This window comes from Thermomonas sp., from assembly GCF_023953935.1.
In the GTDB taxonomy this organism is placed as follows: domain Bacteria; phylum Pseudomonadota; class Gammaproteobacteria; order Xanthomonadales; family Xanthomonadaceae; genus Thermomonas.
In genome coordinates, this window is the sequence record NZ_JAMLIW010000007.1 from 1 (window position 1) to 56658 (window position 56658).

Sequence of the window (56658 nt, forward strand, 5' to 3'; positions counted from 1 at the left end):
TTCGTAAGTGCGACAATCTGCTTGATCGTTCTGCTTTTGTGTGGGCTTTGTTACCCGCCATTCCCACGACCAAATCAGATGGTTGGTAAGACTCATGGTATTCTTGTTAATGAATTGGGCCCTCCGGCGGAAATAATGCCCGGAAAATACGCACTGTGGGCGCGTGATCGATTAATTGGCAAGTGGATATTCATGGCAGGTTATGATTACGGCATCGATAAAAATTCGCGGCCAATTTCTTTGGATAGACATTTGCTGCTTGGTTCGAAGCGTTGGTCAATCGTGATATTTCGTAGCTCCACTTCGCCACCTCCAGTCAGGTGAGCGAACAAAAACAGGGGCAGGTTTACTTCCTCCATCTGATAACTTAACCTGGCCCTGTTCTGCTGACCATGCGGTGACCTGCCCCCACTGAGCCGTACCATCTGTTCCTGCCGCACCATCAGGGCGTGGCAGTAGTGCCGAAAATCGCGCCCCTGCGGTGCGCTCCAACGGGGTAGTGCGCGTCAAACCGCCTCGAAAATCCCCGCCGCGCCCATGCCGGTGCCGATGCACATGGTCACCATGCCGAATTTGCATTTGCGGCGGCGCATGCCATGGACGATCGTGGCGGTGCGCACGGCGCCGGTCGCGCCCAGCGGGTGGCCCAGCGCAATCGCGCCGCCCAGCGGGTTGACCTTGGCCGGGTCCAGCTTGCAGTCGTGGATCACCGCCAGCGACTGCGCGGCAAACGCCTCGTTGAGTTCGATCCAGTCCAGCTGGTCCTGGCTCATTCCGGCCTGCGCCAGCGCCTTGGGGATGGCGGCAATCGGGCCGATGCCCATCACTTCCGGGCGCACGCCGGCAACCGAGAAACTGACGAAGCGCGCCAGCGGGGTCAAGCCGTAGTCCTTGATCGCCTGCTCGGAGGCCAGCAGCACCGCGCCGGCGCCATCGCTCATCTGCGAGGAATTGCCGGCAGTGACCGTGCCGCCGAACTGGCCGTTGCGGAACACCGGGCGCAGCTTGGCCAGCACTTCGGCCGAGGTGTCGCGGCGCGGGCCTTCGTCGTTTTCGACCCGCAGCTGCTTCAGGCGGATGGTGTTGCCGGCCAGGTCCGGCTGGTGGCTGATGACCTCGTAAGGCGTGATTTCATCGCGGAATTCGCCGGCGTCCTGCGCCTTGATGGCCTTCTGGTGCGAGGACAGGGCAAAGGCGTCTTGCGCCTCGCGCGAGATTTTCCACTCGGTCGCCACGTTTTCGGCGGTGATGCCCATGCCGTAGGCGATGTTGACGTGGTCGTTGGCGAACACCGACGGTGCCATGGCCACCTTGTGGCCCATCATCGGCACCATCGACATCGATTCGGTGCCGCCGGCCAGCATCAAGTCGGAGTTTCCCAGACGAATCTCGTTGGCCGCCAGCGCCACTGCCTGCAGGCCCGAGGAGCAGAAGCGGTTGATGGTCTGGCCGGGCACGGAGTTGGGCAGCCCGGCCAGCAGCAGGCCGATGCGCGCCACGTTCATGCCTTGCTCGGCTTCCGGCATCGCGCAGCCGACGATGACATCGCCGATGCGCGTCACATCCACGCCCGGCGCCTGCGCCAGCACGGATCTGAGCACGAAGGCCAGCATGTCATCTGGGCGGGCGTTGTGGAACACACCGCGCGGCGCCTTGCCGACCGGGGTGCGGGTGACGGCGCAGATGTAGGCGTCTTGTAATTGCTTGGTCATGGGGTTCTCCTAGAACGTGATTCGTGGTTTGTGATTGGTGATTCGCAACTGCGTAAATGGGGGCGTCGGTTTCTGCGCTCTTTCCAATCACGAATCTCGAATCACGAATCACGCGAAAGTGATTGGTGATTCGCAAGAGCGTGAGTGGCGGCGCTGTTCTTGCGCTCTTTCCAATCACCAATCACGTATCACCAATCACTGCAACCTCAGTTGCGCAACGGCTTGCCGGTCTTGAGCATGTGCGCGATGCGGGCCTGGGTCTTTTCCTGCTGGGCCAGTTCGACGAAGTGCTGGCGCTCCAGCTTGAGCAGCCAGTCCTCGTCCACCAGCGCGCCGCGATCCACCTTGCCGCCGCACAGCACGGTGGCGATGCGCTCGGCGATCTCGTAGTCGTAGGGGCTGATGAAGCGGCCTTCCAGCATATTGACCAGCAGCATCTTGAAGGTGGCGATGCCGACGTCGCCGGCCACCGGGATGCGGCGCGCCGGCAGCGGCGGGCGGTAGCCGGCCTCGGCCAGCCCGCGCGCCTGCGCCTTGGCGATGTGCAGCAGCTCGAAGGCGTTGAAGGCAATCGCATCGCCGCCGCGCATCAGGCCCAGCTCCTTGGCGTTGCTGGCCGAAGTCGAAACCTTGGCCATCGCCACGGTTTCGAACACTTTCTTCAGCTCGGCGAACACGTCGCCGCCGGGTCCGGCCGCCGCCGCGGCGCGGACCGCGAATTCCTTCAGCCCGCCGCCGGCCGGCAGCAGGCCCACGCCGGCTTCGACCAGGCCGATGTAGCTTTCCAGATGGGCGACGGTCTTGGCGCTGTGCATCTGGAACTCGCAGCCGCCGCCCAGCGCCAGCCCGCGCACCGCCGCGACCACCGGCACCAGTGCGTACTTGATGCGCTGGCTGGTGGCCTGGAAGTTGGCGACCATGGATTCGAATGCATCCACCTTGCCGGCCTGCAGCAGGCCCATCGCGCCGGCCAGATCGGCGCCGGCGGAGAAGGGTTCCTTCGGCTGCCAGACCACCAGGCCGGCAAAGTCGCGCTCGGCGCGTGCCACCGCTTCCTGCATGCCCTCGATCACCGCGTCGTTGACGGTGTGCAGCTTGGTCTTGAAGCTGACCACGGCCACCTCGTCGCCGTCGTGCCACATGCGCAGACCATCATTCTCGAATACGGTTTCGCCCGCCGGGAAGCGTTCGCCCAGCATCGGGTCGGGGAAGCGCTGGCGGCGATAGACGGGCAGGGCGGAGCGCGGCTGCAGCGCGTTCCTGCTCGGGCTGTAGCTGCCTTCGGGCGCGTACACGCCGGCGCGGCCGTCGCTGACCCAAGCGGGCAGGGTGGCATCGCTCATCGCCTTGCCGGCCTTGATGTCCTCGTCAATCCACTGCGCCACCTGCGGCCAGCCGGCTGACTGCCAGGTCTCGAACGGCCCCTGCGCCCAGCCGTAGCCCCAGCGGATCGCCTGGTCGACGTCGCGGGCGGTGTCGGCAATGGCGGCCAGATGGAAGGCGCTGTAGTGGAACAGGTCGCGGAAGCAGGCCCACAGGAACTGCGCCTGCGGATGGCTGGACGCGCGCAGCTGGCGGAATTTCTCCGCCGGATCGCGCTGCTTGAGGATTTCGACGACTTCCGGCGCCGCGCCGCGGTCGGCCGGGCGGTAATCCTGCTTTTCGAGATCGAGAACGACGATGTCCTTGCCGACCTTGCGGAAGATGCCAGCGCCGACCTTCTGGCCCAGCGCGCCCTTGGCGATCAGGGCCTCCAGCCAGGCCGGTGACTTGAAATAGCGGTGCCAGGGGTCGTCGGCCAGGGTGTCGGCCATGGTCTTGATGACGTGGGCCATGGTGTCCAGACCGACCACGTCGGAGGTGCGGTAGGTGGCCGACTTCGGCCGCCCCAGCAGCGGCCCGGTCAGGGCATCGACTTCGTCAAAACCCAGCCCGAAGGCGTGGGTGTGCTGGATCACCGACAGGATGGAAAACACCCCGATGCGGTTGCCGATGAAGTTCGGGGTGTCCTTGGCGTGCACCACGCCCTTGCCGACCTGGGTGGTGAGGAAGGTTTCCAGCCCCTCCAGCACCTTGGGCTCGGTGGTGGTGGCCGGAATGAGTTCCGCCAGATGCATGTAGCGCGGCGGGTTGAAGAAGTGCAGGCCGCAGAAGCGATGTCGAAGTTCTTCTGGAAGGACAGACGCCAACGTATTGATTCCCAAGCCTGATGTATTGCTGGCCAGCACCGCGTGCGCGGGCACGAATGGCGCGATCTTCCGGTACAGATCCTGCTTCCAGTCCATCCGTTCGGCAATCGCTTCGATGATCAGGTCACAGCCTTTGAGCTGGTCTAGGCCGGTGTCGTAATTGGCCGGCGTGATCGCTTGCGCCAGCGCCTTGCTGGCCAGCGGCGCCGGGCTGAGCTTGCCCAGATGGTCGATGGCCTTGAGCACGATGGCGTTCGGGTTGCCGTCCTTGGCTGCCAGATCGAACAACACGGTGTCGATGCCGGCATTGGTCAGCTGGGCGGCGATCTGCGCGCCCATCACGCCGGCCCCGAGCACCGCGGCGCGGCGTACGTGCAATTTCTCAAACATGTTCAGTATCTCCTTGGATATTCAATCTTTATTCGCATGGAAACCGGCGGCGGCGAAGCGAATCAGGGCAGCGGCGGCGCGCTGCCGGTGGCTGGATTCCGAGGTGCCGGTCGGGCGCTTGATCAAACCGAAATCTGCCATGGCGTATGTGAGCGCACCGGCAAGGAAGTCCAGACGCCAGTACAGCTCTTCCTTGCCCAGGCCGGGGACGCAGGCGGCGATCGCCTTGACGAATTCGCGCAGGACGTGGCCGTAGCGGTCCGACAGGAACTTGCGCAGGCCGTCATTGCTCTCGGCGTAGGCGCGGGCGATGACGCGGACGAAATCGGCGCCGCCGTGGCGGTCCTGGGCCATCGCCAGCGCCGGTTCGACGAAGGCGGCCAGCACCGGCTCCAGCTGGCCCGGGCTGTCCCTGCAGGCAGCGTTCAGCGCCGCCAGACGCTCGGTGCTCATCTGGTCCATGCGTCGGCGGAACACCTCGTTGACCAGGTTTTCCTTGCTGCCGAAGTGGTAGTTGACCGCGGCGATGTTGACGTCGGCGCGGCTGGTCACCTGGCGCAGCGAGGTGCCGGCGAAACCGTGACGGGCGAACAGCGCCTCGGCGGCGTAGAGAATTCGATCCTTGGTGGAAAAATTGCGCGTGGTCATGGCCGTGTATGAATCAAACGCTTGTTTGAGATTAGCGCCGACGCGCAGCAAGTGCAACGGGTGCTGCGGCCAGCGGGTGGCACGCGCTGCCGCGACGCTGGCAGGATTGCGGAATCGGTTCTTGAAATCGAGGCGTGCCGGGGTTAGAAGTGGGTTCGAGCCCTGCTGCGGCACGCGGCAGGCTGCGTTTGGGGATGAACGGGACGCCGGCACATGACCGATTGCGCGCCGACAGTGAACGCCACGAAGCCGTCCGATCCGGCCGAATTCGCCTTGGGCCTGCTGGCGGCCGGCAGCTTCGGGCGGGTTGTGCAGGTGTTCGAGTCGCGCCTGCGCGCGGAGATCCCGACGGTGCAACTTGCCATGTGGTGGTCCCTGCGCCCGACCGCCGCAACGACCGCCGCCCTGCGCTGCGCGCCCGGCAGCGCCCGTGACTGGGCCGAGCTGGAGCAGGCCCGGCAGGTCCTGCTCGCGGGCGGACCGGCGTCGGGGCCGGCCCCGGCAACCGGCAGCATCCTCCGTTCCCTGCCGCTGGCGCTGAAAGCGGGAGGACAAGCGGTGCTGCAGGTCCGCGGTGATGCATCCGGGATCGGGCAACTGGAACGGGACGCCGCGTTTCTGCAAATGCTGGCGCTGTTCGAACTGCGGGTCTCCGACCTGCTCGAAGCCCGCCATCTCGAGGGCGCCGTGCGCAGGCTTGAACGCTCCGAAGCGGTGCAGCGCGCGCTGTTCCGGATCGCCGAGCTCACCGGTGCCACCACCAGCATGGAAGAGTTCTACACCGCCGTGCATGCGCAGGTTGGCGAGCTGCTGTACGCGCGCAATTTCTACATCGCGCTGCTGGTGGATGACGGCGCCGCGTTTGATTATCCCTATGCCGTGGACGAACGCGACGACCCGCGGGAGATCTTCCGGCGTCAGCCGCTGCGCCACGGCCTGACCGAGTACGTGCAGCGCACCGGCAAGCCCTTGCTGCTCGATCGGGCCGTGCGCGAGCGCCTGGTGGCGGCCGGCGAGATCCGGATGGTGGGTTCGCCCTCGGTGGCCTGGCTGGGCGTGCCGCTGGTGATGGAGGGCCAGGTGGCCGGCGTCCTGGCAGTGCAAAGCTATTCGGAAGACATCCTGTACGGGCCGCGTGATCAGGAGCTGTTGGCCTTCGTCGCCCAGAACATTGCCACCGCGCTGCACCGCCGGCAGGTGGCCGAATCGCTGCGCTCGGCCTATGCGCAATTGCAGGCCCAGCTCGAAGAGCTGCGCCGGGCCCAGACGGAGTTGATCGAGAACGAGAAGATGGCTTCGCTGGGCCGGCTGGTTGCCGGGGTCGCCCATGAAATCAATACACCACTCGGGATCGCCGTCACCTCCGCCTCGCATCTGGATGACATCTTCAAGGGCCTGGAGCGCGATCCGCGGATGGCGGATCGTCCGGAATGGGTCAAGGCGCTCGGCAAGGGGCGCCGCTGCGTGGACCTGATTCTCAACAACCTCGGCAAGGCGGCGCAGTTGGTGCGCAGCTTCAAGCAGGTCGCGGTCGATCAGTCCAATGAAGTCCGGCGATCGGTCGGGATCCGCGCATTTCTGGACGACGTGCTGCTGTCGCTGCACCCGCGCCTGAAGGTGACGCCGCACCGCGTGGAAGTGGCGTGTGCCGAGGACCTGGCGTTGGAGACCCTGCCGGGCGCGCTCTACCAGGTCGTGTCGAACATCCTCCTCAACGCCTTGCTGCACGCATTCGAGGATGGCCAGGCGGGGCTGATCCGGATCGTCTGCACGCGTTCCGGGGACGGCATCGACCTGTCGATCCGGGACGACGGCAGGGGGATGCCGGATTCGGTCCGGCAGCACGTCTTCGAACCGTTCTTCACCACCCGCCGTGGCCGCGGCGGCACCGGCCTGGGCCTGCACATGGTCTACAACCTCGTCACCCAGCTGCTGGGCGGAACCATCGCCTGCGCCAGCGCCCCCGGGCAGGGTGCCGAGTTCACGATCCACCTGCCTTTCAACCATGAGCCCGGCGCCGCCGGATCCGCTGCACCCATCGCAACCAGCTGAAGACGAACAATCCGGGGGTTTCCGAAATGACGAGCAAGAGCGAGTGCTGGAAAATCCTGGTGGTCGATGACGAGCCTGGCGTCCGCGAAATCACCCGCATGGTGCTGGAGGACATGGCGTTCGATGGCCGCGGCCTGGAAATCCTGGAAGCCGCTTCCGGGAGCGAGGCCAGGCAGGTGCTCGACGACCATGACGACATCGCCCTGATGATCGTGGACGTGGTGATGGAGAGCGACCACGCCGGCCTGGATCTGGTGCGGCACGTGCGCGAAGTGCGCGGCAATCGTCTGGTGCGCATCATCCTGCGCACCGGCCACCCCGGCCAGGCGCCCGAGCGCGAGGTGATCCGCGGCTACGACATCAATGATTACAAGGAAAAGACCGAGCTGACTTCCAGCAAGCTCGAGACCACCGTGTTCGTCGCCCTGCGCGGCTATCGCGACATCGCCACGATCGAGGCCGCCCGCCGCGGGCTGGAGCGGGTCGTCGAAGCCTCCGTGGAGATCCACTCGCGGCGCCAGAGCCACGAATTCGCCTCGGCCGTGCTGGCCCAGCTGGCGACCCTGACCGGCCTGCCGGACGGGGCTTTGTACTGCGCCATCCCCAGAACCGATCAGGCCAGGGACATGCCGATCCAGGTGACCGCGGCCATCGGCGCCTTCCGTGCCTACGTCAGCGGCGCGATCGACGACAGCCTGCCCGAGCCGATGTTGCGCAGCTTCCACGCCGCCTATGACGGCAAGCACCACGTCTTCGAACCGGATCACTATGTCCTGTATTTTTCCGATTCGCGCGACTCGGAAAACCTGTTGATCGTCGCCGGTTCGCCGCACCTGTCCGACCTCGACCTGCATCTGGTCAAGGTGTTTTGCACCAACGTCGGCATCGCTTTCGAGAACCTGCACCTGCACCGCGACCTGCTGGATGCGCAGCTGGAGATGATCTGCCTGCTGGCCGGGGCGGTCGAATCGCGCTCGCGCGAGACCGCCAATCACGTCAAGCGGGTCGGCCTGTTGGCGCACATGCTGGCCTCGGCCCTGGGCCTGGACGCCAAGACCGCCGAGGCCCTGGAGTTCGCCGCGCCGCTGCACGACGTCGGCAAGATCGCGGTGCCGGACGTGATCTTGAACAAGCCCGGACCGCTCACCGCCGAGGAAACCGTGATCATGCGTCTGCACGCCGAACGCGGCGCCCAGCTGCTGGCGCAGTCGCACCTGCCGTTGATCCAGCTCGCGGCGGAAATCGCCCAGACCCACCACGAGAACTGGGATGGCAGCGGCTATCCGCTGGGCCTGGCGGGCGAAGACATCCCGCTCAGCGGGCGCATCACCGCGCTGGCCGACGTGTTCGATGCGCTCGGCAGCCGCCGCTGCTACAAGGCGCCGTGGACGCAGGACCGGATCATCGAATTGCTGCAGGAGCAGCGTGGGCGCAAGTTCGAACCGAGGCTGGTGGACCTGCTGCTGGAGCGTCTTGATCAGGCCGAGGCGATTCGGCAGTCGCTGCCGGATTGAGCCGGCCTGCGCCGGGTTGCCGGGCCACGCGCGTCGCAAACCGCCGCCGCACCGCGGGCGCACCGCCGCAGGATCGGTTAGAATTCCCCGCAGGCATGTCTGCCAAACCCGCGTCAGGACGCGGGTTTTTCTGTTATCCTCGGGTGCTCCGGCACGGACGCCCACCAACCGGAGAATTTCGATGGCGCTGGAGCGCACCCTTTCGATCGTCAAGCCCGATGCCGTTGCCAAGAACGTGATCGGCGAGATCTACGCCCGTTTCGAGAAGGCCGGCCTGAAGGTCGTGGCCGCCAGGATGAAGCACCTGTCCAAGCAGGAAGCGGAAGGCTTCTACGCGGTGCACCGCGAGCGCCCGTTCTTCCCGGCGCTGGTCAACTTCATGAGCTCCGGCCCGGTGATGATCCAGGTGCTGGAAGGCGAGGGCGCGGTGCTGAAGAACCGCGAGCTGATGGGCGCCACCAATCCGAAGGACGCCGCCCCGGGCACCATTCGCGCCGACTTCGCCGACAGCATCGACGCCAACGCCGTGCATGGTTCGGATTCGCTGGAGAACGCCGCGATCGAGATCGGCTACTTCTTCCCGGCCACCGACGTCTACGCGCGCTGAACCGCCGGGAGACGGGAAGAGGGAGACGGGAAACGTGAACGGTCAAACGCAAATCCAGACAACGGATGCGGTGTCTCCCGTCTCCCGCCTCCCGTCCATCGATACGCGCACCAACATCTTCGACTTCGACCGCGCCCGGCTGGAGCGCTTCTTCGAGGAAGAACTGGGCGAAAAACCCTTCCGCGCCCACCAGGTGATGAAGTGGATCCACCACCGCTACGTCACCGACTTTGCGGAGATGACCGACCTCGGCAAGGTGCTGCGCAGCAAGCTGGAAGAACGCGCCCGGATCCATGCGCCACAGGTCATCTTCGAGAAAACCTCGCTGGATGACACTCGCAAGTGGCTGCTCGGCATGGACGCGAAGAACGCCATCGAGACCGTGTACATCCCCGACAAGGGTCGCGGCACCCTGTGCGTGTCCTCGCAGGTGGGCTGCGCGCTCAACTGCGCGTTCTGTTCCACCGGCGCGCAGGGCTTCAATCGCAACCTGTCCACCGCCGAGATCATCGGCCAGGTGTGGGTGGCGGCGCGTGCGCTCGGCAACGTGCCGCACCAGCAGCGCAAGCTCACCAATGTGGTGATGATGGGCATGGGCGAGCCGCTGGCCAATTTCGACAACGTGGTGCGCGCGATGAGCATCATGCGCGACGACTACGGCTATGGCCTCGCCAACAAGCGCGTGACGCTCTCGACCGCCGGGATGGTGCCGCAGATCGACCGCCTGGCGCAGGAGAGCGATGTCTCTCTGGCGGTGTCCCTGCACGCGCCGTTCGACGAGCTGCGCACCCAGCTGATGCCGATCAACAAGAAGTATCCGCTGGCGACCCTGATCGACGCCTGCGTGCGCTACGCGCAGCGCAAGAAGGGCGAATCGGTCACCTTCGAATACACCCTGATGCAGGGCGTCAACGACCAGCCCGAGCACGCGCGCGCGCTGGTGAAGCTGCTGCAGGATTTCGACCGCCGCGTGCAGATGCAGGACGCGGCCAAGATCAACCTGATTCCGTTCAACCCGTTCCCCGGTACCCAGTTCCAGCGGCCGAGCGATGCGGCGATTCGCGACTTCCAGCGCCTGCTCAACGCGGCAGGCCGGATCGCGCCGGTGCGGCGCACTCGCGGCGACGACATCGACGCGGCTTGCGGCCAGCTCAAGGGCCAGGTGGTGGATCGCACGCCGCGCTCGGCCAGGATCCGCAAACAACAGCAGGCAAGGGAGGCGGCACGTGGCGCGGTATGAGGCAATCCTGACCGCCCTGCTGGGCGCGGCCCTGCTGGCGGGATGCAGCCAACTGGAGCGGCTGACGATCATCCGTCCCAGCGCGCATATCCGCAGCACCACCCAGGTGGCGCCGACCTATGATGTCTCCGGCCGCCGCGGGCAGCGGACCGATGATGCCTACCAGCTGATGGCCTCGGCAACCGACTATTTCCAGCGCGGCGAATACGACCAGTCCGAGCGCCTCCTGCAACAGGCGCTGCATATCCCGAGCGCCGCGGCCGATGCCAATACCATGCTCGGGATGATTGCCGATGTGCGTGGCCAGGCGGCCAAGGCCGGCAAGTATTACGAGGCCGCGACCGTGGCCGCGCCCAACGGCGCGGCGTATGCCAACAACTATGGCAAATGGCTGTGCGCAAACGGCCAGCCCGCCAAGTCGCTGGCGTGGTTCGAGCGCGCGCTGGGCAATCCGGCCTACACCACGCCGGTCGCTTCGCTGTCGAACGCGGGTGAATGTGCGCAGAGGTCCGGACAGACCGATCGCGCCGAACGCTACTGGCGCGCGGCGCTGGGCATGGAACCAAAGGCGTTGCCGGCGCTGGCCGGCATGGCCCAGCTGGAATTCGACCGGGGCAACTATCTGGACGCCCGGGCGTTTTCGGAACGCTGGCTGGCGCTGGCGCCCTCGGATCCGGCCGGATTGCGGCTTGCGGCGACGACCGAACAAAAACTGGGCGACAACGCGGCCGCTTCGCGCTATCTTTCCCGTTTACAGGCGCTTTCCCCCGGCGCCCACCCTGTTCCAGCGACGCAATGACCGCCCATCCGTACCCGAATCCGGATCATGCCGCCCTTGCCGGCTGCGGTGAACGCTTGCGCGCCGCGCGCGAAGCGGCCGGGATGAGCGTCGAGGACGTGGCGCTCAAGCTGCGCATGACGACCCGGGTGGTGCGTTCGCTGGAGGCCGAGGACTGGTCGCGGCTGGGGGCGCCGGTGTTCGTCCGCGGCCAGGTGCGCAGCTATTCAAGGCTGCTGGGGCTGACCACGGCGCCAATGATGGACGCCCTCGACGTCGGCCCGGTCGAGCCGACCCGGTTGGTCAGCCGCACCCACACGCCCAAATTGCAATGGTGGGCCGAGCAGCTCGGTCGCCGGCTGGTCTACATCGTGCTGACCCTGTCACTGGCGATTCCGGCCTGGGTGGCGACGCGCCAGCACTTGAGCACGGGCAGCGAAGGGGTGGCGGCGCTGGATGCCCCGGTCGCTTCGCGGGCCGATGCGGACCACGCCGCGGCCACGCCGCGCACGCTGGTGGCCTCGCTGGCGCCGGTGGCGTCCGCCGAGGCCGAGGCGCCATCAGCAGTCACGGCGCCTTCGGGCATCGTGCTGCGCACGCGCGGTGAGTCCTGGGTCGAGGTGATCGGCAGCGACGGGCAGGCCCTCGAGAAGGCGCTGTTGCCGGGCGGCATTGAGCGCCATTTCCCGCCGGGTCAGGTGCGTGCCCTGACCATCGGCAATGTCGCCAACGTGGAATTGGTGAATGCCGGCCAGCCCGTGGCGTTCGCGCAACAGGCGGGAGTTGCCCGCTTTGCGGTATCCTCCGACGGCTCGCTGGTGGCCACGGACTGACGGCTCCAGCGGCTCGGCAACGCATTATGATTCCGACCAACCACCCGCCCTGGACGGCGGGCGAGAGGCAGCATGGCAATTGATGATCTGCTCGTCGACGAGCACGAACAAAGCGAACGCGTTCGCAACTGGCTCCGCAACAACGGCATCGGCATCATCGCCGGCATCGGGCTCGGGTTGGGCGCGATTTATGGCTGGCAATGGTGGCAGGGCCAGCAGATGCAGCAGCGGCGGGAGGTCAGCGCCCGCTACTCGCAGGGGATGGATGCGCTTGCGCAAGGCCGGATTCCGGCCGATGGCGGCAAGGCCCTGATCGCCGAGATCGATCGCGGCAACCCCACCCTGGGAACGCTGGCGGCGCTGCAAGCCGCCAAGGCGCTGGTCGATGCCGGCAAGCGGGATGAGGCGATCGCCGCGCTGCGCGGGGTGAAAACCCCGGATCCGAACCTGGTATCGGTCCTGCAGGAGCGACTGGCGCGCCTGTTGATCGACGCCAACAAACCCGACGAAGCGCTGGCGCTGCTCAAGGATGACCGCGACCCGGCCATGCTTGCTGCCCGCGGCGACGCCCAGTACGCCAAGGGCGACCGCGCCGCGGCGCGGGACGCCTACACCCGGGCGCTGGGCCTGGTCGACGTGGGTGACCCGCAGCACCGCCTGCTCACCCTCAAACTGATTGAAGCCGGCGGTACGCCGCCGCACTCCGAGGACAACAGCTGATGATGCAGGCCCGACGCCACTCGCTCCGCCTCCTTGCCATCACCGCCATCGCGGTGGCCACGCTCTCCGGCTGCACCACGGTCAAGAACCTGTTCGGCGGACGCTCCGGGGACAAGGCCCACGAGCCGGTGAAACTGGAAGCCATCACCCCCAGCGTGACCGTCAATCAATTGTGGACGGCCAACGTTGGCACGGGCGAGAAATACCTCGGCATGGGCCAGCACCCGGTGATCGAAAACGGCACGGTCTATGCCGCGGCGGTGGTTGGCGGCGTGCACGCCTACGAACTGTCCAGCGGCCGCGAGCTGTGGGCCTACGCTTCCGACCTCAAGCTGACCGGCGGACCGGGTGCGGGGGATGGTCTGGTGGTGGTCGGCGGCCTGCAGGGCGACGTGATCGCCCTCGACGCGGCGACCGGACAGGAGAAGTGGAAGGCCAAGGTCCAAAATGAAGTTCTTTCGGCGCCGGTGATCGGTGCCGGCATGGTCTATGTCCACTCCAACGACGGTCGCGTCACCGCGTTCGACGAAACCAATGGCGAACGCCGCTGGTTTTACGAGAGCGAGCTGCCGCCGCTGACAGTGCGCGGCACCAGCAGCCTGACCATGGGGCCGGGCCTGGTGTTCTTCGGGACCGACGGCGGCAAGCTGGTCGCGCTGCGGGCCAGCGACGGCAACGTGCTGTGGTCGACGCCGGTGGCCGAACCCGATGGGCGCACCGAACTGGAGCGCATGTCCGACGTCGACGGCGAACCGGTGCTGGACGGCACCACCCTGTTTGCCACCAGCTTCAAGAACCACACCGTCGCCATCAACGGGCCCAGCGGCCAGATCATGTGGGACAGCGAGCACGGTGGTGCCCGCGGGCTGGGCGTGAGCAACTCCGCGATCGTCATCACCGACCCCAAGAGCTACGTGAACGGCCTCGACAAGAACACCGGCAGCAGCCTGTGGCAGCAGACCGGATTGCTCAACCGCCGGGTGACGGCGCCCGCGGTGCAGGGGGATTACGCGGTGGTCGGCGACTTCGAGGGCGTGATCCACTGGCTCCGGTTGAGCGACGGCGCCTTTGCCGCGCGCAGCAAGCTTGGTACCGCGATCAGCGGCAAGCCGGTGGTCGCCGACGGGATCGTCGTGATCCAGAGCAGCGACGGCAAGCTGGCGGCGTTCTCGCTGCAATGAACCGGGCGCACCGGCCGCGGCTGCAGCCGGACGCAAGACGCGGCCGGGGAGGCTGAGCACATGCTTCCGCTGGTGGCCCTGGTCGGTCGGCCCAACGTCGGCAAGTCGACCTTGTTCAACGCGCTGACCCGCTCGCGCGACGCGCTGGTGCACGACCAGCCGGGGGTGACGCGGGACCGCAACTACGGCGTCTGCCGGCTGGCGGAAGGCCGTCCGTTCGTGCTCGTGGACACCGGCGGCATCGCCGGCGAGGACGCCGGCCTTTCCGGCGCAACCGCGCGCCAGGCCCGCGCCGCCGCCGTCGAGTGTGACCTGATCCTGTTCGTGGTCGATGGCCGCGAAGGCCGCTCCGGGCTGGATGACGATCTCGCCAGATGGCTGCGCACGCTGTCCAAGCCGGTCCTTCTGATCGTCAACAAGACCGATGGCATCGACGTGCAGACGGCCTTGGCCGATTTCGCCCGCTACGGCTTCGACAACGTGTTGCCGGTGTCCTCCGCCCATCGCACCGGGCTCGACGGGCTGCTGGCGCAGGCGCTGGCCCGGCTGCCCGAGGCCGGGACCGTGGAAACCCCGGACGATGACCCGAAACGGATCCGGATTGCCTTCGTCGGCCGTCCGAACGTGGGCAAATCGACGCTGGTCAACCGCATCCTCGGCGAAGAGAGGATGATCGCCTCGGAGGTGCCGGGCACCACCCGCGATTCCATCTCGGTCGATCTCGAACGCGACGGCCGCCTGTATCGACTGATCGATACCGCCGGCCTGCGTCGTCGCGCCCGGGTGGATGAAGCGGTCGAGAAATTTTCCGCGCTCAAGACCCTGCAGGCGATCGAGCAGTGCCAGGTCGCGGTGCTGATGCTCGACGCCAGCGAGGGCGTCACCGACCAGGATGCGACCGTGCTCGGCGCCATCCTCGACGCCGGCCGAGCGCTGGTGGTGGCGATCAACAAATGGGACGGTCGCAGCGACTACGAACGCCGCCAGGCCGATGCCATGGCGGCGCGCAAGCTGGTGTTCGTGGAATGGGCCGAGACCGTGCACATCTCCGCCTTGCATGGTTCCGGGTTGCGCGAATTGTTCAAGGCGATCCACCGCGCCCACCATGCGACCACGCGCCAGTTCTCGACCTCCGAGGTGACCCGCGCGGTCGAGGCGGCCAGCACCGCCAATCCGCCGCCGATGGTGCGGGGCCATGCGCCCAAGCTGCGCTTTGCCCATCCCGGCGGCGACAGCCCGCCGACCTTCGTGATCCACGGCACCCGCCTGAAATCACTGCCGCAGTCGTATCTGCGCTATCTGGAAAACTTCTTCCGCAAGCGCTTCAAATTGGTCGGCACGCCGGTGCGTCTGGTCCTCAAGGAAAACAGCAACCCCTTCGCCGGCCGCCACAACGCGCCGACCGAACGCCAGATCGAGCGGCGGCGGCGATTGGTGCGGCACCGCAAGCGCAGCGAATGAACCTGGTACCCGAGGCGCTGACGTTGGGCCTGCTGGCCGGTGGCCGCGCGACCCGATTGGGTGGGTTGGACAAGGCCTGGCTGCACATCCAGGGCCAGCCGCAGGTGCTGCGCTTGTGCGCACGTTTTGCTAACCGCTGCGGTGCGATCCTGGTCAGCGCCAACCGCGGCTTTGAACGCTATGTCGAATGCGGTCTGACCGCGCTGCCCGACCGTCATCCGGGCATCGGCCCGATCGCCGGATTGGAGGCGCTGGCCGCGGGCTGCACCACGCCGTGGCTGTTCACGCTGCCGGTGGACGCGCTGGATTGCAGCGACGTGGTGCTTGACGGATTGGTGGCCGCAGGCGGGCGGGGTGCGGTCGCGCAGGATGCCGAGGGCCGGCAGCCGCTGTTTGCCCTGTACGCCACCCGGGCGCTGCGGGAAGCAGCCGCGAATGCGATCGGCTCCGGTCACTACGCGGTGCGCGACCTGCAAGCCGCCATGCGCTTGCCGATGGTGCAATTCGCCGCGGCGAGGTTCGGCAATCTCAATACCCCGGAAGCGCTGGCGGCCGCCGGCGGCACGCCCGATTCGAGTGGCGATCCGGGTGCCGATTTCGGTCCCGATGCCGGCGACTGAAAGACGACGCCTCATAATGTCCGCATGACCGCTGTGAGCATCAGCCCGATTGCAGCCCGCAGGCGCCAGCAGGCCGGCGACCTGTTGATCGACTTGCGCAGCGACGACGAACGCGCGTCGGGGATGGCCGAAGGCGCGCTCGGATTGGCGCGCGAAGCGCTGCTGCGCGATCCGGCGCGCCATCTTCCGGACCGTGATGCGACGGTGATGTTGCTGTGCGAGGCCGGCGTGCGCTCGCATCAATGCGCGCAGGCGTTGCGCGAGCTTGGCTATGCCCATGCCGTCTCGGTCGACGGCGGCACCGAGGCGTGGCGTGCCGCGGGCCTGCCGATGCTTGTTCCCGACGGCGATGCCGATTTCGCCGAACGCTACTCCCGCCAGATCCGTCTCCCCGACGTGGGCCTGGAAGGGCAGCGAAAGCTGCAGCACGCCCGGGTGCTGATTGTCGGCGCCGGTGGCCTGGGTTCACCCGCGGCCTTGTACCTGGCCGCCGCCGGTATCGGCCACCTGCGACTGGCCGATGCCGACACGGTGGACCGCAGCAACCTGCAGCGGCAGATCCTGCACGCCGATGCGCGCATCGGCATGCCCAAGGTCGCATCCGCGGCAATCGCCATCGCTGCGCTCAATCCGCGCACGTGCGTCGAAGCGATCCCGGAACGCGTCGATGCCGTCACCGTCGATCGCCTGCTCGACGGCGTCGACCTGGTGCTCGACGGCAGCGACAACTTCGCGACCCGCTACCTGCTCAACGACGCCTGCGTGCGCCTGCGCAAGCCGCTGGTCTACGGCGCGGTGCAGCGCTTCGAAGGGCAGGTGTCGGTGTTCGACGCCGGCCGCCGACCCGGGCAGTCGCCGTGCTACCGCTGCCTGTATCCACAGCCACCGCCGCCGGATGCGGTGCCCAGCTGCTCCGAAGCCGGCGTGCTGGGCGTCTTGCCGGGGATCATCGGAATGTTGCAGGCCACCGAGGCCATCAAGCAGGTGCTCGGGCTGGGCGAACCCTTGATCGGGCGGCTGCTGCAATTCGACGCGCGCACGATGCGCTTTTCCGAATTGCGCATCACGCCCGATCCGGACTGTCCGGTTTGCGCCGCCAATTGCGCTTCCATCTGAAGAGTCCTGTTGCCGGATTCCTGCCGTTCGCGCCGACTTGTCGGCAGTCGATCCCGCTCCGGGCCCGACTGGAATGGTCGTTGATCGTCCAAACGGAGTTGCCACTGATGGTTCATCGTGCCTGGCTGCGCCACCTGCTCGTTCTGTCCCTGCTGTTGCTGGCCGGCTCGGCATGGGCCAGCGACCCATGTCCGGCGCTGGCGCAACGCCAATCCGATCCATCGGTGGCAACCCGCATCGGCGCGTTTGCCTGCGCTGAGAACCTGCGCTGGAATCGACCATTCGTCGACCTCCAGGGGCGTCTGGCCAGCGCCAGCGTGTACGAGGCGGAAAACAGCGGGCTGGCCGACAGCGCTTCGCCGTGGCGGCGGGTGGCGTTTTATTGGCAGTCCAGCGGCTTGCTGCGCTCGGTGGCCCAGCGCCCCGGCGCGGCCGACTGCCGCCATGCATCCGACAATCCGTCCTACGCGGGCCCGAGTTGCCGCGGCTTCGTGATCGATACACCTTGGTCGGCGGCCTTCATCAGCTGGGTCGCGCAGCGCGCCGGCATCCCCGGCTTCACCTCGTCGGCGAGTCATTTCGACTACGTGCGCGCGGCCCGCGCCAATCCGGGCAGCAGTCCTTACGGCTATGCCGATCCGGGCAGCGCAAGGCTCGCTCCGGGCGATCTGCTGTGCTACGTCCGGTCCAGCCGCATTTACGGATACGACGGCCTCACCGCGCTGATCGACCGCGGCGGTGCGGCGGGGCTGCCGATGCACTGCGACTTCGTGGTCGGTACTGATAGTGGTCACGCCTACACGGTCGGTGGCAACGTGCAGCAGGCCGTCACCCTGCGCATGCTCAACCTCAATGCCAACGGGCAGCTTTGGGGCTTGCCGCAGCGCGGATCGGACAGTGTCGCCTGCTCGCCGGATCAGGAAGCGGCGTGCAGCTTCAATCGCCAGGATTGGGCGGTCGTGCTCAAGCTCAAATCCCAGGACGAACTGGCGCGGCTCGGCCCGGTGACGCCGCGCCTGTTGCCGCAGCAGAATCAAGGCCCGGCGCAGCCAGGCTGCTGCGAGAACTGCGTGCTGGGTTCGGGCATCCCGCGCTGTCCCGCGCCGGGCGCTCCCGTGCCGCCGGCAACGCCCGATTCCGAACCGATACAGGGTTCGGAGTGACCGATCAGGCCGCCGGGGGCGTCGTTTGGGCGCTGCGTGATCGCGGCTTCGCGCGCTGATCGATCTGCACGCCCAGCACCGTGTTGCAGTGGATGCAGGTAAAGCTGAGGCAGCGCGCCTTGCTGCTGCCCTCGACGACGCCGACCACGTGTTCCACGTTGACGTGCAGCACCCGCTTGCCGCACTTCGGACAGAGCCCCTGGATCGCCATATGCACCTCGGACTGTCTGCTGCTGCCGGCCGAAGACAGGAAGCGGGCAACCGGAAAGTTGCCCTGCACGGGTTCGACCCGGTCCCGCGCGGGGTCTTGCAGTCGATAACCTACACCGCTTCGCGGCCGCCGTCACCGCCCCGAGGTGCGGGTTCGCGATCGGAGCGATCGGTGCGCGATAATGCCCGCTTGCCAACAGCCGATGCGAGCCGGATGACCGCCAGGATCCTCGATGGAAAGCGCATCGCCGACGCGCTACTGGACAACCTCAAGGTGCGGATCGACGCCCGCATCAAGGCTGGCAAGGCGCGCCCCGGCCTGGCCGTGGTGCTGGTCGGCGGCGACCCGGCTTCAGCGGTGTACGTGCGCAACAAGCGGCGGGCGGCGGAAAAGGTGGGGATCGAGGCTTTCGATTTCGATCTGCCCGCCGGCACCAGCGAGGCCGAACTGCTGGCGTTGGTCGATCGCCTCAATGCCGATCCAACCGTCCATGGCATCCTCGTCCAGCTGCCGCTGCCAGGCATCGGCGACGCCAGCGCCCTGATCGAGCGCATCGATCCGGACAAGGACGTCGACGGTTTCCATCCGCAGAACGTCGGCCACCTGGCGCTGCGCCAGTTCGGGCTGCGCCCGTGCACGCCGCGCGGGATCACCACGCTGCTGGCCTGGACCGATCGCCCGGTGCGCGGACAGAGCGCGACCATCGTCGGTGTTTCCAACCACGTCGGTCGGCCGATGGCGCTGGAGCTTTTGATCGCCGGCTGCACGGTCACCAGCTGCCACAAGTTCACGCCGCTGGAAGAACTGCGCCGCCACGTGGGCGAAGCCGACATCCTGGTCGTCGCCGCCGGCCGTCCTGGTTTGATTCCGGGTGATTGGGTGAAGGAAGGCGCAGTGGTGATCGATGTCGGCATCAACCGGCTGGACGACGGCCGGCTGGTGGGCGACGTCGGCTTTGCCGAGGCAGCGCAGCGCGCAAGCTGGATCACCCCGGTGCCGGGCGGGGTCGGGCCGATGACCGTGGCCACCTTGATGCAAAACACTCTGGAAGCCGCCGAACTGGCCGACAGCGCAAACCCCGAGTAGGTGCGCGCCCAGCGCGATGAAGGCGCGTTGGAGCGCACCCTGCGCGCGATGGGCATGTTTCGAGGCCCGGTCGCGGGCAGGGCCCGCTCCAACAAAGGCCACTCCCGCGAAAATGAAACGCGGTACAATGACGCGCTTCCCCCCACACCCATGGGACTGCCGATGCTCCGCATCCAGGCTGAAGCACTGACCTACGACGACGTTTCCCTCGTCCCCGCGCATTCCAGCGTCCTGCCCAAGGACGTTTCCCTCGAAACCCGGCTCACCCGTGACCTGCGCATTCGCCTGCCGATCGCCTCGGCGGCGATGGATACCGTCAGCGAGGCACGCCTTGCGGTCACCCTGGCCCAGCTGGGCGGCATCTCGATCATCCACAAGAACATGACCGCGCAGGTCCAGGCGCAGCAGGTCGCCTGGGTCAAGAATTTCGAGGCCGGGGTGATCCGCGAACCGCTGACCGTCGGCCCGGAGACCAGCATCGGCGAGGTGCTCAAGCTCACCCGCGCCCGCAATATTTCCGGCGTGCCGGTGGTCGATGATTCCGGGCATCTGGTCGGGATTGTCACCGGCCGCGACATGCGTTTCGAGAAAAAACTCGACGATCCCGTGCGCCACGTCATGACCAAGCGCGACAAGCTGGTGACGGTCAGGGAAGACGCCAGCGATGACGAGGTGATGAATCTGCTGCACAAGCACCGCATCGAGAAGGTGCTGGTGGTCAACGATGCCTTCGAGCTGCGCGGGCTGATCACCGTCAAGGACATCCAGAAGAAGTCCGACAACCCCAACGCCGCCTACGACGCCCACGAGCGGCTGCTGGTGGGGGCGGCGGTCGGCGTGGGCGGTGATACCGAAGCCCGGGTCGAGGCGCTGGTGAACGCAGGCGTGGACGTGATCGTGGTGGACACCGCGCACGGCCACTCGCAGGGCGTGATCGAGCGCGTGGCCTGGGTCAAGCGGCACTATCCGCAGGTGCAGGTGGTCGGCGGCAACATCGTCACCGGCGACGCCGCGCTGGCGCTGATGGATGCCGGCGCCGATGCGGTCAAGGTGGGCGTCGGCCCCGGCTCGATCTGCACCACCCGCGTGGTGGCGGGTGTGGGCGTGCCGCAGATCACCGCCATCGACATGGTGGCTAGCGCACTCAAGGACCGCATTCCGCTGATCGCCGATGGCGGCATCCGCTATTCCGGTGATATCGGCAAGGCGCTGGTGGCCGGCGCGTCCAGCGTGATGATCGGCGGTCTGTTTGCCGGCACCGAGGAATCGCCGGGTGAGATCGAATTGTTCCAGGGCCGCAGCTACAAGAGCTATCGCGGCATGGGCAGCCTCGGCGCGATGGAGAAGGGCAGCAAGGACCGCTATTTCCAGGATGCGGCCGATGCCGACAAGCTGGTGCCGGAAGGCATCGAAGGCCGGGTGCCGGTGCGCGGTCCGCTGTCCGGCGTGGTCCACCAGCTGATGGGCGGTCTGCGCGCCACCATGGGCTATGTCGGCTGTGCCACCATCGAGGACATGCGCAGCCAGCCCGCGTTCGTCAAGATCACCGGCGCCGGCCAGCGCGAAAGCCACGTCCACGATGTGCAGATCACCAAGGAACCGCCGAATTATCGGGCGGGGTGATGGGGTTGAACCGTTCACCCTTCGACAGGCTCAGGGCGAACGGTCGGGCACGACACTGCCGCAAGGCCGTTCGTGGTGAGCTTGTCGAACCATGAACGGCAGAGCATGACCAACATCCACTCCGACAAGATCCTGATCCTCGATTTCGGCGCGCAGTACACCCAGCTGATCGCCCGCCGCATCCGTGAGATCGGGGTCTACTGCGAGATCTGGGCCTGGGATCACGACCCGGCCGAAATCGCCGCATTCGGCGCCAGGGGAATTATCTTGTCCGGTGGTCCGGAATCCACCACCGAGGCAGGCTGCCCGGCCGCACCGCCGCAGGTGTTCGACGTCGGCGTGCCGATCCTCGGCATCTGCTACGGCATGCAGACTCTGGCGGTACAGCTGGGCGGTGCGACCGAAGCGGGCAACCAGCGTGAGTTCGGCCATGCCGCGTTGGAGATCGTCGGCGATGACGCATTGCTGGCGCCTGTAGCGACGACGGCCGAGTTGTGCAACGTCTGGATGAGCCACGGCGACCACGTCGCGCGTGCGCCCGATGGCTTCACCGTCACCGCTCGCACCGACCGCCTCGGCATCGCCGCCTTCGCCAATGACGCGAAGAAGATCTACGGCGTGCAGTTCCACCCGGAAGTGACCCACACCGCCGTCGGCGAGGCGTTGCTGCGCCGTTTCGCGGTCGATGTCTGCGGCTGCCAAACCTTGTGGACGGCGGCCCACATCATCGAAGACCAGATCGCCCGTGTGCGTGCCCAGGTGGGCTCCGACGAGGTGATCCTCGGTCTGTCCGGCGGGGTCGATTCCTCGGTGGTCGCTGCGCTGTTGCATCGCGCCATCGGCGCGCAGCTGACCTGCGTGTTCGTCGATACCGGTCTGCTGCGCTGGCAGGAAGGTGACCAGGTAATGCAGACCATGGCGCAGAACATGGGCGTCAAGGTGGTCCGGGTCAACGCTGCCGAACGCTATTTCAAGGCCTTGGCGGGTGTCGCCGATCCGGAGGCCAAGCGCAAGATCATCGGCAATCTGTTCATCGAGATCTTCGACGAGGAATCCGCCAAGCTGGCAAACGCCAAGTGGCTGGCGCAGGGCACCATCTACCCGGACGTGATCGAATCGGCTGGCAGCAAGACGGGCAAGGCCCACGTCATCAAGAGCCATCACAACGTGGGTGGCCTTCCGGAGAACATGAAGCTGGGGCTGGTCGAACCGCTGCGCGAATTGTTCAAGGACGAAGTGCGCCGGCTTGGGGTTGAACTGGGTCTGCCGCGCGCGATGGTCTACCGCCACCCGTTCCCCGGCCCGGGCCTCGGCGTGCGCATCCTCGGTGAAGTGAAGCCCGAATACGCCGATTTGCTGGCGCGCGCCGATGCCATCTTCATCGATGAGCTGCGCAAGGCGGATCTGTACGACCAGACCGCGCAGGCGTTCGCGGTCTTTCTGCCGGTCAAGTCGGTAGGCGTGGTGGGCGATGCGCGCACCTACGAATGGGTGATCGCGCTGCGCGCGGTGGAGACCATCGACTTCATGACCGCCCGCTGGGCGCACCTGCCTTACGATTTTCTTGGAACAGTTTCAAATCGAATTATCAATGAATTACGCGATGTTTCTCGTGTAGTTTACGATATCTCCGGCAAGCCGCCGGCGACGATCGAATGGGAATGAACGGCCTGTTTGCGGACCATGCGTCCGCAGGCCGTTCATTGCCCGGCGCAAGCCGGGCCGGGGTTGTTGACCTGTTTGCGAACCATGCGTCCTAGTGCACGGCGCAAGCGTGCCCGTTCATGGTTCGACAGGCTCACCACGAACGGGGTTTGGTACCCGTTCGAAGTGAGTCCATTGTCCCGTTCATGGTTTGACAGGCTTGCCACGAACGGCTGATGCCGGGCGCGATCCCGTACATGATGAGTCCGATCACCAGTAAATGCTGAGTCAACCTCGGTTCGTGGCGAGCCGATATTCCACGCTTGTGGTGAGCCGATATCCCCCGTTCGCGGCGAGCCGATATTCCCCGTTCGTGGTGAGCCTGTCGAACCATGAACGGGCCCGGGCTACCATGTGCCATGGCTTTCCACGTCTATATTCTGCGTTGCGCTGATGGCTCGTATTACACGGGTCACACCGACAATCTTGAAAAACGCATGGCCGAACACCAGGCTGGTGCGATTCCCGGTTGTTATACGCATGACAAACGCCCGGTTCACCTGAGCTTTGCGCAGGATTTCCCGACTCGCGAGGAGGCCTTGGCTTCGGAGATGCAGATCAAGCGCTGGAGCAGGGCGAAGAAAGAGGCACTGATGGCCAATGACTGGGGAAAGTTGCAGCAATTGTCGAAAAGCCGGTGTGCAGGCGGTCCCGTTCATGGTTCGACAGGCTCACCACGAACGGGAGTAGGCGGCTCACAACGAACGGGAGTAGGCGGCTCGCCACGAATGGGAGTAGACGGCTCGCCACGAACGGGAGTAGACGGCTCACCACGAACGGGAGAAGGCGACTCACCACGAGCGGGAGTTGGCGGCTCAACACGAACGGGAGTAGGCGGCTCAATACGAACGGGAGAACGCTGCTCGCCACGAACGGAGGATGCGGGCTCATCACTTGCCGAGGTTGGCTCATCACCGACTGGGAATGCATACCAACCAACGACGGCTGTTCCAGAAGACACCCACTGGATGCAGCATGCCTTGGTACTGGCAGAACGTGCGTGCAACGAGGACGATGAGATTCCGGTCGGCGCGGTGGTGGTCGATGCCGAAGGTCAGGTGATCGGCGAGGGCTGGAACCGCAACATCGCCGAGTGCGATCCGAGTGCGCACGCCGAGATCGTGGCGATGCGGCGGGCGGGGCGGGCCGTCGGCAACCATCGGCTGGTCGGCTGCACGCTGTACGTCACGCTGGAGCCCTGCGCGATGTGCGCGATGGCCGCCGTGCACGCGCGCATCGCCCGCGTGGTGTTCGGGGCGTTCGACCCCAAGACCGGGGCGGCGGGCAGCGTGTTCGACCTGCTGGCTGACCCGCGCCACAATCATCGGGTGGCGGTCGTCGCCGGTGTGCTTGCCGACGAATGCGGCCAGCGGCTTCGGCAGTATTTTCGCGGCAAGCGCGCCGGCGTCGGAACGGGGGCGGCCGGGGCGGACGGCGAGGGGCCTTTCCCGACCGGGCAGACTTGTGGTTAAGATGGCTGCAATGGCTGGAAACAGGACATGAACACGGACGTCACAACGGATCGACTGATCTGGATCGACCTCGAGATGACGGGGCTCGATCCATTGCACGACAACATTCTGGAAATCGCCACCGTCATCACCGATGCCCAGCTCAACGTGCTGGCCGAGGGGCCGGAGCTGGCGGTTTCACAACCGTTGGCCACGCTGGAAGCAATGGATGACTGGAACCGCACCCAGCACGGCAAGTCCGGGTTGTGGCGACGGGTGCTCGAAGAGGGGGTGCCGCTGGCCGAAGCCGAAGCGCGCACGCTGGCGTTCCTGCAGCAGTGGGTGCCGGCGAATGCCTCGCCAATGTGCGGCAATTCGATCTGTCAGGATCGGCGCTTCATGAGCCGCCTGATGCCGGCGCTGGAAGCACACTTCCACTACCGCAACCTCGACGTCAGCACGCTCAAGGAGCTGGCCAGGCGCTGGGCGCCGGCGGTCCACGCGGGCTTCAGCAAGACGGCCGCGCATACGGCCCTGAGCGACGTGCGCGATTCCATCGACGAACTGCGCCATTATCGAATGCACATGGGAACGCTGGCGGGGATGCCGCCAGCCTGAGGACGGAATGAAACGCATGAGCAGGGGGGCTCTCGTTTCCGCCACAACAGCGCTGCTGGTGCTGCTGCTTGGCGTCGCGTCGCTGTCAGCGGTTGTGGCCGCGCCGGCAGCGCCTGCCAAGCCCCCCACGGCGGCTTCCGCGCGCGACCCCAAGCCGCTGTCGACGTTCTACCGCGAAGTCTGGACCACGCGCCAAGGCCTGCCGCACAACCAGGTCAATGCGATGGCGCAGACGCCGGACGGTTATCTGTGGCTGGGGACGTGGGAAGGCATCGTCCGCTATGACGGGCTGGACTTCCAGATTTTTGACCGCGGCAATACACCCGCGCTCAAGGACAACGGCATCCGCTCGGTGCGGGTTGCCCCGGACGGGGCATTGGTGGCAGGCACGGCGCGCGGCGGGGTGACCATCAAGCGCGGCAACCGCTGGCAGACCCTGGGAATGCAGGATGGTTTGGCTGAAAACAGCGCCATGGACGCCCTCATCGATCGCCGCGGTCGGCTGTGGGTGGCCCATGAAAGCCACGGCCTCACGCGTATCGACCACGGGAAAGCGACCCGCCTGAACGTGGCCAACGGGGGCTTGCCGAGCGACGTCACCTACAGTCTGGCCGAGGACGCCGATGGCAGCGTGTGGGTGGCCACGGCGCGCGGTCTGGTTCACATGACCGATCAGGGCAGCACCGTCCTCGGGCCCGCGGCCGGACTTCCGGACGGCGCCGTCACGCATTTGCGACGGACCCGCAGCGGCGGTCTGCTGGTCGGAACCGAGCATGGCGGCTACCGTCGCGTCGGCAACAGTGCCCGCTTCGCCTTGATCTCGCCGCTGTTGCCCGAGGACAACGTTCCCAGCCTGGCCGAGGATGCGGCCGGGAACGTGTGGATCGGAACCATCAACAACGGCCTGTATCGCCTGTCGGCGCTCGGCCTCGAGCATTTCACCAGCGAGGACGAGCTCCCCAACAACCGTGTCGCATCGCTGCTCGTTGATCGCGAGGGCAGCGTGTGGGCGGGAACCAACGCCGGCCTGCTCCACCTTGCGGATACCCCGTTCACGAGCTGGGGGCGCGATCAGGGAATGAGCGATGACTATGTGCGCACCCTCGCGCAGGCCGACCACGGAGGCGTCTGGATTGGCACCGGGCGCGGACTGAACCTGTGGCGCGGCGACCGGATCGTCGCCAGCTATACCAAGGCCGACGGCCTGCCCGGGGACTCGATTCTCAGCCTGCAGCCCGCCCGCGACGGCAGCCTGCTGGTGGGGACCTACAACAACGGCCTGCTGCGCATGCGCGATGGCAAGGTGGTTGCTCACGCGGACAATGCCAGCGGGATGCCGGGAAGCAACCAGGTCCGTGCAGTCGCCGAACAGGCCGACGGGACAGTCTGGATTGGCACCACGCGTGGGCTGGTGCGCAGCAAGGACGGGCAGTACCGGCTGTTCACGCGCGCCGATGGCCTGCCGCGCGAGTTCGTCGTGGCGCTGCACTTCGATCGGCAGGGCGCGCTTTGGGTCGGCACGTCGGATGGCGCCGCCGTCATTCGTGGCGATGACGTCGAGGCGATCAACATCAGATCGGTCAACGACGGCAAGGTCGTGTTCGATTTTCTGGACGATCCCGACGGTACGCTGTGGCTCGCGACGGACCGGGGGCTGGTGCGGCGTCGGAACGGTGTCATGCGATCCATCGGGCTGGCCCAGGGTTTGCCGATCGACACGTTCTTCGCCGTGGTGGACGACGGTCGCGGTGCGTTCTGGCTGACTTCGAATCGCGGCGTGCTGCGGCTGTCCCGCAACAACGTCGAGGCGGTGCTGGACGGGCGCGAAGCCCAGCTGGCCGGGGATCATTTCGGCGAAGCCGATGGCTTGGCCAGTGCCCAATGCAACGGCGGTTCGGGCCCGTCTTCGCTGCTCGATGCCGCCGGCAACGTCTGGGTGGCCACCGCCGGGGGCGCGGCGATGGTCAATCCGCAAGCCATGCACTCGGCGCGACCGACCCTGCCGCAGGTGGTGCTGGAGCAGGTACTGGCCGATGATCGGGTGGTCGATATTGCCGAGGACGGGCAGCTGCATCTGCCGGCCGGGACACGCAAGCTGGAATTCCGCTATGCCGCGGTGAGTTTCCTGGTGCCGCGCTTCCTGCGCTACCGGCATCGTCTGCACGGGGTGGAGTCTGGCTGGGTATCGAGCGGCAGCAGCCGCATTGCGCAATTCACCAACCTCGGCCCGGGGCACTACCAGTTCGACGTCGGCGTTTCCGCGCCCGGGCTGGGCCAGGGCTGGAGTCCGGACGTCACCCGCCTGCAGATCGACATCGCGCCGCTGCCCTGGCAGCGCCTGGGGTTCGTGCTGGCCGCCGTTGCCATTGTCCTGCTGTTGCTGCTGGCCGTGTTCCGCTGGCGCACCCACAGCCTGCGCCAGCGCACGATCATGCTGGAGCGCGTGGTAAGCGAACGAACCAGCGAGCTTCGCAACAACGCCGAGGAACTGCGCCGCGCAGACAAGGAAAAAACCGCGCTGCTGGGGCGCCTGCGCGAACAGTCCAGGGAATTCGAACGGCTGGCGCTGGAGGACGGGCTGACCCACGTCAGCAACCGCCGCAGCATGGACGTGATCCTGGCGGCGACGTTCGCCGGTGCGGTGGCCGCAGATCGCCCATTGAGTTTCGCCCTGTTCGATGTCGACCTGTTCAAGCAGATCAATGACCGCCACTCGCACGAAGCCGGCGACAAGGCCTTGATTGCGATCGCGCAGGCGCTGCGCGAGGGCGTCGGTGGGCAAGGCACCGTGGCGCGCTGGGGTGGCGAGGAATTCGCCATCCTGCTGCCCAACCTCAGGCTGAAAGAGGCACTGGCCGTCTGCGAGCAGCTGCGCACGGCGGTGGAGGCGATCGATTGCAGCGCCTATGCGCCCGGGGCGAGGCTGACCGTCAGCGCCGGCGTCGTCGATCGCACCGGCATCTTGCACCACGAGAAAATGGTCAGCCATGCCGACCGCCTGCTGTACTGGGCGAAATCGGCGGGCCGCAACCGGGTGTGCGGCTGAGCGAATCGTCACGGCGGGGGCATCACTGCCGGCGGGACAGCTGGCGCTCCTTCACCCAGGCATAAATGACCGGAATCACCACCAGGGTGAGCAGGGTGGAAGACACCATGCCCCCGACCATCGGCGCGGCGATCCGGCGCATCACCTCGGCGCCGGTGCCGTGGCTCCACATGATCGGCAGCAGCCCGGCCATGATCGCCACCACGGTCATCATTTTCGGGCGCACCCGCTCCACCGCGCCGGTGATGATGGCCTGTTGCAGGTCGTCATGGCTCGGCCGAAGGCCGTCGTTCTGGCGTCGCGCCTGGATTTCCTGCAGCGCTTGGTCGAGGTAGAGCAGCATCACCACCCCGGTTTCCGCGGCCACACCGGCCAGCGCGATGAACCCAACCGCCACCGCGACCGACAGCTGGTAGTCCAGCAGCCACAGCAGCCAGATGCCGCCGATCAGGGCGAACGGCACCGACAGCATCACGATCAGCGATTCGGTGACACGGCGGAAATTCAGGTACAGCAGCAGGAAGATCAGGGCCAGGGTCACCGGGACGACGACCTGCATCCGCGCCTGCGCCCGTTGCATGTTCTCGTATTGGCCACTCCATTCAAGGTGCACGCCCGCGGGCAGTTGCACCGAACCTGCCACGGCGCGCTGCGCCCGCTGCACGTAGTCGCCGAGGTCCGACATTGCGCGTGTCCACGTACACATAGGCCGCCAGCTGGGCATTTTCACTGCGGATCGACGGCGGGCCCATGTGGACCTTGAGCGTGGCCAGCTCGCCCAGCGGCACCTGGGCGCCGTCGGGGGTGGCGACCAGCACCTGGTTTGCGATCCGTTCGGGCGTGTCACGCAGTTCGCGCGGATAGCGCACGATCACGCCGAAGCGCTCGCGGCCCTGCAACAGCGTGGTGATGCGCGCACCGCCCAGTGCGCTGGCGATCACGTCCTGGACCTCGCCCACGCCCACGCCGTAGCGCGCCAGCTGCGCCAAGTCCGGCTGCACGTCGATGTAGTAGCCGCCGGACAGACGTTCGGCGTAGGCGCTGGTGGTGCCGGGGACCCGGCGCACCGCGGCTTCGACCTGGCGCGCCATCCGTTCGATCTCGCCGAGGTCGTTGCCGAGCACCTTGATCCCGATCGGCGTCCGGATGCCGGTGGAAAGCATGTCGGTGCGCGCCTTGATCGGCATCGTCCAGGAATTGGCCACGCCCGGGAATTGCAGCGCCCGGTCCATCTCCGCAACCAGCGCATCCACCGTCATTCCCGGCCGCCACTGGTCCTCGGGTTTGAGGGTGATGGTGGTTTCGAACATTTCCAGCGGCGCCGGGTCGGTGGCGGTCTCGGCGCGGCCGGCCTTGCCGAACACGGACGCCACTTCCGGGAATGTCCGGAGGATGCGGTCCTGCTGTTGCAGCAGGCGCTGCGCCTGGGTCACCGACAGGCCCGGCAGCGTGGTAGGCATGTAGAGCAGGGTGCCTTCGTGCAAGGTGGGCATGAATTCGCTGCCCAGGCGCGCCGCCGGCCACAGCGAGAGCAGCAGCAGCGCGCCGGCCGCCAGCAGGGTCGGCCAACGATGCCGCAAGACCCACAGGATGATCGGCCGGTAAAGCCGCAGCAGCAGCCGGTTCACCGGGTTTTCAGTTTCGGGCACGATCCTGCCGCGCACGAACAGCAGCATCAGCGCCGGTACCAGGGTGACCGACAGCAGCGCCGCGCCGGCCATGGCGAAGGTCTTGGTGTAGGCCAGCGGCTTGAACAGACGGCCTTCCTGCGCCTCCAGTGCGAATACCGGCAGGAATGACACGGTGATGATCAGCAGGCTGAAGAACAGCGCCGGGCCGACCTCGCGGCAGGCGTCGATCAGGATCTGCAGGCGCGGTTTGCCGCTGGCGCCGTCGCGTTCGAGGTGCTTGTGGGCGTTTTCGATCATCACGATCGCTGCGTCCACCATCGCGCCGATGGCAATCGCGATCCCGCCCAGACTCATGATGTTGGAGCTGATGCCGAGCAGGCGCATGGCGATGAAGGCCACCAGCACCCCCAGCGGCAGCATCACGATGGCCACCAGCGCGCTGCGCACGTGGAACAGGAACAGCATGCACACCAGCGCCACGATCAGGCATTCTTCCAGCAGGGTGGAACGCAGGGTGCCGATGGCGCGCTCGATCAGCTGCGAACGGTCGTACACGCTGCGGATCTGCACGCCTTCCGGCAGCGCGGCGCGGAGTTCGGCCAGTTTCGTCTTGACGCTTTCGATGACCGCCCGCGCGTTTTCGCCCTGGCGGGCGATCACGATTCCGCCCACCGCCTCGCCCTTGCCATCCAGTTCGGCGATGCCACGGCGTTCATCCGGAACCAGTTCGACCCGGGCCACGTCGCGGATCAGCACCGGCGTTCCCGCGTCGGCTTTCAGCACGAGGTTTTCCAGATCCGCGATCCCGCGCAGGTAGCCGCGGCCGCGCAGCATGTATTCGGTTTCCGACAGTTCCAGCGTGCGCCCGCCGACGTCGCGGTTGCCGGCCGCGATCACCGCGTTCACGCGCGCAAGCGGGATGCCGTATTCGCGCAGCTTCACCGGATCCACCGTCACCGAATACTGGCGCACGAAGCCGCCGAGGCTGGCGACTTCGGCCACGCCGTGGGCAGCGGTCAGCGGATAGCGCAAGGACCAGTCCTGCAGGGTGCGCAATTGTTCGAGGGAATGGCGATCGCTTTCCAGCACGTACTGGTAGACCCAACCCACGCCGGTGGCGTCCGGCCCGAGGGTGGGCGTCACGCCCGCCGGCAGTTGATCCGCGGCCGCGGCCAGCGCCTCGAGCACCCGCGAGCGCGCCCAGTACAGATCGGTGCCGTCTTCGAAGATCACGTAGACGAAGGACGCGCCGAAGTTGGAAAACCCGCGCACCACCTTGGCCTTGGGCACGGCCAGCATGGCCGATGCCAACGGGTAGGTGATCTGGTCTTCAACCACCTGCGGTGCCTGCCCGGGGGCGTCGACGTGGACGATGACCTGCACGTCGGACAGGTCCGGCAGAGCGTCGAGCGGGGTCTGCCGCAGCGCGTACAGACCGCCCGCTGCCAGCGCCACGGCCAGCCCCAGCACCAGCCAGGCGTTGCGCATCGACCATGCGATCAGGCGAGCGAGCATGTCAGTGCTCCATCTGCGACATGTCGTGATCCGCGGGCGGATGGGCGCGGTCCGGCATCGGCGTGGGCTGCGCTACGGGCGGACGTGCGCGCGCTGACGGTGGCATGGCGTGGCTGTCGTGTCCGGCGTGCCCGGCCTGCGTCGGAGGGAATGCGGGCGAGGCTGTCGACGTCGCCGCCGGATCGGTGGCGGCCTTCCCGTCGTCACCCGCTGCGCCTGCCAAATTGGCCAGCGCCGCGCGCAGGTTGCTTTCGGAATCGATCAGGAAATTGCCCTCGACGACCACGCGCTCGCCTTCCGCCAGGCCGGATGTGACCTCGATCCGGTCCTCGCTGCGCCGGCCGATGCCGACGGTGCGCGGTGCAAACCGTCCTTCCGCCACCTGCACCAGCACGGTTTGGCGGGTGCCGCTGTCGATCAGCGCCGAACGCGGGATCGTCAGCACGGCCATCCCGTCCGCGCCGGTCAGAAGCACCTGCCCAAACAGGCCCGGGCGCAGTTGGCCGTCCGGATTTTGCAGCACCACCCGCACGCCCAGGCTGCGGGTGGTGGTATCCAGCGTGGGCTGGAGGAAGCCGACCCGGCCGCTGAAACGCCGGCCCGGCAGCGCCGGCGTGGTGAACTCGGCGTCCTGGCCCAGCCGCACCGCGTCGATTTGCGAAGCCGGCACGTTGACCGTCACCCAGACCACGGACAGGTCGGCCAGGCGCAGGATGGTGTCGCCGGCGAGGAAGCGCGCGCCTTCGACGATGGGTTTGTCGAGGATCACGCCATCGGCGGGCGCGGTGATCGCGAGATTGCCCGGTGGCAAATGGGCGAGGTGCTGCAGCTGCCCGGGATCGATGCCGTAGTGGCGCAAGCGCAGCACGGCGGCATCGCGCAGGCGTCGCATCGCCTGCGCGCTGGACGGATCAGCGGCCTCCAGATTGCGCAAGGCCGCCGCGGCGACGCGGTAGTCCTCCTGCGCGGCCAGCAGCTGCGGGCTGTAGACGTGGAGCAGAGGTTGCCCGCGCCGAACCACCATCCCGGTCTGGTTGGCCTGCAGGCGCTCCACCCAGCCGTCGAAGCGCGGCGCGATGGAAAACTGCCGGGTTTCATCGACCTGGATCGTGCCGCTGGCGCGCAGACTCCCGTCCAACGGCTGGCGCCGCACCGGCTCCGTGCGCACCCCCAGGGCCTGGATCCGTTCCGGCGCCAGCGCGACCACGCCCGGCGTCGCCGCCTCGTCATCGGCGTAGACCGGGAGGTAGTCCATCCCCATCGCATCTTTTTTCGGCACCGGCGAGGTATCGGGCAGCCCCATCGGGTTGCGGTAGTACAGCGGGCGCCGCGTTTCCCGGGAGGTCACCTGGGCATTCGCCGTGGCGTGGCCCGGCGTCGACCTGCGACCGATGCCGAAACCGGCGCCCAGTGCGATGAGAACGGCGACAGTCATCCAGATGAGGTATTGACGGTTCATGGAGCCTCTCCTTCAATGGCGCGCACGGCGGCGGCGGCCAGCAGTTCGTCACGTTGGGCATCGAGGCGGGCCAGCTTGGCCTCCTGCCATTGGCTCAGGGCGTCGAGCAGGGCATTGAAGTCCACCTCGCCGACCGATAACTCGCCAGCGCGGAGTGGAAGTTCGCCTCGGCCTGCGGAATGCGGGTGGACTCCAGCAGTTCGCGCTGGCGCTGGCCGCTGCGCCACTGCGACCAGGCCAGCCCGAGCTGCGCTGCCAGCCGGGTTTGCTGCACCTCGACGCGCGCTTGCTGGGCGTCTTCGAGCGCCTGCGCCTCGCGTTCGCGGGCGGCCAGCGCGCGCCGCTGCAGCGGCAGTTCGACTTCCAGCATCAACTCGATGCCATCGAAACGATGGCCGCGTTGCATCGCGCCAATGCCCAGGCTGACATCGGGCCAGTACTCGCGCTGGCGCAGGCGCAAGGCTGTCCTGCGCGGCCGCCAGCTGCGCCTGCGCGGCGCGCAGGGCCGGATGCTGGCCGCGATCGAGTCGCTGCGTCGCCGCCGCGAGGGTGATGCTGGCCACCGGCAGCTGCGGTGGGCCCTGCGGACTTTGCAGGCTTGCCAGCGGGCTGCGTCCCATGGTGAGGTTCAACTGGACGGCGGCCTCCTCACCGGCCTGTTCGAGCGCGATCCGGCGCCCCAGCGCGTCGCTGCGCGCCACCTGCGCGCGGATCGCGTCCTGCTGCGGCGCCATGCCCAGCGCGTAGCGCACCCCGGCGATCTCTTCGACGTTCTCCAGCAGCGCGATCTGGCCGTCGAGCAGCTGCCGCGCCTGCGCCGCGTGCCAGTAGCGCACATAGGCGGATTCGGCTTGCGCCAGCAGATCCAGCGCGGTGGCATCGCGGCTGGCGTCCTGTGCCTGCGCCTGCTGCTCCGCGATCGCACGCGCCAACGGCCGCTTGCCCCAGAGCGGGAGCGGCTGGCGCAGCTGGAAGCTGGTCAGTCGGGGGCCGGAAGCGCCCAGCCCCTGCAGGCTGACGGCCGCCGTGGGGTTGGGCAGGCTGCCCGCGGGCAGCACCCGCGCACGGGCCGCCTCAACCTCCGCCTGCTGCGCGCGCAGCTCCGGATTGTGCGTGAGCAGCCAGCTGCGGATGGAGGCCACGTCGGCGCCGGGGACGGGCTCCTGCGCCTGCTGGGCATGCACCGGTGGAAGCAGCAGCAGGGCCGCGAGCAGCAGTCCGCTGCGGCGGGTGCGGGAACGGTCGGAGCGCTTGGCGTCCGAGCGGAAGAACGGAGTCATGGGCGATCTCTGCAAGGCCAGGAAGGCGCGCCGCCTGACGGGCGCGCACAGGCACGAGCGGGCAGTGAGGATGCGCAGGCATCCTCACCACCGGCAGGGATCGTTGATCAAATCAGCAGCAGGGCTGCAGGGTGCGGCGTGGGCCGATGCCAGGGAACGGGGGGCGGCAGGTCCAGGCGCTGCATCTGGATGACCGGATCCACCCGCAGCGACAGCATCGGGGCTGGCACCAGTGCAGGCAGCGCGGGCAGCGCCGGGATGCGGGCGGTGTCCGGGCTGGGCACGCCCTGATCGCAGTGCGAGGCGCACAACGGCATTTCCGGCGCGGGCGGGGCCTGTTCATGACAGGCGGAGCCATGGTCGGCCATCGGCGCCATGGCCATCGACGCGGCGGTGTCGGCAGCGTGTGCGACCGGCGCAAGGCAGGCGGCGTGCCATGCCAGCGCAGTCTGCGACCACAGCAGCAGCAGCACTGCCAGCAGGGCGATGCGGGTGCGCGAACGGCGGCGGCGCAGGGCGAGGATCACGGCGCGATGTTAGCCGACTTCGCGCACGGCGTGGAACCTTGCCGGCAAGGAAGCTTGCTTCGATCTTCAGCGCTTCCGCTCACGGTTCGACGCATACCCCGCGAACGGAACCTGGATGTTTCAGTGCTTGGCCTTGGCCAGCGCCAGCCAGGTATCGACCACGGTATCGGGATTGAGCGAGACCGATTCGATGCCCTGTTCCATCAGCCACTGCGCGAGATCCGGGTGGTCGGACGGGCCTTGCCCGCAGATGCCGATGTACTTGCCCTTGGCGCGTGCGGTCTGAATCGCCATCGCCAGCATCTTCTTCACCGCCGGGTCGCGCTCGTCGAACAGGCCGGCGACGATCGCGGAGTCGCGATCGAGGCCGAGGGTGAGCTGGGTCATGTCGTTGGAGCCGATCGAGAAGCCGTCGAAGATGTCGAGGAATTCCTCGGCCAGCAGCGCGTTCGAGGGGATTTCGCACATCATGATGACCTTGAGATCATGTTCGCCCTGCACCAGACCGTTCTCGCGCAGCACCTCGACGACCTTGCGGCCCTCGTCCAGGGTGCGCACGAACGGGATCATCACCCAGACGTTGTCCAGCCCCATGGCCTCGCGCACGCGCTTGACCGCCACGCACTCCAGCGCGAAGGCGGGCTTGAAGCTCGGATCGACGTAGCGCGAGGCGCCGCGGAAGCCGATCATCGGGTTCTCTTCGTGCGGCTCGTACTTGCCGCCGCCGAGCAGGTTGGCGTATTCGTTGGACTTGAAATCCGACAGCCGCACGATCACCGGCTTCGGGTAGACCGATGCGGCAATCGTGGCGATGCCTTCCTTCAGGCGCTCGATGTAGAACTCCACCGGCGAGGCGTAGCCGGCGATGCGGGCGTCGATCTTCGCCTTGGTCGCGGCGTCCTGGCGGTCGTATTCCAGCAGCGCATTCGGATGGATGCCGATGTGGCTGGCGATGATCATTTCCAGTCGCGCCAGACCAATGCCGGCGTTGGGCAGCATGCCGAAGTCGAAGGCGCGCTCGGGGTTGGCCACGTTCATCATGATCTTCAGCGGCGCCGGCGGCATGTTGCCCAGATCCGTGGTGGTGCGCTCGAAGGGCAGGGCACCGGCATAGATGTAGCCGGTATCGCCTTCGGCGCAGCTCACGGTGACCGCATCGCCGTCCTGGATGCGATCCAGTGCGTCGCCGGTGCCGACCACCGCCGGCACGCCGAGCTCGCGCGCGATGATCGCCGCGTGGCAGGTGCGGCCGCCGCGGTTGGTGACAATGGCGGCGCTGCGCTTCATCACCGGCTCCCAGTCGGGATCGGTCATGTCGGCGATGAGCACGTCGCCGGGCTGCACCCGCGCCATGTCATCCAGCGAGCGCACCACCCGCGCGATGCCGGATCCGATCTTGCTGCCGATGGCACGGCCTTCGCTGAGGACCTCGCCACGCCGTTGCAGGGCATAGCGTTCGATCTGGGTGGCGTGGGCGCGCGACTTCACGGTCTCCGGACGCGCCTGCAGGATGTAGAGCTTGCCGGTGTGGCCGTCCTTGCCCCATTCGATGTCCATCGGCCGGCCGTAGTGGGCTTCGATCACCAGCGCCTGCCTGGACAATTCCTCGACATCCGCATCGGTGATCGAAAAACTCGCGCGCAGGTTCGCCGGGGTTTCCTCGGTGCGCACGCGCTCGCCGGGAACGTCCGAATAGACCATCCGCAGCTGCTTGCTGCCGAGCGAGCGGCGCAGGATCGCCGGCTTGCCCTGCTGCAGGGTCGGCTTGTAGACGTAGAACTCGTCCGGATTGACCGCGCCTTGCACCACCATTTCGCCGAGGCCGAAACTGGCGGTGACGAAGACCACGTCGCGGAAGCCGGATTCGGTGTCGAGGGTGAACAGCACACCCGAGCTGCCGACGTCCGAGCGCACCATCAGCTGCACGCCGGCCGACAGGAACACGTCCTCGTGCTTGAAGCCGTGGTGCACGCGATAGGCGATCGCGCGGTCGTTGTAGAGGCTGGCGAACACTTCCTTGACCTTGTGCACCACGTCATCGGCGCCGGTGACGTTGAGGAAGGTTTCCTGCTGCCCGGCGAAGCTGGCATCGGGCAGGTCTTCGGCGGTGGCCGAGGAACGCACCGCCACCGCGATGTCGGCGGCACCACTGTCGGCACACAGCTTTGCGTAGGCGGCGCGGATGTCGGCATCCAGCGGCGGCTGCAAGGGCGCGTCGATCACCCAGCCGCGGATCTCCGCGCCGACCTTGGTCAGTGCCGGCACGTCTTCCACGTCGATCGTGGCCAGCCTGTCGTAGATGCGCGCGTGCAGGTCGTTGTGGGCGATGAAGGCCTTGAAGGCATCGGCGGTGGTGGCAAAACCGCCGGGCACCGACACGCCGAGCCCGGACAGCTCGCCGATCATTTCACCCAGCGAGGAATTCTTGCCGCCCACCTGGGCGAGATCGGACAGACGCAGGTCGTGCAGCCAGAGGACATTGCTGGTCAAGGCGAGCTCCATGGGGGCAGGCGGCGTGGGGCCGCGAAACTCGGCTATTTTAACCGTTCGCCGCGCAAGGAATCCCGATGGACCGCGTTCGCCCCGTGTTCTACGTGTCCGATGGCACCGGCATCACCGCCGAGACCATTGGCCACAGCCTGCTGACCCAGTTCGAAGGCCTGCGCTTTTCCACCGACCGGCTGCCGTTCGTGGACACCGCCGACAAGGCCCGTGACGCGGCATCGCGCATCCGGGCGGCCGGAAACAGCAGCGGCCTGCGCCCGGTGGTGGTCAATTCCTGCGTCGATCCCGAACTCAACCACCTGCTGGCAGAGAGCGGCGCGCTGATGCTGGATGTGTTCGCGCCCTTCATCGCACCGCTGGAACAGGAACTGGGACGGACCCGCTCGGCGAACATCGGCCGCGCCCACGGCATGGTGGACTTCGACACCTACCATCGCCGCATCAACGCGATGAACTACGCCCTGACCCACGACGACGGGGTGAAGCCGGATTATTCCGAAGCCGACCTGATCCTGGTGGCGGTGTCGCGTGCGGGCAAGACGCCTACCTGCGTCTATCTGGCGCTGCAGCACGGGGTGAAGGCCGCCAACTACCCGCTGACGCCGGAGGACCTCGACGCCGAGCGCCTGCCGGAAAAGCTGCGGCGCTACCGCAGGAAATTGTTCGGCCTGACCATCGACCCGGTACGTTTGCACCAGATTCGCCAGGAGCGGCGCCCCGATTCGCGCTATGCCCAGCTCGATACCTGCCGGCGCGAGGTGGCGCAGGCCGAGGCTCTGTTGCGGCGCGAAGGCGTGGAATTGCTCAGCACCACCCACGCCTCGATCGAGGAAATCGCCAGCCGGGTGATGGAACATCTTGGCATCAACCGCGAGATGTTCTGAAAGCGCACCCTGCGCATTTCGCTGGACTTCCCACGCTAAGCGTGGATCGCATCGGCGTCAATCCTGCACGTCGGTGAAATCGACGTGTAGGATCAAACCATGTGCAGCGCCCTGGTCCAACGTCGGCAGGTCCCCAAGCTCAGTCGTCTCGGCTGGCTGATGGGCCTGTATGCCGAAAACCACGCGCGCCTGCTGCGCCTGTTCGCGCCGCTGGATCTTGCCCGCGGGTTGTATCGCTCACAGGCGGGAGAGGGACCTGCACTGTATTTCATGGTCAACGAGCGCCATCCCTACACGATGGAACTGGGGCTGAGCTACGGGCTGACCGATCCGGTCACCGGCCTGCCGGATCCTTCGGCGAGCCTGCGGCTGTACCGCGATGCGCGCCAGCTCGAGGCCACCCACTGCTACGCCGGCCGGCGCTGGCAGGACGCGATCGGCCTCGACGCGCCGCCGCAGCGCATCCTCGACCACCGACTGCAGATGAACACCTTCCTCGGCAAATGGCTGCAATACCTGGCCGAGCAAGGCCACGGCGTGGCGACCCTGCGTCGGGTCGCGCGGACAGTTCCGGTGACGGGCTTGCCGGGCGGCGCACGCAAGGCTTGACCGACGCACGATTTGCCCGGACAATGCGCGTCTTTCCAGCCCGTGGGGCCATAGCTCAGCTGGGAGAGCGCCTGCATGGCATGCAGGAGGTCGCCGGTTCGATCCCGGCTGGCTCCACCAATTCGCTGCAGATTTTCCGGCCTGTCCCCATCGTCTAGAGGCCTAGGACACAACCCTTTCACGGTTGCGACCGGGGTTCGAATCCCCGTGGGGACGCCACTTCAAAGCCCGCGCAAGCGGGCTTTTTCGTGATCGGCAGCGGGGATGAGAACCCCGGAGGGGTTCGATCCATCCGCGCAGCGGATGCACACCTTCGATGCACGGCATCGAAGGCCCGAAGGGCGCGCCGCAGGCGCGTCATCCCCGTGGGGACGCCACTTCAAAGCCCGCGCAAGCGGGCTTTTTCGTGATCGGCAGCGGGGATAAGAACCCCGGAGGGGTTCGATCCATCCGCGCAGCGGATGCACAACTGCGGGTGACTCAAGCGTCGCGGTTGTGGCGTCGCAGTACGCGCTGTTTCTCGCGGTTCCAGTCGCGCTCCTTGCTGGCATCGCGCTTGTCGTGCGCCTGCTTGCCCTTGGCCAGCGCCAGTTCGGCCTTGACCTTGTTGGCTTTCCAGTACAACGCGGTGGGTACCAGGGTATAGCCGTCGCGCTGGATGCGGCCGGCAAGCCGATCGATCTCGTGTCGATGCAGCAGCAGCTTGCGGCTGCGTCGGTCGTGGGCGACGACGTGGCTCGAGGCCTGGATCAGCGGCGTGATCTGGGCGCCGATCAGGAACAGCTCACCTTGCAACACGACGGCATACGCGTCGCCGATGTTGGCCCGACCGGCGCGAATCGCCTTCAATTCCCAGCCCTGCAGGGCAAGACCGGCCTCGATGCGTTCTTCGAAGTGGTATTCATGGCGCGCACGCTTGTTCAGCGCGATGGTTCCGCCGCCAGGCGTATCCTTGCCTTTTTTCTTGTTGACCATGCCCGCATTGTCGCCGATCGCGCCGGAGTGCGGCGCGCGTTTGATTCAGAAATGACGATGGATACGCCCGAACCCGATCCCCTGCGCATCGAACTCGTGCGCGCCTGGCCGCACCGCTGCGAGCGGGTCGAGGTGGTGCTGGGTGCGGGGGCCTGCGTGGGCGATGCGCTGGCGGCCGCCGGCTGGCGTCTTCACGGAGAATTCGTCGCGCTGGCGGTGTTCAGCCTGCCGGCCACCGAAGCCAGCCTGCTCCACGATGGCGACCGCATCGAGCTGCTGCGCGCGCTGCGGCTGGATCCGATGGCGGCACGTCGGCGGCGGGCGGGGCAACGCTAGCTGGAGAGCTTCAGCAGGCCGGCGTTCCCGTGAGCCTTGAGCCGGTTCAAGCGGTTATCGCCGCTGCCGATTCTTCTTGTCGGCATCCGGATCCAGGTTCGGGCCGTAGTAACGGACCACATCACGCGAGAGCTGGGAGTCCTTTTCCGGGAAATACTCGCCTTCCCAGCGCACCAGCCGATCGTTGTCGAACCACAGGGTCAGGTTCTTGACCTGGGTCTGGTCACGCCGTCCCACGCGTTCGGTTGCCGTGTAGTCCCAGCGGTCATGGTGGAACGGATCGGCAATTGCCGGAGTGCCCAGAAGCGCCAGCACCTGCTGGCGATCCATGCCGGCCTGCAATTGTTCCACCGCCGCGGGTTCGAGCAAATTGCCCTGAAACACCGGCTGCCGGTACAGGTAGCTGCAGCCGCTCACCAGCAGGCTCGCGAGAAGGACGGGGAGCAGGGCGTTGCGCATCGGCAGGATGGGGCAGTGACGGAACGCCGATGATACACTGCCCGCGGCCGCAGTAAGCCAATTCGCAGGGAGTCGCCAGGCAGCACCGGCGATCCCGCGGTGTGGCTTTACGCGCGTTGGGATTGGAGCGTGCGGCTTGCGCACGGAGGACACGTCGATGCCGCGGGATCTTCGCAAAGCCGGCCTGAAGGTGACGCACCCGCGTCTGAGCATTCTGGAACTTCTCGAACACGCCAAGCCGCGGCACATGACCGCCGAAGACATCTATCGCCAGCTGCTGGCCGGTGGCGAGGAGATCGGCTTGGCCACCATCTATCGGGTGCTGACCCAGTTCGAATCAGCGGGCCTCGTGCTCAAGCACAATTTCGAGGGTGGCACCGCCGTCTACGAGCTGGACCGCGGCGAGCACCACGACCACATGGTCGATGTCGACACCGGCAAGGTGGTCGAATTCCACAGCGAGGAAATCGAGGCCTTGCAGGAACAGATCGCCGACGCCAACGGTTTCGAAATCGTCGGCCACGCGCTGGTCCTGTATGTGCGCAAGAAGCGTTGAGGCCCGGGACCCGGTTGGGCACCAGGTTTCAGCTTCAGCCTTCGATCAATTTGGCGGGGTAGTCCGCGGCATTCAGTGTCGCAATCGCCGCTTCGGTGCTGAAGTCGCCGCTGGCGCGGACTTCGCCCTTGCCGAGGTCCACTTCGACGACGGCCTTGGCATCGAGTGCGCGCAAGGCGCGGGTGACGGCATTCACGCAGTGCTGGCAGCTCATGTTTTCGACTTTCAGGCGCATGGTCGGCCTCGGGACAGGGGAACGAGCGGTGTATCCTGAGGCTTGCCACGATCGGAACGTCAAGCGCGAATTTCCGTTTGACCTTCCAACGATGTCAGGGGTCAGGCTCGCCCCGGACAGCCAAAGAGGTCGACAACATGCGCACGGACAGCCCATCCGGAACAGTACGCATCGGCATCACCGGGATGACCTGCGCGTCCTGTGTCACCCGCGTCGAAAAGGCGTTGCGCGGGGTGGAAGGCGTGCAGTCGGCCAGCGTGAATCTTGCCACTGAAACCGCCAGCGTCGAGGCCACGGAGGTGCCGATCGCGGCGCTGCAACAGGCGGTGGAACGCGCCGGCTACGGCATTGCCACCGATGAGCACGATCTCGCCATCGAAGGCATGACTTGCGCTTCCTGTGTCGGCCGGGTCGAAAAGGCGCTTGGCAAGGTGGAAGGCGTGCTGTCGGTCAGCGTCAATCTGGCGACCGAAACCGCCCGAGTGCGCAGCTTGCGCGGAACGCCGCGCAGTGCACTTGAAGCCGCTGTTTCTGCCGCCGGATACGGGATCAAGCCGCTGCAGGCGCAGGGGCAACCGTTGCCGGCAGTTGGCCGGGCAGGATTTTCACGCGAAACCCGCCACCTGCTGTTGGCGGCATTGCTGTCCTTGCCGCTGCTGTTGCCGATGTTGCTGATGCCGTTTGGCGTGCATTGGCAGCTGCCGGGCTGGGCGCAGTGGGCGCTGGCCACGCCGGTCCAGTTCTGGCTTGGCGCCCGTTTCTACCGGGCGGGCTGGGGCGCGCTCAAGGCCGGCAGCGGCAACATGGATCTGCTGGTTGCCCTGGGGACCAGCGCCGGCTACGGGCTGAGCGTCTACAACCTGTTCGCCGCCACTGCCACGCACCTGGGCTTGCCCTTGTATTTCGAATCCTCGGCTGTGCTGATCACCCTGATCCTGTTCGGGAAATGGCTGGAAGCGCGGGCCAAACGCCAGGCTACCGATGCCATTCGCGCGTTGCAGGCGCTGCGCCCGGAACGGGCGCGGGTGTTGCGCGACGGCGTTGAGATCGACCTTGCGATCAACGCCGTCAGCTTGGGCGATGTGGTGGTGATCCGGCCGGGCGAGCGCATCCCGGTGGATGGCATCGTTCTGGAGGGCAGCAGCCACAGCGACGAATCCCTGCTGACCGGCGAACCCCTGCCGGTGCCCAAAGCGCCCGGCGAGCGGGTGACCGGCGGCGCGGTCAACGGGGAGGGCAGGCTGCTGGTGCGGACCTCTGCGGTGGGGGCCGAATCGGCGCTGGCGCGGATCGTGCGGCTGGTGGAGGACGCGCAGGCGAAAAAGGCACCGATCCAGCGCATCGTCGACAAGGTCAGCGCGGTGTTCGTGCCGGCGGTGGTCGCGATTGCCCTCCTGACCCTGCTGGCATGGGGCTTGGGCAGCGGCCACTGGTCGCAGGGCATTCTCAACGCGGTGGCGGTGCTGGTCATCGCCTGCCCCTGTGCACTCGGGCTGGCCACGCCGACGGCGGTGATGGCCGGCACCGGCGTGGCGGCGCGCGCCGGGATCCTGATCAAGGACGTGGAAGCGCTGGAGGAAACCCGCCGCCTGCGCGCGATCGCCTTCGACAAGACCGGTACCCTGACGCTCGGCAAGCCCGTCCTGATGCAGGCCCAGGCGCTGGACGGCAACGAGAACCGGCTGTTGGAACTGGCCGCGGCACTGCAAGCGGGCAGCGAACACCCGCTGGCGCACGCCGTGCTTGAGGCTGCGCGAGCGCGCGGGATTGCCTTTGCCGCCGCCGAAGACGTCGCCGCCATCGCCGGGCGCGGGGTGCGCGGACGGGCAGGGCAGCGCCAGCTCGCGCTCGGCCACGCCCGCTGGATGGCTGAGCTGGGCGTGGACCTTGCCGGTCTGCAGGACTCTGCCGCCGCCGCATCGCGTGCGGGCCATACCCAGTCCTGGTTGGCCGAGGAAACCCCGCAAGGCTGGCGCGTGCTGGGGCTGCTGGCTTTCGGCGATGCCCCGCGGCCGCAGACGAGCGCGGCGATCCGCGAGCTGCACGCCCTCGGCCTGCGGACTTTGATGCTGTCCGGAGACAACCGCGCCGCCGCCGGTGCGGTTGCTGACCGGATCGGCATCCCGGCGGCTGACGTCCACGCCGAGGTGTTGCCGGAAGGGAAGGTGACGGTGATTCATGATTTGGCCGCCGAAAGCCCGGTCGGCATGGTGGGCGATGGCCTCAACGATGCTCCCGCGCTGGCGGCGGCCAACGTCGGCTTCGCCATGGGCAGTGGCACCGACGTGGCCATGCACGCCGCCGGCATCACCTTGATGCGCCCGGATCCGCGGCTGGTGGCCGACGCCATCGACATTTCGCGTCGCACCGTGCGCAAGATCCATCAGAACCTGTTCTGGGCCTTCATCTACAACGTGATCGGTATCCCGCTGGCGGCCTCGGGCCTGCTTGATCCGATGCTCGCCGGTGCGGCGATGGCCGCCTCCAGCGTCAGCGTGGTCGCCAACGCCCTGCTGCTGCGGCGCTGGTCACCGCGGGCGCGCAGCGAACCTGGAGAACCCGCCCCATGAATCGGAATGCAGTGCGCCCCGAGCTGGCAGATGCCTTGAGAGACGGCTTTCATAACATCGGACAAGCTTCTGAATTCAGTGGTATTTCAACAAAGATGATTCGTCACTATGAGCGCATCGGACTGATGCCGGAGGCGGTTCGCACCTACGCCAACTACCGGCTTTACAGCGCCGCCGACCTGCATCGTCTGCGCTTCATCCGTCGCGCCCGCTCCCTTGGCTTCTCGCTGGACCAGATCCGCGATTTGCTGACCCTCTGGGACGATCCGAAACGTGCCAGTAGCGAGGTCAAGCGCCTGGCCCGCGCCCATGCGGCCGAATTGGGCGAGAAGATCCGCGAGCTCCAGGCCATGCAAGCCACCCTGGAGACGTTGGCCAAGCGCTGCCATGGCGATGATCGTCCCAGCTGCCCGATTCTGGAGGATCTGGCCGAGGGCGGAGCAGGCGGGCGTTGATCCTCCATTTTGAGTCCTGTAAAACCACGCGGTTTCAGACTTTTACCCATTGTTTCTGCGGTTTTGCCTGATTGTCCTTCGACTGCTCAACCCGCAGGCTGGATCCAGTCAAGGCCATGCGCATGGGGAAGGGAATGTCGAAGCTGTTTTTGGCGCTCATCGCCGTTCTGCTCGCTGTTTGCCCAGGCCTCGCGCAGCGGGCCCGTGCCGAAACCCTGTACCGCTGCATCGGGCCGAACGGCAGCGTCAGCTACCAGAGTTCGTCATGTGCCGCCGGAACCCGGCTGGATCGAACCTTGGACTACCAGCCCGAACCAGCAGATCGAGCGCCCCCGGAGTCGCGACTTTACCGCTATCGTCCCGGCCCCTATGGCATTGGCGCAACGTCGCGCGGTCGCCGAAGGCCGCAGCGCAGCGCGGTTGCACCAAGTTCGAGCGCCTCCTGCCAGAGCGCCAAGGAGGGGCGACGCAGCGCTCTAGACCGTCTTGGCTTGCGCCGGACCTATGTCCAGCTCAGCCAGCTGGATGCCAAGGTGCGTGCGGTTTGCCATGGGTTTTGACGTCCACCTCGCCGCTTCCATACCACAGATTTGACATAATAGACATTATGCGAAATTAAATGGATGCGGCAGCAAAGTCATTTTATCGATGTTCTGTCATTCGGTTAAACATGTGATCGCCTCCGAGGAAACACCCCATCCCCAGCCAACAAACGCCCATTTACCGGCCAACAATCGCCCGCGATTCGTACCTCCGCTAAGAAAACTCCCGGGCAAACGAAAAGCCACCGACAACTAGCCCGAAATTTTCCATAAGGCGGTGCTTCGCAGCCGTAGGAATGGCAGGCACGACCCTATCAAAGTACTTGCCGGTAGACCGGCTGACCGCTGGAACGGACAACAACATGCCCTGTAACATCGTGATGGCTACGACAAGGCGCCCTGGTTTCGCCTGCGGTCCGACACTTGAGAGTACTTGAATGCGCCGAGGCTGAGTGGCGGTCACAACCTATTTGCTATTGGCAAGCTTAGATCGCTTCCTAGGCTTGTTTGGGGCCGCGTTTCGCCCCAAATTCTCTCTTGGTGATGCTCTTACCCGACGGATTGCTGCTTCAACGGCGGCAGAGACATCCTGAAGCTGGCCAAGACGACTTTCTGCTGCTTCCGCACGCGTGCGCAGTAGACTCAGTTCTCGCTGAGTGTCTTTTGCTTCAGCGCTGGCTTGATCAAGCAGTTGGCGCGCGGCTTTTTCGGCCACTGCGTGTACACGCCTCATTTCATTTAATTGGTTCTGCAGGTTCTTCGCTTCCTGGCGCGCGCGATCGACTTCTGTATTGGCCCGATCCTCGACGGCGCGAATGTGCTGCAGGAATCCCTCTCGTTCGGCATCAGCACATGTCTGCAGCGTCTGAAGCCGTTGTTCAAGTGACTGCCGGGAGGCCTCGGTTTCAGCTTCTCGTGCATTGGCGGAATCCCGCTGAAGGGCAAGTTCTTCAATTTGGGTCTCCAGGCGGGACACAAGTCGCGCCAGTTCTACCGATTGCGCCTCAGCGAGTTGTTTGGCAGCCAATGCAGTATCGGTGTCATTACGCAGCACTACTGCTTCAGCATCCAACGCCTCACGAGCTTTCAGCAGGGCATCTCGATCGGCGTGGAGGGCTGCGTGCTCAACCGAAAGCTCTTCCGCCAGACTCGCCCTGGCCGCCTCCAGCGCAAGGGACCACCACTGCCCGGCCGCACGGACGACAGCGTCAGGGGCATTGGGGACAGCCATGCGTGCGCGATGAGCGTCCAGTCGCTTGCCCAATCCCTGCCACCATGTCTCCAGCCAGCGCGTCACAGTGTTCGGTGACCCGGTGCCGAGATGTGCGCGGATTCGTTCGACGGTCGGGCGCTCGCCGGCCGCGACCAGCGAGTCAGCGGCGGTGTGAACTTCGTTTTCGGTAATTCCTCGAGCCATGAAACGTCTCCTACGCAGCCGCCCTACTCTGTTGATTCCATACCAACGATAAGGGATGATTATCGCTAGTACACGCCCAGTTGCATAACGTACATTACATAGTATGAAGCGAAATAGCACAGCACGTGCCTTTCCGGCGACGGCCGCCAACTTGGTGCTGCCCGAACAGCTGGCGCAGCAGGCCGCCGACGCGGTGCGCGAACTGCTCGCCGAAGCGGCCGCAGCCAACACCACCCGCAGCTACAGCACGGCGCTGCGCTACTGGGCCGGCTGGCACCAGGCGCGTTACGGCGTCGAGCTGGCGTTACCGGCGAGCGAGGCCGTGGTGATCCAGTTCTTGGTCGACCACATCCAGCGCAAGAACAAGACCGGCTTGGTCAGCGAGCTACCGCCGGCGCTGGATCACGCACTGGTGGCGGCTGGGCTCAAGGCCAAGCTCGGACCGTTGAAGCTCTCGACCGTGGTCCAGCGGGTGGCCGTGCTGTCGACCGCGCACAAACTCAAGCGCCTGGCCAATCCCTGTGAGCTGCCCAGCGTCCGCACGCTGCTGAGCCGGGCTCGGCGCGCCGCGGTCAAGCGCGGCGAGCGCCCGACCAAGAAGACCGCCATCACCCGCGTCGAACTGGAGGCCATGCTGGCCACTTGCGATGACAGCCTGGAGGGCCTGCGCGACCGTGCCCTGCTCTGCTTCGGGTTCGCCAGCGGCGGGCGCCGGCGCAGCGAGATCGCTGTGGCCGACATGCGGGACCTGCGCAAGGTTGGCGAGGACGGATACATCTATCGGCTGGAGTTCTCGAAGACCCAGCAGGCTGGGGTCAAGGCGGATTCGACCCCGGACAAGCCGATTCTGGGACGCAGCGCCGAGGCACTCTCTGCGTGGCTGGAGGCAGCCACCATCCAGGAAGGGGCGATTTTTCGTCGGGTATGGAAGGGGCGAGTCGGCCCTGCCCTGCTTCCTGGTTCGGTGGCCTCAATCGTGAAGCGCCGGGCCGCTTTGGCCGGGCTAGCGGGAGATTTTGGGGCGCACAGCCTGCGCTCGGGATTTGTCACTGAAGCCGGCAAGCAAGGCGTGCCGCTGCCCGCGGTGATGGCCATGACCGAGCATCGTTCGGTGGCGAGTGTGATCGGGTACTTTCAGGCAGGTGCTGCTGAGGACAATCCTGCAGCGCGGCTCCTGAAATAACGTCGCTTCGTGAACACGCGCGAGATCGACCTGCTCGCCGTTTTCCACCGCGTATTAGTAGAAGCTGGCATTGCCGCACAAAGCCAAGGACCTGAGCAGCGCAGACCGTGGCGGCGACGACCTGCGCAGGGGGATGCCGTCGGCACCGGTCTCAAGCAGCGGCCCGGCCTCACCACCAACAACCGCCTTGGGCTGAGCCGCAGGAAGCGTTTAGCCTATGCCGTTTTGGCGCCACGCCTGCCCCGCACGGGGCGGTCGAATTCTTCAGGATCAATACGTGATTCGCGATTACGAGCTCCACGGAAAGCAGATATTTGTCTTCAAAGAGCACAACTTGGCACCGCAAGCCTGGCGTCAATGCCGGCCTCTGCATGGCGCGCCCCCGGCGTTGCTGACGTTCGACCACCACACCGATACGCATTTGGCGTTTCTGCGTCACATGCATCGGCAGCGAGGCGGGATGACCCCCATCCCTTGGGAGGAATGCGTTGGGCTGGCCAACGCCTTGACGTCGGGCTTTCGCGACGCTGAAAACCTCGAGCAGGCCGTGCAACTGTTGCGCAACGACGAACACATCGACTTCGCGATCCGGGCCGGCATCCTTTCGCATGCCTACGTGATATCGCACGACACCAACCCGCAGTTTGAGATTCGCAGCGTCGAGTACCAACGCTGGTTTAACGAGAAGATTCGCCCAGAGAACCTAATGCGGGGCGTGGTCCCGCCGCGGCCGGAGGACCGCACGTACCACATGCCCAGCAACAATATCCTGTCATTGGGGTTCAGCCGAGATACGCGTAAAAATGCCCCACAGAACTCAAATAATTCTTTCGTCGTAATGACTTAGCCGATATTTTTCTTCTCGGCCGGTTGCGCCAGAAGATCGAGCGTCGGGCACGGTGCGCCTGTCACCACGTGGCGACACTCCTCCACCAAATGCTCAAGGTCGACTTCCAATTGTCGTAGCTCATCCAGACGCCGCCGTACCTCGGCCAATTTCTGTTCGGTCAGCCGCCGAGTCTGCTCGCAAGCGCGTTGGCCTTTGACCTCCAACAGCCCCGCTATCTCGTCGAGACTGAATCCCATCGCCTGTGCTCTGCGAATGAACTGAAGTCGGCCGACTTCGTTGGGCCCGTACCGGCGGACGCTGCCCATTGGGCGCTCAGGCTCCGGCAGCAGGCCTCGCCGCTGGTAGTAACGGACCGTTTCGACATGCACACCAGCGGCCGCGGCCAGCCGGCTGATTGTCATTACGTGGGTGGCCATCAGCTTGACTCCGTACTTAGGTACGGAGATTACCATGCGGGTATGGTCCAACCTCCCCCACAGTCCTCCCTGCCCGCCCTCTTGGGCGCCGCCGTCGCGGCCATTGGCGCGTCCGTGTGTTGCGTCGTGCCCCTGGTGCTGGTCCTGTTGGGTATCAGCGGTGCCTGGATCGCCAATCTCACTGCCCTGGACGCGTGGCGTCCGTGGTTCAGCGCGGCCACGTTGGTGTGCCTGGGCTGGGCGTTCTGGATGCTCTATGGCCCGGCCTCGCGCTGTCGCATCGACGGCGCCTGCGTCGATCCCTCGCGATTGCGACGCCGCCGGCGCTGGCTATGGATCGCTACCGGCCTGATCGCTCTGCTGCTGCTCTTTCCCTACTACATCGGTTGGTTCCTGTAGGAGTCCCACATGCGCAAGATTCTTCTCAGTTTGGTATTCACGGCATGGATGGGCTTGGCTTGGGCGGCTACCCCTAAGCAGGTCGTCCTGCAGGTGGAGAACATGACCTGCCCGGCGTGCAGCATCACGATCGAAAAGGCGTTGGATACAGTGCCGGGCGTGACGGCGAAGCGTATTGACACCCGAGCCGCCACCGTGACGGTGGCATTCGATGCCGAGCGCACCAACGCGGCCGCCATCGCGAAGGCCATCACCGACGCCGGTTTTCCAGCCACTGCAAAGGCGAAAGCGAACGGTGGCTGAGGTGCAGTTGCAAAGCACGCTCACGTGCCCGACATGCGGGCACCAGGCGACCGAAACCATGCCCACTACGGCGTGCCAATTCTTTTACGAGTGCTCGGCCTGCCACACGCTCCTGCGCCCGAAAACAGGCGATTGCTGCGTGTTCTGTTCCTACGGCACGGTACCGTGCCCGCCCATCCAGCAACATAGTCCCTGCTGTGGCAGTACCGGTTGACCCACGCTACGCCGCCAGGGCCAGCTCGATTTCGTACGGTTCCGGAAGCGCGTCCACGTCGATCAGGTAATCGCCGAAGCGCTTCACGTGACTGGTCACGTAGGGGCTGAGCGTAGCCACGTCCTCCTGGGTGATCTTCCAGCCAGCCCGTATAAGCGTCTTGATGATGCGGGTTTGTTCGACCACGTTATGGAAGATGACGGCGTTGGCGACCAGGTCGTTGTACTTGACTGCCTTCTCCTGCTCGAGCGGATCGTTATCGGCGATCACGCCCTCTCCGCCGAAGAAGAAATACTTGGAGAATCCGTTATAGGCCTCGACCTTGTTGGTGGAGGCGGTGATCTGCTCGCGCAGCTCGCGGTCGGAAATGTATTGCAGCAGGAACAACGTGCGTACCGCGGCCCCCAGAGCCCGAAAGGTCTGGTACAGCCGATTCTTGCGGCTGTAGTTGCCAAGCTTGCGCAGCAGTGTCGACGCCGCGATCTTGCCGGACTTGATCGACAGCACCACTTGCATCAGATCCTTCCAGTGGGTCTCGATCAAATCCCAGTCCACGTCTTCCCGGAACAGCGCGTCGATGTGCTCGTAGCGGCTGTCCTCCTCCGGACGGAAGAACCGGTAGTCGCGCCAATTGCGGATACGCGGCATCAGCTGGATGCCCAGTAGATGCGACAGCCCAAACACCGGCAACGATTGGCCCTGAGTATCGGCGTGGACGGTGTCAGGTTGGATATCAGAGGTGTTCTTCAACAGCCCGTCGATGATGTACACCGCTTCCCACACACCGCAAGGGATGAAATGACTGAAGAGCGCCACGTAGGTATCAGATACGTGGTGATAGGCAATGCCGCCGTAGCCGCCATAACGGATGTGGTATGACGCGAGCAGATTCTGGTCGTACAGGTCGTACTTGGTGCCGTCGGCCGCGGCACGCTTCCCGTCACCCCAGAGTTTTGGGAGTTGCAGGCCGGCATAGCTGTTGATGATGTCGCGACAGGCCGCTGCCAGCTTGTTCGCATCCACGTGCCGGCGATTGACGAACGACAGCATGTGCGCGGAAGCGGCGCCACGCAGGTGCCGTGCGGCTTGGGCCGGGCCAAGGTTGCAGCCATAGGTGAACGCCGTCAGCACGTAGCGCTCGGTCGGCTGGTCGATCTTGGTGTCGGATCCGGACAGCGGTCCGAAATGCCGCGGCCAGCCGGTCCAGTGGGCCACGTCGCACAGGATCTCGATGACGCTGCGCTCGCGCAGGCGGTCGAGGATCGCGGTTTCCAAGGCGCGAGCACCGCGGCTCATGTCCTTGGCCTTGTGGCGTTTGAGCACCGGCAACCCGTCGTCGTCGATGATCACCTGGCCGTTCTCCAGATAACCCTGGTCGGTCAGGTCTGCAACCTGCATCAGCTTGCTCTGCAGCGCATTGACGAATCCCACCGCAGAGGCCGGCAAGCCTACTTGGCGACAGTAGTCGTCCAGCAGCGGCTCGCACTGCTCCCAAGGCAGCAACTGCTGGCGGTAGTCGGCGTAGGTTTCCGAGCCGCGTACAGCCACGTCGCCGGATTTCAGTTCGTTGGCCAGCGAGGAGAACACGCACACCTCGAACAGGCGGCGATGGATGCGTTCCTCTCCCTGTTCGGTGCGGCGGGTAATGGTCTTTCGCCAGAGATGGGTCGTGAACGCCAGATCGACCGGTTCATCGAGCCAATCGCCGCGGGCACGCTCCTGCGACAGGATCAGCTCGATAGCATCCATCAACGAACGGTCTTCGGTGGTGGATTCCAGGTCTAGCCTGCGCACCATGCGCAGGATGGTGGCGCGGTGGCTCTTATAGAAAGGCCACAGCAACGGCAGATGGTTGTCACCGCTGTGGGCGGCGATGGCCTCGCAATCGGCCTGTAGGGTCTGGGCGCCCCCGCGCGTGTTGACCAGGCGGCGGATTTCCCGTCCCGCGTCGGTGTCGCCAGGATGGCGATCGAGCACCTGGATCACATCCGACATCGTGGCCACGATGGCCTCGGTCTTCTCGCGGTAGCGCGCATGCAGCCGCTCCAGTTCCTCTTTACCGCGGTTGTGGATGTTGCCCATGCGTTTGATGAACATTTCCGCCAGGTCATCGCGGGTTTGCACGCGGGCGCGGTGGATCAGGCACAGTAGTAGCGCGTGTCGCTTAGCCGGGCCGAAATCGCGCAGCTCGGCGGCGTCCAGCGCCCGGGCCTCGGCAGCAAAGTGCTTGCGTTTGAGTTCTGGCACCTCCGCCAGATGTTGCTCGTCGCCTACCAGCTCGCCTAACTGGGCGATATGATCGATCAGTTCCTGGAAGTGCTGCAGCGACGAGCGCTTGGGCAAGCGCTTGATGGCCTGCAGTAGGCTCTTGGTGCGAACATCGGTGACGACCAGAAGATCGTCCAGCCGTTGCTTCTCGTCCACCGTCAGACGGGCGTCGATGAGGGCGAAGTAACGACCGTTGACCAGGGTCCGAATCCGGCGCGCCAAACGATCCAGCGCAGAGAACGCGGGGAGCTCGATGCGGTCGCGCACGAGTTGCTCGATCGCCACGTTGATCAGATCGGCCGGATTGTCCATGACGGCCGCGGCTTGGTGGATGGCGCGTGCCGCCACGTCCAGGCCACCATCGGCGTAGGCGCGAACCTGCAGATAGGTCCGGATGCGCTGGAAATAGCGGTAGCGCTTGTTCGGCGCGATGTCGGCGGGCTTGACCTGGACCCGGTACCGCAAGGCATTGCGAAGGTGGCGGACGACCGCGGCGGGCACTTCATCAATTGCCGGGAAGTAGCCCAGTCGCTGGAAGGATTTGAGCAGGAGGGCCAAGGTCAACCGATGGCCGGGTTGCCGGGCGCTATCGGTGATGAAAGCCAATTCGGCGTCGGTCGGCGTGTAGGCCGTGACCAGTTCCCGGACGACCGGGTTGCGCTTGAATTGTGGGTACGCGGTCCGCTCGATCGACGCCATGCAGGTCCTTAGTCGGTCATGGGGATGGAAGTGTCGGCGCTGGCAGGCCAGCCTCGATGCGCTGGCGGGCGAATGGGTCGCCGCCATCGAGGTAGCGCATGGCCGAGTGCACGTCGCGCCAGCCGACGTACTCCATCAGCGCCTTGACATCCCACCCGTTGGCGTTGGCCCATCCAGCGAAACCGCGACGCAGGGAATGGCTGCTGTAGTCCTCGGCATCGGGAAGGCCGGCGGCCTTGAACAGGCGGCGCAGCAGCGGAATCAAACTGTTCGGATGCAGCGGCGTCTCGCTGACGTGGCCCCAGCGATCGACACCGCGGAACACCGGCCCCTGTATCAAGTCGGCCGCGGCAATCCATTCAGCAGTCGCAGTCACCGGACACAAGCGCGACAACGCCGGCACCTTGTACGTATTGCCCATGGCTTGGCGATCCCCCTTGCTGCGCGACAGGAAACAGGTCATGCCTTCACCGGGCACCAGGCGCAGGTGTTCGACCTGCACGCGGATCAGTTCGTCGCCGCGGAAGCCCCGCCAGAAGCCGAGGAGGATCAGGGCGCGATCACGCTGAAGGCGGAGTGCATCTGCGCAATCATCGCGTTCCCACGCAACTGCAATCTCGGTACCAAGCCAATCATCCACCTGGGCCAGTCGGGTCAACTGCAGCGGTTCGGCCTGCTTTTCGACCGAGGGGTGGAGGGTTTGAATGCCCTTGAGCACCTTGCGCACCAAGGGCGCCTTGGTCGGATCGACGAAGCCCTGTTCGGTATGCCACTGCGCCAACGCCGCCAGACGTTGCTTGAGTGTGTTGGTAGCCAGTTGGCCGGCGTACTCGGCCAGGTAACGGGCGACGTTGTCAGCGGTCGCCGGCAAATGACCACCCCACTCGACCTCGAAATGCCGCACCGCTGAGGCATAGCTCCGTCGCGTATTCTCGCGCGTGGCGGCTTCGAGGTACCGGTCCAGCGTCATACGCGGCACCGGGCAACGTCGCGCTTTGAGACGATTCCCGTGTCCCGCAGCGCATGGAGGATGGTGCAGCACTCGCGCTCGCCGCCGGCGCACTGGGCGATCACACGTTCCAGTTCCATGGCCATGCGCTGGAGTTCGTCGGTCCGCAGGTGAATGTCAGCCAAGTGCGTCCGTGCGATCGCATCGACATCGCCGCACGACATCTTGGAGTCGTCTTCCAACCGCAACAGGCTGCGGATCTCCTCCAGGCTGAAACCCAGTTCGCGCCCGCGGCTGATGAAGCGCAGCCGTTCCACCTCGGCCGGGCGGTAGGCGCGGTAGCCGCTCGCGGTTCGTGCCGGCGGCGGCATCAGCCCGACACGCTCGTAGTAACGGATGGTTTCCAGGTGGCAACCGCTGGCGGCGGCGGCTTCACTGATCTTCATGTGCATCCCGCTTGACTCTGTAGCTATTACGGACTTTACGCTGCACTTGCTCCGGTGCCAACTCAGGGACCGGCACCTTCTCTCGCGGCTGCCCATTTCCCTGCTTGCAGCTCTAATCCGCATGCTGCACCTGACTCCCATCCACGCCCTGCACACACACCGCTGAAGAACAGTGACCCTGACCATGAGTGATTGCAGTTGCCATCACGAAGCCAAGAATGCCGCGGAGCGTCGGGTACTGTGGGTTGCCCTGGCACTGAATGCGGCCATGGCAGTTATTGGTGGCGTAGCCGGCTGGATCGCACAGTCCGCCGGCCTGCTGGCCGATGCGCTGGACATGCTTTCCGACGCCACAGCCTATGCGATCGGGCTGATTGCCATTGGGCGGACCGCTCGTTTCAAGGCCAATGCGGCCTGGCTGAGCGGCAGCGTGCTGCTGGTGCTCGGTGTGGGGGTATTGATCGAAGTGGGGCGTCGCGTGCTGCATGGCGCCGAGCCGCTGAGTGGTTGGATGATTGGCACCGCGTTGTTGTCGCTTGCGGTGAACGTCTACGTGCTGCGCTTGCTGGCGCCGCTGAAGTCAGGTGAGGTGCATTTGCGAGCAACCTGGCTATTCACCCGCGCGGACGTGGTGGCCAACGTAGGCGTGATTCTCGCCGGCGTGCTGGTGCTATGGCTAGGCTCGCCCTATCCGGACTTCATCATCGGCACCCTGATCGGCCTGTACGTCATCAAGGAGGCTGTGGAAATCCTCGGTGACGCACGGCGGGCGCGTCAGAAGGCGCGGAATCGCAGCAGCGCAACCGAGTAAGGGGTTCACCCCCGTTTTCACGGACACTTACAAGAAGGCCGATCGAGGCCATGAGGAGTGTTCATGTCAATGCGAAGGAAGTTCAGTGAGGAGTTCAAGCGTGGCGCGGTTGAGCAGGCCAGCCGGCCTGGCGTCAGTTGTGCCCAGGTGGCTCGGGAACTGGGGATTCGGGACAACCTGCTGACCCGCTGGAAGCGGGAAACCCAGAGCCAGGGCAAGGCGGCGTTTGGCGGTGCCGGCACGCCGCGGGACGAGGAATTGGCCCGTCTGAAGCGCGAGTTGGCGCGAGTACAGAAGGAACGCGATTTTTTGCGCGAAGCGGCGACGTTCTTTGCCAAGGGATCGTCCCGAGGTATCGGGTGATCGAACGTTGCCGCGAGGAGTTTCCGGTTCGGCTGATGTGCCGCTGCCTGCAGGTATCGGCCAGCGGCTACTACGACTGGAGCAAGCGCTTGCCCAGTGCCCGCCAGCATGACAACGCACGCTTGCTCAGGCGCATTCGGGAGTTGCACACGGACAGCCGAGGCACCTTGGGTGCCGGTCGGATGCAGGAAGATCTTGCCGATGAAGGCGAGACGGCAAGCCTGAACCGGGTGGCTCGGATCATGGCTGCCGACGGACTGCAAGGCTGGCCGCGACCGAAGCGGCGTGGTCAGCGCGGGAACCCCGCGCTGACGCCCTTGGGTGTGCGCAACCACCTGGAACGGGACTTCACCGCGCTGGAGCCGGAGACCAAATGGGTCATCGACATCACCGAGATCAAGACGGCCGAAGGCAAGCTGTACTTGTGCATCGTCTTGGACTTGTTCGACCAGCGCGTCGTGGGCTGGTCGATGCACCACCGGCAGGATCGACAGATGGTGATCCGGGCCGTGCAGATGGCGGTCTGGCAGCGTCAGGACAACCATCCGGTCATCCTGCACTCCGACCGCGGCAGCCAGTTCCGAAGCGGCGACTACCAGAACTATCTGGTGGCAAACAAGCTCGTGTGCTCGATGAGTGCCGTGGGCCATTGTGGCGACAACGCCGCCTGCGAGGGGTTCTTCGGCCTGCTCAAGCGCGAGCGTGTATACCGATCCAAGTATCCAACGCTCGCTGCCGCCCGGGCGGATGTGTTCGAATACATCGAGCGACGCCATAACCCAAGGATGCGACGCAGAGTCATCAGACAAGATCAGAAGTTTTCAGCTCTTTCCAAACCGTCCGTGATTTCGGGGTAGAACCCCTCCGAGTCAAGCTCTGCTACAAGCGACTCGTAACTGTACTTGGCCCGTCCACTTCGCTCACCTGCAACTAGCGCGCCCCTCAGCACCTCAAGCTTGCTCTCGGAGGTCTCAAGCAACCGCAGACCGGCGCGAACAACCTCGCTCGCTGACCCATACCGCCCGCTGCCCACCTGGCCAGCAATGAACTGCTCGAAGTGATCGCCCAAGCTAACGCTCGTGTTCCTAGCCATATCAATCTCCCACTGCTGTACCAGATTTTGGTATGCATCTGCACTAAAGTCAACCGGTGCCTAACAATTCGTTCAAGCCGACTCCGCTTCGTGGCCACCCCGTCGTGGTACGCTGACGCTACCACGCCGTTGTGGCCACTGCGCTGCGCGGCTTAACTCAGGCGTTAGGCGGCAGAGCCCGCATTTCGACCCTTGACAGTCCATATTTGTACTAGATACAATACGGCATGTGGACAATTCTGGAACACCGCCAAGCGGATAAAGAGCTTTCTTCCGGCCGTGTTCCAGCTGAAATCCTGAAACGCTACGAAAAATGGAAAGACATTGCCGCTCTCTCTGGCCCGCAAGGGCTCCACGCCATCAAGGGTTTCAGGGATGAGGCTCTCACCGGCGACTGGAAGGGATACAGATCATCCCGGCTGAATGAGCAATGGCGAGTCATCTACTGCATAGAAGCTGAAGTCATGATCGTTCAAGTTGTACGCGTCACCCCGCACGATTATCGGAAACGCTGATATGAGCAACCTAATTCCCGCCAAAAAGCGCATCGATGTAACGCCAGGTGAATCAGTGCGCATCATCCGTGAGCTGCAGGGCTTGAGCCAAACCCAGCTTTCTGCCCTGTGCGGCATTCCGCAGACGACCATCTCCAGTATCGAGAATGGCCGCGTCAATCTTGGCGTTGAGCGAGCCAAGACGCTTGGCGTTGCCTTGCATTGCCATCCCGCTGTACTTGTATTTCCTGG

53 protein-coding genes, 2 tRNA genes and 1 pseudogene (1 of these 56 only partly in view) are annotated in these 56658 nt (G+C 65.7%); 36 read left to right on the plus strand and 20 right to left on the minus strand.

Going from position 1 to position 56658, the window contains the following annotated elements:
• Nucleotides 1–324: hypothetical protein (locus M9902_RS08885; RefSeq protein WP_297222368.1), on the plus strand; the 324-nt coding region annotated here is incomplete at its 5' end.
• Between the two features lie 182 nt (nt 325–506).
• On the opposite strand, the gene M9902_RS08890 is transcribed toward M9902_RS08885, so the two are convergent.
• The 3 genes from M9902_RS08890 to M9902_RS08900 all read right to left on the minus strand — a co-directional run bounded on the left by M9902_RS08890 (nt 507) and on the right by M9902_RS08900 (nt 4939).
• Complete coding sequence (locus tag M9902_RS08890) at nt 507–1712, minus strand: acetyl-CoA C-acyltransferase (RefSeq protein WP_297222370.1); 1206 nt, start codon at nt 1710–1712, stop codon at nt 507–509.
• A gap of 206 nt (nt 1713–1918) precedes the next feature.
• Entirely contained in the window at nt 1919–4291 is a 2373-nt protein-coding gene (locus tag M9902_RS08895; RefSeq protein WP_297222372.1) for a 3-hydroxyacyl-CoA dehydrogenase/enoyl-CoA hydratase family protein, read from the minus strand.
• A gap of 21 nt (nt 4292–4312) precedes the next feature.
• On the minus strand, nt 4313–4939 hold the full coding sequence (locus M9902_RS08900; RefSeq protein ID WP_297171151.1) for a TetR/AcrR family transcriptional regulator: 627 nt from the start codon (nt 4937–4939) through the stop codon (nt 4313–4315).
• 234 nt (nt 4940–5173) lie between these two features.
• On the opposite strand from M9902_RS08900, the gene M9902_RS08905 reads away from it, so the two are divergent.
• From M9902_RS08905 to M9902_RS08960, 12 genes are all read left to right on the plus strand, one after another.
• The gene (locus tag M9902_RS08905) at nt 5174–6991 is read left to right on the plus strand and encodes a GAF domain-containing sensor histidine kinase (RefSeq protein ID WP_297222374.1); all 1818 of its coding nucleotides are present in this window, start codon (nt 5174–5176) and stop codon (nt 6989–6991) included.
• A gap of 26 nt (nt 6992–7017) precedes the next feature.
• A complete protein-coding gene (locus M9902_RS08910) occupies nt 7018–8505 on the plus strand; it encodes a DUF3369 domain-containing protein (protein ID WP_297171154.1) in 1488 nt (495 codons plus the stop codon).
• Nucleotides 8506–8686: 181 nt separating this feature from the next.
• Entirely contained in the window at nt 8687–9112 is a 426-nt protein-coding gene (gene ndk / locus M9902_RS08915; protein WP_297171156.1) for a nucleoside-diphosphate kinase, read from the plus strand.
• Nucleotides 9113–9146: 34 nt separating this feature from the next.
• A complete protein-coding gene (rlmN, locus tag M9902_RS08920) occupies nt 9147–10352 on the plus strand; it encodes a 23S rRNA (adenine(2503)-C(2))-methyltransferase RlmN (protein WP_297222376.1) in 1206 nt (401 codons plus the stop codon).
• Nucleotides 10339–11151 carry a tetratricopeptide repeat protein gene (locus tag M9902_RS08925; protein ID WP_297222378.1) on the plus strand — a complete coding sequence of 271 codons (813 nt, stop codon included), beginning with the start codon at nt 10339–10341 and terminating at the stop codon, nt 11149–11151. Before rlmN ends, M9902_RS08925 begins: the two co-directional genes overlap by 14 nt.
• Nucleotides 11148–11963, plus strand: a complete 816-nt coding sequence (locus tag M9902_RS08930; RefSeq protein ID WP_297222379.1) for a helix-turn-helix domain-containing protein — start codon at nt 11148–11150, stop codon at nt 11961–11963. Before M9902_RS08925 ends, M9902_RS08930 begins: the two co-directional genes overlap by 4 nt.
• Nucleotides 11964–12035: 72 nt before the next feature.
• A complete protein-coding gene (locus M9902_RS08935) occupies nt 12036–12683 on the plus strand; it encodes a tetratricopeptide repeat protein (protein WP_297171162.1) in 648 nt (215 codons plus the stop codon).
• 2 nt (nt 12684–12685) lie between these two features.
• Entirely contained in the window at nt 12686–13864 is a 1179-nt protein-coding gene (gene bamB / locus M9902_RS08940) for an outer membrane protein assembly factor BamB (RefSeq protein ID WP_297222556.1), read from the plus strand.
• Between the two features lie 60 nt (nt 13865–13924).
• Nucleotides 13925–15325: a ribosome biogenesis GTPase Der gene (der, locus tag M9902_RS08945; protein ID WP_297222381.1), complete on the plus strand. Its 1401-nt coding sequence runs from the start codon at nt 13925–13927 to the stop codon at nt 15323–15325.
• On the plus strand, nt 15322–15945 hold the full coding sequence (locus tag M9902_RS08950; protein WP_297222383.1) for a molybdenum cofactor guanylyltransferase: 624 nt from the start codon (nt 15322–15324) through the stop codon (nt 15943–15945). Before der ends, M9902_RS08950 begins: the two co-directional genes overlap by 4 nt.
• A gap of 24 nt (nt 15946–15969) precedes the next feature.
• Entirely contained in the window at nt 15970–17061 is a 1092-nt protein-coding gene (gene moeB / locus M9902_RS08955) for a molybdopterin-synthase adenylyltransferase MoeB (RefSeq protein WP_297171193.1), read from the plus strand.
• A 107-nt stretch (nt 17062–17168) separates the two neighbouring features.
• The gene (locus M9902_RS08960; protein ID WP_297171166.1) at nt 17169–18224 is read left to right on the plus strand and encodes a DUF2272 domain-containing protein; all 1056 of its coding nucleotides are present in this window, start codon (nt 17169–17171) and stop codon (nt 18222–18224) included.
• A gap of 4 nt (nt 18225–18228) precedes the next feature.
• Here the strand turns inward: M9902_RS08960 and M9902_RS08965 are convergent, their stop codons facing one another.
• Nucleotides 18229–18435 carry a hypothetical protein gene (locus M9902_RS08965; protein ID WP_297222386.1) on the minus strand — a complete coding sequence of 69 codons (207 nt, stop codon included), beginning with the start codon at nt 18433–18435 and terminating at the stop codon, nt 18229–18231.
• A 213-nt stretch (nt 18436–18648) separates the two neighbouring features.
• Here M9902_RS08965 and folD point away from each other — a divergent pair, with 213 nt between their 5' ends.
• The 6 genes from folD (at nt 18649) to M9902_RS09000 (ending at nt 27963) form a co-directional block, all read left to right on the plus strand.
• Entirely contained in the window at nt 18649–19521 is an 873-nt protein-coding gene (folD, locus tag M9902_RS08970; RefSeq protein ID WP_297171195.1) for a bifunctional methylenetetrahydrofolate dehydrogenase/methenyltetrahydrofolate cyclohydrolase FolD, read from the plus strand.
• Nucleotides 19522–19683: 162 nt separating this feature from the next.
• Nucleotides 19684–21144 (plus strand): IMP dehydrogenase, encoded by a 1461-nt coding sequence (gene guaB, locus M9902_RS08975; protein WP_297171170.1) that lies wholly within the window; start codon nt 19684–19686, stop codon nt 21142–21144.
• Between the two features lie 105 nt (nt 21145–21249).
• On the plus strand, nt 21250–22809 hold the full coding sequence (gene guaA, locus M9902_RS08980) for a glutamine-hydrolyzing GMP synthase (RefSeq protein WP_297222389.1): 1560 nt from the start codon (nt 21250–21252) through the stop codon (nt 22807–22809).
• An 881-nt stretch (nt 22810–23690) separates the two neighbouring features.
• Nucleotides 23691–24320, plus strand: coding sequence for a tRNA adenosine(34) deaminase TadA (gene tadA, locus M9902_RS08990; RefSeq protein WP_297222558.1), 630 nt, complete (start codon nt 23691–23693; stop codon nt 24318–24320).
• Nucleotides 24321–24347: 27 nt separating this feature from the next.
• The gene (orn, locus tag M9902_RS08995) at nt 24348–24917 is read left to right on the plus strand and encodes an oligoribonuclease (protein WP_297171174.1); all 570 of its coding nucleotides are present in this window, start codon (nt 24348–24350) and stop codon (nt 24915–24917) included.
• A 16-nt stretch (nt 24918–24933) separates the two neighbouring features.
• Nucleotides 24934–27963 (plus strand): ligand-binding sensor domain-containing diguanylate cyclase, encoded by a 3030-nt coding sequence (locus M9902_RS09000; protein WP_297171176.1) that lies wholly within the window; start codon nt 24934–24936, stop codon nt 27961–27963.
• A 22-nt stretch (nt 27964–27985) separates the two neighbouring features.
• Here M9902_RS09000 and M9902_RS12040 read toward each other — a convergent pair whose 3' ends face one another.
• From M9902_RS12040 to ppsA, 6 genes are all read right to left on the minus strand, one after another.
• Nucleotides 27986–28648: an efflux RND transporter permease subunit gene (locus M9902_RS12040; RefSeq protein ID WP_343231881.1), complete on the minus strand. Its 663-nt coding sequence runs from the start codon at nt 28646–28648 to the stop codon at nt 27986–27988.
• Nucleotides 28566–31109: a CusA/CzcA family heavy metal efflux RND transporter gene (locus tag M9902_RS09005; RefSeq protein ID WP_343231882.1), complete on the minus strand. Its 2544-nt coding sequence runs from the start codon at nt 31107–31109 to the stop codon at nt 28566–28568. The genes M9902_RS12040 and M9902_RS09005 overlap by 83 nt, the downstream gene beginning before the upstream one ends.
• A 1-nt stretch (nt 31110) precedes the next feature.
• Entirely contained in the window at nt 31111–32568 is a 1458-nt protein-coding gene (locus M9902_RS09010; protein WP_297222391.1) for an efflux RND transporter periplasmic adaptor subunit, read from the minus strand.
• Nucleotides 32565–33848, minus strand: a complete 1284-nt coding sequence (locus M9902_RS09015) for a TolC family protein (RefSeq protein WP_297222393.1) — start codon at nt 33846–33848, stop codon at nt 32565–32567. Before M9902_RS09015 ends, M9902_RS09010 begins: the two co-directional genes overlap by 4 nt.
• Nucleotides 33849–33955: 107 nt before the next feature.
• On the minus strand, nt 33956–34375 hold the full coding sequence (locus M9902_RS09020) for a hypothetical protein (protein WP_297222395.1): 420 nt from the start codon (nt 34373–34375) through the stop codon (nt 33956–33958).
• Between the two features lie 120 nt (nt 34376–34495).
• Complete coding sequence (gene ppsA, locus M9902_RS09025; protein WP_297222397.1) at nt 34496–36865, minus strand: phosphoenolpyruvate synthase; 2370 nt, start codon at nt 36863–36865, stop codon at nt 34496–34498.
• A gap of 77 nt (nt 36866–36942) precedes the next feature.
• Between ppsA and M9902_RS09030 the strand changes: the two genes are divergently transcribed.
• The 4 genes from M9902_RS09030 (at nt 36943) to M9902_RS09045 (ending at nt 38592) form a co-directional block, all read left to right on the plus strand.
• Complete coding sequence (locus M9902_RS09030) at nt 36943–37764, plus strand: pyruvate, water dikinase regulatory protein (RefSeq protein WP_297171186.1); 822 nt, start codon at nt 36943–36945, stop codon at nt 37762–37764.
• Nucleotides 37765–37863: 99 nt separating this feature from the next.
• Nucleotides 37864–38373: a DUF1249 domain-containing protein gene (locus M9902_RS09035; protein ID WP_297171187.1), complete on the plus strand. Its 510-nt coding sequence runs from the start codon at nt 37864–37866 to the stop codon at nt 38371–38373.
• Between the two features lie 44 nt (nt 38374–38417).
• A tRNA-Ala gene (locus M9902_RS09040) sits at nt 38418–38493 on the plus strand.
• A gap of 23 nt (nt 38494–38516) precedes the next feature.
• Nucleotides 38517–38592 (plus strand) — tRNA-Glu (locus M9902_RS09045).
• 261 nt (nt 38593–38853) lie between these two features.
• Here M9902_RS09045 and smpB read toward each other — a convergent pair.
• A complete protein-coding gene (gene smpB / locus M9902_RS09050; RefSeq protein WP_297171483.1) occupies nt 38854–39348 on the minus strand; it encodes an SsrA-binding protein SmpB in 495 nt (164 codons plus the stop codon).
• Between the two features lie 57 nt (nt 39349–39405).
• Between smpB and M9902_RS09055 the strand changes: the two genes are divergently transcribed.
• The gene (locus M9902_RS09055; protein ID WP_297222400.1) at nt 39406–39684 is read left to right on the plus strand and encodes an RnfH family protein; all 279 of its coding nucleotides are present in this window, start codon (nt 39406–39408) and stop codon (nt 39682–39684) included.
• 54 nt (nt 39685–39738) lie between these two features.
• Here M9902_RS09055 and bamE read toward each other — a convergent pair whose 3' ends face one another.
• A complete protein-coding gene (gene bamE / locus M9902_RS09060; RefSeq protein ID WP_297171480.1) occupies nt 39739–40143 on the minus strand; it encodes an outer membrane protein assembly factor BamE in 405 nt (134 codons plus the stop codon).
• Between the two features lie 157 nt (nt 40144–40300).
• Between bamE and fur the strand changes: the two genes are divergently transcribed.
• Nucleotides 40301–40699 carry a ferric iron uptake transcriptional regulator gene (fur, locus tag M9902_RS09065; protein WP_297171478.1) on the plus strand — a complete coding sequence of 133 codons (399 nt, stop codon included), beginning with the start codon at nt 40301–40303 and terminating at the stop codon, nt 40697–40699.
• A gap of 34 nt (nt 40700–40733) precedes the next feature.
• Here fur and M9902_RS09070 read toward each other — a convergent pair whose 3' ends face one another.
• Nucleotides 40734–40934 carry a heavy-metal-associated domain-containing protein gene (locus M9902_RS09070; protein ID WP_297222403.1) on the minus strand — a complete coding sequence of 67 codons (201 nt, stop codon included), beginning with the start codon at nt 40932–40934 and terminating at the stop codon, nt 40734–40736.
• 137 nt (nt 40935–41071) lie between these two features.
• Between M9902_RS09070 and M9902_RS09075 the strand changes: the two genes are divergently transcribed.
• Nucleotides 41072–43504, plus strand: coding sequence for a heavy metal translocating P-type ATPase (locus M9902_RS09075; protein WP_297222406.1), 2433 nt, complete (start codon nt 41072–41074; stop codon nt 43502–43504).
• Nucleotides 43501–43959, plus strand: coding sequence for a Cu(I)-responsive transcriptional regulator (gene cueR / locus M9902_RS09080; protein WP_297222408.1), 459 nt, complete (start codon nt 43501–43503; stop codon nt 43957–43959). Before M9902_RS09075 ends, cueR begins: the two co-directional genes overlap by 4 nt.
• Before the next feature lie 34 nt (nt 43960–43993).
• Here the strand turns inward: cueR and M9902_RS09085 are convergent, their stop codons facing one another.
• Both M9902_RS09085 and M9902_RS09090 read right to left on the minus strand, forming a co-directional pair.
• Nucleotides 43994–44119 carry a hypothetical protein gene (locus M9902_RS09085; RefSeq protein WP_297222410.1) on the minus strand — a complete coding sequence of 42 codons (126 nt, stop codon included), beginning with the start codon at nt 44117–44119 and terminating at the stop codon, nt 43994–43996.
• A gap of 848 nt (nt 44120–44967) precedes the next feature.
• Entirely contained in the window at nt 44968–45918 is a 951-nt protein-coding gene (locus M9902_RS09090) for a DNA-binding protein (RefSeq protein WP_297222412.1), read from the minus strand.
• Nucleotides 45919–46021: 103 nt separating this feature from the next.
• Between M9902_RS09090 and M9902_RS09095 the strand changes: the two genes are divergently transcribed.
• Together M9902_RS09095 and M9902_RS09100 are read left to right on the plus strand one after the other, a co-directional pair.
• Nucleotides 46022–47101 (plus strand): site-specific integrase, encoded by a 1080-nt coding sequence (locus M9902_RS09095; protein WP_297222415.1) that lies wholly within the window; start codon nt 46022–46024, stop codon nt 47099–47101.
• 277 nt (nt 47102–47378) lie between these two features.
• Nucleotides 47379–47948 carry a UPF0489 family protein gene (locus M9902_RS09100; RefSeq protein WP_297222417.1) on the plus strand — a complete coding sequence of 190 codons (570 nt, stop codon included), beginning with the start codon at nt 47379–47381 and terminating at the stop codon, nt 47946–47948.
• Here the strand turns inward: M9902_RS09100 and M9902_RS09105 are convergent.
• Nucleotides 47945–48367, minus strand: a complete 423-nt coding sequence (locus M9902_RS09105) for a MerR family transcriptional regulator (RefSeq protein ID WP_133322067.1) — start codon at nt 48365–48367, stop codon at nt 47945–47947. The genes M9902_RS09100 and M9902_RS09105 overlap by 4 nt on opposite strands.
• A 42-nt stretch (nt 48368–48409) precedes the next feature.
• On the opposite strand from M9902_RS09105, the gene M9902_RS09110 reads away from it, so the two are divergent.
• From M9902_RS09110 to M9902_RS09120, 3 genes are read left to right on the plus strand one after another with little or no spacing between them, the layout of a single operon-like run.
• Complete coding sequence (locus tag M9902_RS09110; protein ID WP_096209248.1) at nt 48410–48766, plus strand: mercuric transporter MerT family protein; 357 nt, start codon at nt 48410–48412, stop codon at nt 48764–48766.
• 9 nt (nt 48767–48775) lie between these two features.
• Nucleotides 48776–49069 carry a cation transporter gene (locus M9902_RS09115; protein ID WP_096209249.1) on the plus strand — a complete coding sequence of 98 codons (294 nt, stop codon included), beginning with the start codon at nt 48776–48778 and terminating at the stop codon, nt 49067–49069.
• On the plus strand, nt 49062–49283 hold the full coding sequence (locus M9902_RS09120; RefSeq protein WP_096209250.1) for a GDCCVxC domain-containing (seleno)protein: 222 nt from the start codon (nt 49062–49064) through the stop codon (nt 49281–49283). Before M9902_RS09115 ends, M9902_RS09120 begins: the two co-directional genes overlap by 8 nt.
• Nucleotides 49284–49289: 6 nt before the next feature.
• On the opposite strand, the gene M9902_RS09125 is transcribed toward M9902_RS09120, so the two are convergent.
• From M9902_RS09125 to M9902_RS09135, 3 genes and pseudogenes are all read right to left on the minus strand, one after another.
• A complete protein-coding gene (locus tag M9902_RS09125; protein WP_297222425.1) occupies nt 49290–52250 on the minus strand; it encodes a Tn3 family transposase in 2961 nt (986 codons plus the stop codon).
• 40 nt (nt 52251–52290) lie between these two features.
• A pseudogene (locus M9902_RS09130) lies at nt 52291–53220 on the minus strand (site-specific integrase); the annotation flags it as partial.
• Nucleotides 53217–53645: a helix-turn-helix domain-containing protein gene (locus M9902_RS09135; RefSeq protein ID WP_297222427.1), complete on the minus strand. Its 429-nt coding sequence runs from the start codon at nt 53643–53645 to the stop codon at nt 53217–53219. The pseudogene M9902_RS09130 and the gene M9902_RS09135, both read right to left, overlap by 4 nt.
• 184 nt (nt 53646–53829) lie before the next feature.
• Between M9902_RS09135 and M9902_RS09140 the strand changes: the two genes are divergently transcribed.
• On the plus strand, nt 53830–54456 hold the full coding sequence (locus tag M9902_RS09140) for a cation transporter (protein ID WP_291211161.1): 627 nt from the start codon (nt 53830–53832) through the stop codon (nt 54454–54456).
• A gap of 63 nt (nt 54457–54519) precedes the next feature.
• Nucleotides 54520–55676 (plus strand): IS3 family transposase gene (locus tag M9902_RS09145; protein WP_297222429.1). Its coding sequence is split into 2 segments (ribosomal slippage): nt 54520–54760 and nt 54760–55676, totalling 1158 coding nucleotides; the frame shifts between segments, so codons are not numbered across the junction.
• Here the strand turns inward: M9902_RS09145 and M9902_RS09150 are convergent.
• Nucleotides 55631–55912, minus strand: coding sequence for a type II toxin-antitoxin system ParD family antitoxin (locus M9902_RS09150; RefSeq protein WP_297222431.1), 282 nt, complete (start codon nt 55910–55912; stop codon nt 55631–55633). The genes M9902_RS09145 and M9902_RS09150 overlap by 46 nt on opposite strands.
• Before the next feature lie 227 nt (nt 55913–56139).
• Between M9902_RS09150 and M9902_RS09155 the strand changes: the two genes are divergently transcribed.
• The gene (locus M9902_RS09155) at nt 56140–56427 is read left to right on the plus strand and encodes a type II toxin-antitoxin system mRNA interferase toxin, RelE/StbE family (RefSeq protein WP_297222433.1); all 288 of its coding nucleotides are present in this window, start codon (nt 56140–56142) and stop codon (nt 56425–56427) included.
• A gap of 1 nt (nt 56428) precedes the next feature.
• Nucleotides 56429–56658, plus strand: the 5' portion of a protein-coding gene (locus M9902_RS09160) for a helix-turn-helix transcriptional regulator (protein ID WP_297222435.1). The gene runs 25 nt beyond the window's last position; the window shows 230 of its 255 coding nt (coding positions 1–230); its start codon is at nt 56429–56431; its stop codon lies beyond the right edge, outside the window.

Coding starts and splice junctions, on each gene's coding strand:
- M9902_RS08890 (WP_297222370.1), bottom strand. CDS start 1,712: ATGACCAAGCAATTACAAGACGCCTACATCTGCGCCGTCACCCGCACC.
- M9902_RS08895 (WP_297222372.1), bottom strand. CDS start 4,291: ATGTTTGAGAAATTGCACGTACGCCGCGCCGCGGTGCTCGGGGCCGGC.
- M9902_RS08900 (WP_297171151.1), bottom strand. CDS start 4,939: ATGACCACGCGCAATTTTTCCACCAAGGATCGAATTCTCTACGCCGCC.
- M9902_RS08910 (WP_297171154.1), top strand. CDS start 7,018: ATGACGAGCAAGAGCGAGTGCTGGAAAATCCTGGTGGTCGATGACGAG.
- ndk (WP_297171156.1), top strand. CDS start 8,687: ATGGCGCTGGAGCGCACCCTTTCGATCGTCAAGCCCGATGCCGTTGCC.
- M9902_RS08930 (WP_297222379.1), top strand. CDS start 11,148: ATGACCGCCCATCCGTACCCGAATCCGGATCATGCCGCCCTTGCCGGC.
- M9902_RS08935 (WP_297171162.1), top strand. CDS start 12,036: ATGGCAATTGATGATCTGCTCGTCGACGAGCACGAACAAAGCGAACGC.
- bamB (WP_297222556.1), top strand. CDS start 12,686: ATGCAGGCCCGACGCCACTCGCTCCGCCTCCTTGCCATCACCGCCATC.
- der (WP_297222381.1), top strand. CDS start 13,925: ATGCTTCCGCTGGTGGCCCTGGTCGGTCGGCCCAACGTCGGCAAGTCG.
- M9902_RS08950 (WP_297222383.1), top strand. CDS start 15,322: ATGAACCTGGTACCCGAGGCGCTGACGTTGGGCCTGCTGGCCGGTGGC.
- moeB (WP_297171193.1), top strand. CDS start 15,970: ATGACCGCTGTGAGCATCAGCCCGATTGCAGCCCGCAGGCGCCAGCAG.
- M9902_RS08960 (WP_297171166.1), top strand. CDS start 17,169: ATGGTTCATCGTGCCTGGCTGCGCCACCTGCTCGTTCTGTCCCTGCTG.
- M9902_RS08965 (WP_297222386.1), bottom strand. CDS start 18,435: ATGGCGATCCAGGGGCTCTGTCCGAAGTGCGGCAAGCGGGTGCTGCAC.
- folD (WP_297171195.1), top strand. CDS start 18,649: ATGACCGCCAGGATCCTCGATGGAAAGCGCATCGCCGACGCGCTACTG.
- guaB (WP_297171170.1), top strand. CDS start 19,684: ATGCTCCGCATCCAGGCTGAAGCACTGACCTACGACGACGTTTCCCTC.
- guaA (WP_297222389.1), top strand. CDS start 21,250: ATGACCAACATCCACTCCGACAAGATCCTGATCCTCGATTTCGGCGCG.
- orn (WP_297171174.1), top strand. CDS start 24,348: ATGAACACGGACGTCACAACGGATCGACTGATCTGGATCGACCTCGAG.
- M9902_RS09000 (WP_297171176.1), top strand. CDS start 24,934: ATGAGCAGGGGGGCTCTCGTTTCCGCCACAACAGCGCTGCTGGTGCTG.
- M9902_RS12040 (WP_343231881.1), bottom strand. CDS start 28,648: ATGTCGGACCTCGGCGACTACGTGCAGCGGGCGCAGCGCGCCGTGGCA.
- M9902_RS09005 (WP_343231882.1), bottom strand. CDS start 31,109: ATGCTCGCTCGCCTGATCGCATGGTCGATGCGCAACGCCTGGCTGGTG.
- M9902_RS09010 (WP_297222391.1), bottom strand. CDS start 32,568: ATGAACCGTCAATACCTCATCTGGATGACTGTCGCCGTTCTCATCGCA.
- M9902_RS09015 (WP_297222393.1), bottom strand. CDS start 33,848: ATGACTCCGTTCTTCCGCTCGGACGCCAAGCGCTCCGACCGTTCCCGC.
- M9902_RS09030 (WP_297171186.1), top strand. CDS start 36,943: ATGGACCGCGTTCGCCCCGTGTTCTACGTGTCCGATGGCACCGGCATC.
- M9902_RS09035 (WP_297171187.1), top strand. CDS start 37,864: ATGTGCAGCGCCCTGGTCCAACGTCGGCAGGTCCCCAAGCTCAGTCGT.
- smpB (WP_297171483.1), bottom strand. CDS start 39,348: ATGGTCAACAAGAAAAAAGGCAAGGATACGCCTGGCGGCGGAACCATC.
- M9902_RS09055 (WP_297222400.1), top strand. CDS start 39,406: ATGGATACGCCCGAACCCGATCCCCTGCGCATCGAACTCGTGCGCGCC.
- bamE (WP_297171480.1), bottom strand. CDS start 40,143: ATGCGCAACGCCCTGCTCCCCGTCCTTCTCGCGAGCCTGCTGGTGAGC.
- fur (WP_297171478.1), top strand. CDS start 40,301: ATGCCGCGGGATCTTCGCAAAGCCGGCCTGAAGGTGACGCACCCGCGT.
- M9902_RS09070 (WP_297222403.1), bottom strand. CDS start 40,934: ATGCGCCTGAAAGTCGAAAACATGAGCTGCCAGCACTGCGTGAATGCC.
- M9902_RS09075 (WP_297222406.1), top strand. CDS start 41,072: ATGCGCACGGACAGCCCATCCGGAACAGTACGCATCGGCATCACCGGG.
- cueR (WP_297222408.1), top strand. CDS start 43,501: ATGAATCGGAATGCAGTGCGCCCCGAGCTGGCAGATGCCTTGAGAGAC.
- M9902_RS09085 (WP_297222410.1), bottom strand. CDS start 44,119: ATGAGCGCCAAAAACAGCTTCGACATTCCCTTCCCCATGCGCATGGCC.
- M9902_RS09090 (WP_297222412.1), bottom strand. CDS start 45,918: ATGGCTCGAGGAATTACCGAAAACGAAGTTCACACCGCCGCTGACTCG.
- M9902_RS09095 (WP_297222415.1), top strand. CDS start 46,022: ATGAAGCGAAATAGCACAGCACGTGCCTTTCCGGCGACGGCCGCCAAC.
- M9902_RS09105 (WP_133322067.1), bottom strand. CDS start 48,367: ATGGCCACCCACGTAATGACAATCAGCCGGCTGGCCGCGGCCGCTGGT.
- M9902_RS09110 (WP_096209248.1), top strand. CDS start 48,410: ATGGTCCAACCTCCCCCACAGTCCTCCCTGCCCGCCCTCTTGGGCGCC.
- M9902_RS09115 (WP_096209249.1), top strand. CDS start 48,776: ATGCGCAAGATTCTTCTCAGTTTGGTATTCACGGCATGGATGGGCTTG.
- M9902_RS09125 (WP_297222425.1), bottom strand. CDS start 52,250: ATGGCGTCGATCGAGCGGACCGCGTACCCACAATTCAAGCGCAACCCG.
- M9902_RS09135 (WP_297222427.1), bottom strand. CDS start 53,645: ATGAAGATCAGTGAAGCCGCCGCCGCCAGCGGTTGCCACCTGGAAACC.
- M9902_RS09140 (WP_291211161.1), top strand. CDS start 53,830: ATGAGTGATTGCAGTTGCCATCACGAAGCCAAGAATGCCGCGGAGCGT.
- M9902_RS09150 (WP_297222431.1), bottom strand. CDS start 55,912: ATGGCTAGGAACACGAGCGTTAGCTTGGGCGATCACTTCGAGCAGTTC.
- M9902_RS09155 (WP_297222433.1), top strand. CDS start 56,140: ATGTGGACAATTCTGGAACACCGCCAAGCGGATAAAGAGCTTTCTTCC.